Genomic DNA, 56799 nt, shown 5'->3' with positions numbered 1-56799 from the left:
GTCGAAGCGCAGGCCCTCGCCCGCCTCATAGACCATGATCTCGACGCCGCGCGATATCGCCGCCTGGCGCAACGAGCCCTCGCGCAGCCCGGATTTCAGGATCAGCGGCGCGCCGAAGGCCTCGGCGAGGCGTATGGTGCCGGGATCGTCGGCCGAGATGCGGATCTGCGGCAGGTTGGTGCGGTGGATGGCGGCGGAATGCAGGTCGATGCCCGCGTCGCAGCGCGCCACGACCATGTTCAGGAAGGTGTGGGCAAGGCGCGCCGCCATCGACCCGGTCTCGCTGCCCGGAAAGGAGCGGTTCAGGTCGCGCCGGTCGCTCAGATAGCGCGAGTGGTTGAGAAAGCCGATGGCGTTGACGATCGGCACGGCGAGCAGCGTGCCGGCGATGCGGTCCACCGGCTTGGCGTGCAGCAACCGGCGCACGATCTCGACGCCGTTGATCTCGTCGCCATGGATGGCGGCGCTGACGAAGATGACCGGTCCGCGTTTGCGGCCATTGATGACGTGAACGGGCAGGCTGACCGGCGTGTGGTTGGACAGGACGCCGAGCGGGATGTCCACCGTCCGGCGGCTGCCGGGCTCGATCGAGACGCCGGCGAATTCGAACGGCTTCTGCTTTTTCACCCGGTTGGTCGTCACCCCTGGCCCTTGGTCCTGGTCTTGCCGGGCTTGGCGTTGGATTCGATGAATTCGATGATCATGCCGGCGACGTCCTTGCCGGTCGCCTTCTCCACGCCTTCCAGGCCGGGCGAGGAATTGACCTCCATCACGACCGGGCCGTGATTGGAGCGCAACATGTCGACGCCGGAGACGTTGAGCCCCATTGTGCGCGCGGCGCGGATCGCGGTCGCCCTCTCCTCCGGGGTGATCCGGACCGGCGCCGCCGAGCCACCACGATGCAGGTTGGAGCGGAACTCGCCTTCGGCGCCGGAGCGTTTCATCGCCGCAACGACCTTGTTGCCGATGACGAAGGCGCGGATGTCGGAGCCTTGGGCCTCGCGGATATATTCCTGCGCCATGATGTGCACCTTGGCGCCGCGAAACGCCTCGATCACGGATTTCGCCGAGCGCATCGTGTCGGCGAGCACGACGCCGATGCCCTGCGTGCCTTCCAGCAGCTTGATGACGACCGGCTCGCCGCCGGCGATCTTGACGATGTCCTCGGCCTGCTTGGGATCGTGGGCAAACGCGGTGACCGGCAGGCCTATGCCCTCGCGCGCCAGGAGCTGCATGCAGCGCAGCTTGTCGCGCGAGCGGCCGATGGCGACGGATTCGTTGAGCGGATAGACGCCCATCATCTCGAACTGGCGCAGCACGGCGGTGCCGTAGAAGGTCACGGACGCGCCGATGCGCGGGATGACCGCGTCATAGCCCTGCACCTTCTCGCCATTGTAATAGACCTCTGGCCGGCGCGAGGTGATGTTCATGTAGCAGCGCAGCGTGTTGATGATGTCGAGCGTGTGGCCGCGCTGCTCGGCGGCCTCTTTCAGGCGCTGATGCGAGTAGAGGCCGGGATTGCGGGCCAGCATGAGGATCTTCATCGATATCTCCCGGTGAACGGATCAGAAGCGCGGTTCGCCGGCGAGCCAGGATTTGCGCGGATCGACAAGAAGCTTGCCGATGCGCATCGCCGTTCTGCCGAGAAGCATTGCGAAGACCATGTCGTCGCGATTGGTCAGCGTGACTTCAATGGTAAAGGATTGCGGCCCGATGACAAGCTGGGTGGCGATCACGCAGCGGCGCTCGGTCTGGCCGCCGGAATTCTTGACCTCGCGCTGATCGCGGACCCGCGCCTCGGCGAATTGCTCGGCGTCGGAGGAATCGTCGCGCGGCGGATGGAAGCGGACCCAGGGCCGGCCGGCCTTTTCGAAGAACTCCAGATTGTTGACATGCAGCGCCGATGTGAGCGCGCCGGTATCGACCTTGGCCTTCAGGCGGGAGACCTGCATGTCGGGCAGGCCGACATATTCGCGCCAGCCGATCAGGCGGTCATTGTTGGCCAGGCTGCGGATCGCCTGCACGGGCGTGATGTCCGGAGTTGCCATGCGTCGATGCCTTTCAGCCCTGCGGGTGGGCGGTGCAATAGCGCCGGATCGAGGGCGCGTCGAGAGGATTTCAGGCGGCGGCGGATCGGCGAGTTTTGTCACCATAGCACTTTTCGCCATGACCCCACGCCTGTTCGTCTGCACTATGGCGGCCTCCAGCCACGGACAGATGCGATGCACGGACCGGACCTGCTGCTCTCCTACACGACATTCTGCCTGATCATGGCGACCACGCCGGGCCCCAACAACATGATGGTGCTGGCGTCGGGCGTGCGCTTCGGCACGCGGCGCACGCTGCCGCTGGCATTGGGCATCGCGGTCGGCATGGCGGTGCTGTTCGGGGCGACCGGATCGGGCCTCGGGGCGGCCTTCGACGCGCTGCCCGCGCTGGGCACGGGCTTGCGGCTGCTGTCGGCGGCGTTCCTGTTCTGGCTCGCCTGGAAGATCGCCACCGCCGGACCGCTGAGGCGCGACCAGGACGAATTGAAGGTGCTCGGCTTTCCGACCGGCGTCGCCTTCCAGTGGATCAATCCGAAGGCCTGGGCGGCGGCGATGACGGCCGCCTCGACCTATCTGCCGGACGGTGCCGGCGCGACGACCATCGCGGCCGGCGCGGCCATCATCGCGCTCGCGGCGCTGTTCGCGACGACGACCTGGCTCACATTCGGGCTGCTGATCAGCCGCTTCCTGCACGAGCCGGGCCGCGCGCGCGCCTTCAACATCGTCATGGCGGTGCTGCTGCTCGCCTCGACCCTGCCGATCCTGTTCGGCAGGCTTGCGGAGTGAACCAACGAAAAGAGGCGCCCGCAGGCGCCTCTCCGACTTCGCGGGAACCGGCCGGTCAGTTGGCGTTCATCTTCATCTGGCCGTGGTTCATGTTCATCTCCATCTGCCTCTTCACCTCGGCGGCGTTGAGGATGTCGAAGTCCATCTCGATCTCGCCGGCGTTCTGGAACTGCAGAGTGACCTTTTCGGACTGGCCTTCCTGAAGCTGGCGCTTCATCTGCATGAACATGACGTGGAAGCCGCCGGGCATCAGCATCACTTCGCCGCCGGGCGGGATTTCGAGACCGCCCTCGATCTCGCGCATCTTCATGACGTCGCCATCCATCTTCATCTCGTGGATCTCGACCTTGCCGGCGAACTCGGCAGACCCGCCGATCAGGCGGTCGGCCTCGGCGCCGTTGTTGTGGATCACCATGTAGCCGCCGGAGACCGGCGCGCCGGGCGGGGTGGTGCGGGCGCGCGGATTGTCGATGACGAGGTCGCCGAGCGTGTAGGTTTCCGCGAAGGATGCGGCAGTACCGCCGAGCAGGGTTACGGCGGTGGCGAGTGCGATGAGTGTGTTTTTCATTGGAGCTGATTCCGTCTTCAGGGCCGGCGCTGCGCGCACGGCCGACAAATGTTCGATGGTGTATCTCGAAGAACGAGCCCGAAGGCTCAGGCGGAAACGGAGGGAGGACCGCGTTTCGACGCGGTGACGAGATCGACGGTGGCGACCGGCGGCCCGGCGACGAGGGCGACGATCAGGCCAAGCGCGACCGGTATCGGCCGCGCCAGATCCGGCGTGGCCGGCGTCGAGGGCGCGGAACCGCCGGCGATCAGGCAGAAATCGCAGACGATGTGCGACGCATGGTCGGCTTCGCCGCCGCCATCGGTGTCGCAGATGTCCGGGACGGAGCCGTCGGGAAAGGCGTAGAAGGCCAGTTCGAGCGGCGAAGGCGCCTGCGGCGCGGCGACCGCTGCCCGGTGGGCGAAGGCAGACATGACCACCGCCGCGACCAGAAGGACGCGGAGCCAGACCGCCGGAGCGGCTCGTCTTGCGGCGATCGATCTCCTCATCGCTCCCAACTGGCAATTGCGCGCGGCGCCGTCAATCCCGGGGGCGACGCTGTGGCGCAGCGTCGCACGGGTCATGTCAGAAGGTCGGCGCTTCCTTGCCGGCGGCGCGGCAGGCCGAAATCAGCGTCGAGGCCATCAGCATGGCGACCGTCATCAGGCCGACGCCGCCCGGCACCGGCGTGATCGAGCCGGCGACCTTTTCAGCAGCCTCGTAATCGACATCGCCGACGACGCGGTAGCCCTTCTCGGTGTCCGGCGCATCGACGCGGTTGATGCCGACATCGATGACGCAGGCGCCGGGCTTGACCCAGTCGCCCTTGATCATTTCCGGCCGGCCGACGGCGGCGACCAGGATGTCGGCCTCGCGGCAGACCGCCGGCAAATCCTTCGTGCGCGAATGTGCGATGGTGACGGTGGCGTTGGCGGCGAGCAGCAGGTTGGCCATCGGCTTGCCGACGATGTTGGAGCGGCCGACCACGACGGCGCTGAGACCGGACAGGTCGTCGGTACCCAGCGCCTGGCGGATCATCACCATGGAACCGGCCGGCGTGCAGGGCACGAAGGCGGAGCCAAGCTGGCCGGTCGTCAGCCTGCCCACATTGACGAAGGAGAAGCCGTCGACGTCCTTGTCGGGCGAGATCGCCTGGATGACCTTGCCGTCGTCGATGTGATCAGGCACCGGCAACTGCACCAGGATGCCGTGGATCGTGTCGTCGTCGTTCAGTTCGCCGATCAGCTTCAGGAGATCGGCCTCCGACGTCTCGGCGGGCAGCCGGTGGGTGACCGACTTGAAGCCGCATTCCTCGGCGCGTTTGCCCTTGGAGCGCACATAGAACTGGCTCGCGGAATCCTCGCCGACGATGACGACCGCGATGCCCGGCTGCAGGCCGGTTTCGCCGACGAGCTTCGCCGTTTCGGCCTTCACCTTCTCGAGCACCTGCGCCGCGATGATCTTGCCATCAATACGTTCAGCCATGCCATCCTCTCCCATGATGAGATTTTTGCCGGACAATTGCACGGCTTGGCGCCGAAAGAAAACACCCCGAACGGCGAAAACTGCCGCATTGGGAACAGAAAGGCGATTGTGACGGCAAAGCCCGCCGGCTCTTTCGAGACGGCGGGCCGTTCTTGTCCGGTTTCGGACCGTCAGGCGGCGCGGCTGCTGCGTTCGGAGCGGCGGCGCATCAGCGTCTCGACCGTGTCGCGCAGGTCACGCACGGACTGGCGCAGATCCTCCAGTTCCTCGTTGGGCGCCGGCGGTTGCGGCGCGCGGGGAGCCGTTGCCCGTGGCGCCGGGGCCTGCGGCGGCGGCGCATAGGCGGGCGCAGGCTGGGCCGGCATGGCGTGCTGCGGCATCTGATGTGTCGGCATCTGTTGGGCCGGCATGGGCTGCGGCGGAACCGGCCAGCCATAGGGCGGATATGCGCCGGCATAGGGCTGGGGCGGCATGGGCTGCGCGGGCATCGGCCAGGCATAGACGGGCTGCGGCGGCGCATAGGCGACCGGCATGGGCTGCGCGGGCCAGGGCGCGGGCTGCGCGACCGGCTGCTGGGCGGGATCGGCCTGCGGCGGATAGGCGTAATAATGCGGCGGATAGGGATACATGTCAGCCTCGCTGGCGTTGTCGTCGAATTCGATGCCTTCGTCTGCCTGGCCCGCGTCGGCGGCATCGATGCCTGACCGGTCATATTCAAGCTCGTCTTGACGCGCGTCGAAACCGGAGGCGGCGTCGGCGATCTCAAGAGCCTGTGCGCGGTTCGCCGGGGTCGACAACGCGCGGCGCAATCCGGCGAGAAGGGCAAGCGTCAGCCCGAGCGCGAGCCCGGCGCCGCCGAAACCGGCAATGACGGACATGCGCGACAGCGACGACGGCTGCTGCGGCGCCTCCGCGGGCGCGATCACCTGAATGTCGGCCGTGCCCAGCGTTTCGATTTCGCCGGCTTCACGGGCGCGCAACAGGGCGGCCTCGTAGAGCTGGCGGGCGGCGTCCACCTTACGCTGCAATTCGCGCAGGCCGATGCCGGCCTCGCTTGTGTGGACGGAGGCGGCCTTCAATTCGGCAAGCGAAGCCGCGAGCGTCTGTTCGGCCTGGGTCGCGCGACGCAGATCCGCCTGCGCGCCTTCGACGATGCGGCGCAACTCCGCCGCGATGTCCGCTTCCACCGAGCGCAGTGCCGCCTCGGCCTCGCCCAGCTTGGGATGGCGGGGCCCGAGCGCGTTTCTCAGGCTGGCGATTTCGCGGCGTTCGGCGGCATGCTGGGCGCGGAGCGCCGACAGCGTGTCGGTCACCAGTTCCTGCGGCAGGCCGCCCGACAGGATCGAGACCACATCCGCCGAGCCGGCCGTGTCGGCACGGGCCTGCGCGGCGATTGTCGCAGCCTTCGCCGCGGCGAGCTGGCCGGTGACCACCGTCAACTCGTCGTCCGTGACCAGACGGCCTTCCGGCCCGAGCAGGCCGTTTTCGGCGCGGTAGCGCTGCAGCGCCCGTTCGGCGGCCTCGACATCGGCGCGCAGGGATTCCAGCCGCCCGCCCAGGGCCGTCGAGACGGCGCCGGCGCTCTTCGCGCGCAGGGTCTCGCGTTCCTCGATGAAGGCGGTCGTCACTTCGTCGGCGATCCGCGCCGATTTCTGCGCATCCAGCGTGGTGACGCCGATATCGACGATGAAGGTGTCTCTTGCCCGTTCGGCGGCGAGGCGATCGTCCAGCGCCTGCATGGCGCTGCGGCCGCGCTCATCCACCGTGTCGTCGCCCGTGACGATCGACCAGAAGGCGCGCACCGAGCCGAACACTCCGCCCAGCGTATCGTTGACGCCGTTGAATTCCGGATCGTCCTGCAGGTTGGCGCGCTGCACCACCTTGCCGAGAAGCGCGGGGGAGCGGATGAGCCCGAGCTGGCTGTCGACGATAGCGCGGGCCAGTTCGCCGTCGGGATTGGCCGGCGCGACGCCGCCACCGAGCAGTTCGACCTGGCGCGGGTCGAGGAGAAGCCTTGCGTGGGCGGTGTAGCGCTGCGGCGCCGACAGCGCGACGGCGAGACCCGCCGCAAGCCCGATACCGGTCAGCGCCGCAATCGGCAACCGCCAGTCGCGCAGGGTAGCGACGATGCCGCCCGCTCCGTCCGAGGCCGGCGCATCGTCCTCGACCGCGGCCCGACGGGCCCGGCCGATGAAGATTTCGCGCTCGGCGAACTGCGGCTCGTCATGGGCGGCCGGCGCCTCGCGGGGTTCAGCCGCCGCGTCACCGGCGGGAAAGGCGTCGTCATGCGCGAAAGCGTCGTCTTGCGCCCATGGGTCCTGCATCACCTCGTCCGCCGGCTCGTCGTCGAGACCGTGCGGTTCGACGCGACCGTCGGCGGCGAGACGTTGCAGGAGCGGATTTTGCTTGCGGCCCTCGCGCGCAAGACGCGCGCGGCGATGGCGTTCGCTGGCCGACAGGGCCGATGTCGCGCCATGTCCGGGCGACGGTTCGGCATGCGTGCCGGCAGCGCCGCCGCGCGGAAGCGGAGACGCCCTTTCGGCACGCCCGGAACCTGTATCGTCGGAGTCGAACATCGGCCACCGCAAGGGATCGCGTTTTGCGCGCAGGCGCGCGCGGTTTGGTAAATGCAGGTTAAAGAAACACGGGTAACAAAAGGTTAATCGCGGCCGTCCGGAGCATGCGAACAAGGCCTTTGCGCCTCCCTTGCGTCCTGGCTGCCGCGCCGCTATCGCAGGTGCAACAGGAAAAGGAGAACGCCATGGCAATGAACGGATCGGTCGTGCTCGCCGGCTGCGGAAATATGGGGTTCGCCATGCTGGAGGGCTGGCTCGCCAGCAAGGCGCTTGCGGCGTCGGACGCCTTCGTCGTCGAACCGAACGAGACGCTGCGCACGCGCGCCGCCGCGCTGGGCGTCACCACAGTGGCCGCGGCAGAAGAACTGCCGGAAACGCTCTCACCGGCGATGGTCGTGCTGGCCGTCAAGCCGCAGGTGATGGACGCCGTGCTGCCGGCCTATGCGGCGCTCGCCGCCAAGGGCGCGGCCATGGTCAGCGTCGCGGCGGGCATCCGCATCGATCGGTTCGAACAGGCTTTCGGCGACGGGACCGCCGTGATCCGGGTCATGCCGAACACGCCGGCGGCCGTCGGCGCGGGCATGATGGTGATCTGCGCCAATCCGGCGACCAGCGCCGATCAACTGGACTTCGCCCGCACGCTGATGGCGGCGAGCGGCGAGACCGCGATCATCGAGGACGAGGCGCTGATGGATGCCGTCACCGCCGTGTCCGGCTCCGGCCCGGCCTATCTGTTCCACATGATCGAGGCGCTGACCGAGGCAGCGAAGGCGGCGGGCCTGCCCGACGATCTCGCCGGCCTGCTGGCGGGCCAGACGATCTATGGTGCCGCGGTCTACGCCAGGCAAAGCGGCGTCGCGCCGGGCACGCTGCGCGAGCAGGTCACCAGCCCGAACGGCACCACGGCGGCCGCCCTCTCCGTTCTGATGGGCGAGGAGCGGCTGACAAAGCTGATGACCGAGGCCGTCGAGGCGGCGCGGGTGCGCTCAGTCGAACTGGCCGGCTGACGATGATCGTCCAGGCCTGCCTCAACGGCGCCCGCCCGGCCGGTTTCCATCCGAAGCTGCCGTTCGCGGCGGCCGCGGTCGCGCAGGACGCCGTCCTGTGCGTTGCCGCCGGCGCGAACGAACTCCACGTCCATCCGCGCGATGAGGCGGGACTCGAGAGCCTGTTTGCGGTGGACGACACCGTCACCGCGCTGCGCACCGCCTGCCCCGGCACGCTTATCGGCGTTTCGACGGGAGAATGGATCGAACAGGATCGCGACCGCACATGCGCGGCCATCGAGAGCTGGTCCGAACGGCCCGACTATGCCTCCGTCAACCTGTCGGAGACCGACGCACCGGACGTCATGGCCACCCTGACGCGTCGCGGGATCGGCATCGAGGCCGGGTTGGCGACGGCCGGTGACGCGGCGCGTTTCGTCGCCCTGCCCGACCGCCCGTCCCCGCTGCGCATCCTGATCGAGATCGAGGAGCAGGAGCCGGAAGCGGCCTTCGCCGCCGCCGACGCGATTTCGGACGTCCTGGCCGACGCCGGCCTTCGGAGACCGATCCTGCTGCACGGTTTCGACGCGATGGCGTGGCCCTTCGTGGAGCGCGCCTTCGAGCGCGGTTGGTCGACGCGGATCGGGCTGGAGGACGGAAGGCATCTGCCCGACGGCACGCTGGCGTCGGACAATGCCGACCTCGTCCGCCATGCAGTCGCGCTGCGCGCCCGCGCCGCCTGAGCGTCAAAACGCCGGCAACGCCCGTCTCCCTGCCGAAGTTTTCGGGCAAAACCCGGCTTCGACGCATGACGCAGTTGCGTTTGACGAATGGGCGTGCTTGACACGCTCGAAACATCGTTCGGGCCTCCATGATCGAAGTCAGATCCGTTTCCAAGCAGTTCGGCGGCGTGCGTGCCGTCGACAACGCCAGTTTGAAGATCGAGCAAGGGTCGATCACCGGCCTGATCGGTCCGAACGGCGCGGGAAAAACCACCCTCTTCAACATCATCGCCGGCAATCTGGCGCCGAGCAGCGGGCAGATCCTGCTCGACGGCGAGGACGTGTCCGGCCTGCCGCCGCATGTTTTGTTCAAGAAGGGCCTGTTGCGCACCTTCCAGCTCGCGCATGAGTTCTCCTCCCTGACGGTTCTGGAAAACCTGATGATGGTGCCCGACAACCAGCTTGGCGAGAGCCTGATGTCGAGCTGGTTCTCGTTCGGCGACGTGAAGCGGCAGGAAGCGGAAATTCGCGAACGCGCGATGGAGGTGATCGGCTTCCTCAATCTGGGCCATGTGGCGCAGGAACTGGCGGGCAACCTGTCCGGCGGCCAGAAGAAGCTTATCGAGCTCGGCCGCACCATGATGGTGGACGCCAAGGTGGTGCTGCTCGACGAGGTCGGCGCCGGCGTCAACCGCACCCTGCTCGGCGAGATCGGCGACGCGATCATCCGGCTCAATCGCGAGCGCGGTTACACCTTCTGCATGATCGAGCACGACATGGATTTCATTGGCAAGCTGTGCGACCCGGTGATCGTCATGGCCGAGGGCACGGTGCTGGCGCAGGGCACCGCCGACGAGGTGCGCAACAACGAGGCGGTGATCGAGGCCTATCTCGGCCGCGGCCTGAAGAACAAGACGCCGCGCGAGATGCTCTCGCTGGTCACCGACAATCCGGAGGCCGACGCCTGATGTATCTGAGCGGCGAGAGCATGACTGGCGGTTACGGCGGCGCGGACATCCTTCGCGATTGCAGCGTCGGCGTGGAGAAGGGCGAGATCGCGGTGATCGTCGGGCCGAACGGGGCCGGCAAGTCGACCGCGATGAAGGCGATGCTGGGCATGCTGAAGCTGCGGCTCGGACGGGTGACGCTCGGCGGCAAGGACATCACCGCGCTGACGCCGCAGGCCCGCGTCGCCGAAGGCATCGCCTTCGTGCCGCAGACGCACAATGTCTTCGCCACGATGAGCGTCGAGGAAAATCTCGAGATGGGCGCCTATCTGCGCCGCGACGACATCGCCGGCACGATGGAACAGGTCTTCACCCTGTTTCCGATCCTGAAGGAAAAGCGCCGCCAGGCGGCCGGCGAACTCTCCGGCGGGCAGCGCCAGCAGGTCGCCGTCGGGCGCGCGCTGATGACGCAGCCGAGCGTCCTGATGCTCGACGAACCGACGGCCGGCGTTTCGCCGATCGTCATGGACGAATTGTTCGACCGCATTCTGGAAGTGCGCAATACGGGTCTGGCCATCCTGATGGTGGAACAGAACGCCCGGCAGGCGCTCAACATCGCCGATCGCGGCTATGTGCTGGTCGGCGGCGAGAACTGGCGCACCGGCACCGGCCACGAATTGCTGGCCAATCCGGAAGTGCGCAAATCATTCCTGGGCGGGTGACATGCCGGAGACGACCGAAATCCTCAACGCACTGGTGCTGATGACGAATTTCGTCTTCGTGCCGGCGCTCGCCTACGGGTCGCAGCTGGCGCTCGGCGCGCTCGGCGTCACCCTCGTCTTCGGCATTCTGCGCTTCGCCAACTTCGCCCATGGCGACCTGATGGCCTTCGGCGCGACGATCACGATCCTGATCACCTGGGCGCTGCAGGCCGCCGGCGTGTCGCTCGGCCCGCTGCCGACCGCGCTTCTGGCGATGGTCCCTGCGATCGTCGTCACCGCCATCGTCGCGATCGGCATCGACAAGGCGGTGTTCGGCTTCTACCGCAAGCGCAAGGCGGCACCCGTGGTGCTGGTGATCGCCTCGGTCGGCGTGATGTTCATGCTGAGCGCCATCGTGCGCTTCATCATGGGCACGGAGGAGCGCCGCTTCAGCGACGGCACGCGCTTCGTGGTGCGCGCACTCGATTTCAAGAAATGGAGCGGCCTCGACGAAGGGCTGGCGATCCAGACGACGCAGGTCATCACCGTCGTGGTGACGCTGATCGTGGTGGCGGCGCTGTTCTGGTTCCTGAACCGGACGCGCACCGGCAAGGCGATGCGTGCCTTTTCCGACAATGAGGACCTGGCGCTCCTGTCGGGCATCAATCCGGACCGCATCGTCATGGTGACCTGGGTCATCGCGGCGGCGCTGGCGACGATCGCCGGCTCGCTCTACGGCCTCGACAAGAGCTTCTCGCCATTCACCTATCTGCAACTGCTGCTGCCGATCTTCGCCTCGGCGATCGTCGGCGGCATCGGCCACCCGGTCGGCGCGGTGGTCGGCGGCTATGTCGTCGCCTTCTCCGAGGTGATGCTGACCTACGCCTACAAGCGGTTCGCCACCTATCTGCTGCCCGAGGACCTCGCGCCGTCGCATCTGATGCAGCTGTTGTCGACCGACTACAAGTTCGCCGTCTCCTTCATCATCCTGGTGGTCGTGCTGCTGATCCGGCCGACCGGCATCTTCAGGGGGAAAGTCCTATGAGCCAGACCGGCGCGGAAAACGGCGCGAAGCAGGCCGGCGCGACCCCGCCGCCGGCCCCGGCCGCCATCGTGCGCAAGCCCGACAGCCCGTGGCGCGCGCCGGTGGCCTTCGCCGCCATGGGCGCGGCGCTGGTGCTGGTCGGCATGTACCAGTCCTGGGCGGTGGCGCTCGCCATTCTCAACATGGGCCTGGTCTCGGCGATCATGGCGATGGGGCTGAACCTGCAATGGGGCTATGCCGGGCTGTTCAATGCCGGCGTCATGGCGTTCACCGCGCTTGGCGGGCTGGCTGCCGTGGTCGTGTCGCATCCGCCCGTCATGGACGCGCTTTCCGCCGGCGGTCGCGGCCTGGTGCTGTCGGCCGTCATCGTGATCGGCCTGATCGCGACGATCGCCTTCGTCGGCACGCAATTGCGCGGCCGGCTGCGCTCCTTCATCGTGTTCGTGCTGGTGATCGGCGGCTACGCGGTGCTGCGCCCGATCTTCGGCGAGGCCGTGACGGCGATCGAATCGGTGGATCCGGCGCGCACCGGCTTCATCGGCGGTCTCGGCCTGCCGATCATGTTCTCCTGGATCGTCGGCGGCGTGTTCGCGGCGGCCGTCGCATGGCTGATCGGCAAGGTGGCGCTCGGCCTCAGGTCCGACTATCTCGCCATCGCCACGCTCGGCATTTCCGAAATCGTCATCGCGGTCTTGAAGAACGAGGACTGGCTGGCGCGCGGCGTGAAGAACGTCACCGGCCTGGAACGTCCCGTTCCCTACGAGATCGACCTGCAGCAGACGCCGTGGTTCATCGACGCGGTGACGCGCTTCAACGCGACAGCGCTCGACGCGGCCGCCGACGCGGTGGCGCGCGAGGCGATGTTGCGGCAGATGCTGATCGACGCGTCCAGCGCCTTCGTGAAACTCGCCTATGCCGGCCTGTTCACCGTCGTCCTCTTGATCCTGCTTGCGTTGTGCGTGCGCGCCCTCAATTCGCCCTGGGGGCGGATGATGCGGGCGATCCGCGACAATGAGGAAGCGGCGGCCGCCATGGGCAAGGACATCACGGCGCGACACCTGCAGATCTTCGTGCTCGGCTCGGCGATCATCGGCATCGCCGGCGCGATGATGACCACGCTGGACGGGCAGTTCACGCCCGGCACCTACAATCCGCTGCGCTTCACCTTCCTGATCTGGGTGATGGTGATCGTCGGCGGCTCGGGCAACAATCTGGGCGCCGTGCTCGGCGGCTTCCTGATCTGGTTCGTCTGGGTGGAGGCGGAGCCGGCCGGACGCTGGATCGTCGAGGTGGTCAGCGCCAACATGGATCCGGACACGGCGCTCTACAAGCACCTGCAGGACATCGCGGCGCCGTTCCGGCTGTTCGTGATGGGGCTGGTGCTGCTGATCGTCTTGCGCTTCTCACCGCGCGGCCTGCTGCCGGAAAAGGTGCGCCACAGCTAAGCGCACCTGCCAGGCATCCTCGCCTTACCGCAGCGCCTTACCGCAGCACGAAGCGTCCCTGCCACAGGCCGAGCGACCGCGCCTCGGCCTCCATCTCGCCCCAGACATAGTCCATGGCGACGCCAGTCGAGCGATCGGGGAGCGCCCATCCGGTGGCGATCAGGCGCGCGCCAATGTCGCGGCCGGCGAAGTCGTAACAGCGCACGATGCGAAGCTCCTGCATCCCCGCCTCGACCGGGTTGCAGGTCATGATGCCGCCGATGAGGTCTTCCAGCGCCTTGCGGGCTTCCTCGCCACAGGCATAGTCGTCGCCGTTGGCACCTTGGCATTGCTGGCCCAGTTCCGGCGTCTCGACCGCATGCAGCCGATAACGATTGCCGGAGCGGTCGGCGAAGCTGCCGCCGTCGATCGCCTTGGCATGGGCGACCACCATGTAACTGTCGCCGGCGGCGGCCCCGCCGCATGGCACGCCGAACGCGAGGACCGCGGCGCTGATCATTGCTGCCGTGTTCTTCATTTTCTGCGGTGTACCTCCTGTCCTGTGCGCGTGACCGCGCGTGAAACAGAGATGGACCGACCCGGCAAAACGCGCCCCGAGGAGGGGTTCCGGAGATGGGCTGTTGTCCGCCCGTCCGGTGCGGATCGTCGGATGCCGGCACGCGAACTCTGGACGGGAATTCCATAGCCGCCTAACGAAAATGTCAAGATTTTCCACGCGCTCTGTGGATAAAATGTGATGACGGCGTCATCGTTGTGAATGGAAACAGCCTTTGGCTGACGCACGCCGCCGAGACGGAAAGCGGCGAGCATCTGTCGAACTTTTATCTTTTTAAATCAATAGCTTGGAAATCGGCGAGCGACACCTTCGACGCGCTGGACGGATGCGAAAAGACGTCAGATCAACGGCCTGATATCCGCCAAAGAAACCGTCACCTCCAAGCGACCCGGAGAAATGTAAAACCAATATGACAGACGAAAAACGACGAATCAGCGCCGTGTGATCGCGGCCTTCAAGCCCGGCAGATGGCGAACAGAGCGGCGCGCGAGGAGATGCCGAGCTTCTCATAGGCCCGGCGGCGATAGGTCGTCACCGTGTTCGGTGAGACGCCGATCTCGCCGGCGATCGTCTCGGCCTTCTTGCCGGACAGAACGCCCAGGCACACCTCGCGTTCGCGCTCCGACAAGGCGGCGAGCGGCGGCGGATAGTCGGCGGCCCCGGCCTGCCCGAAATGCAGGAGCGCCAGCCGCGCCGCGAAACGCAGGGCCTCGGCCGGCGGCGCCTCGGAATTCGGTGCATGGCGATACACGTTGAGGATGAGGCGAAGCGCCGGACCGACAGCAAGCACGGCATCCTTTCGTGCGATCCCCGGACGCGTGAAGAAGCGATCCCGATAATCCGGCTGCATGCCGGGCAGGACTTCTTCCAGGCGCCGCAGCAGCACCGTTCCCGGCTTCGCCGCCAGGACCTGCCGATAGAGCGGATCAGTCTTGAACCAGCCGTCGAGATAGTCCTCCGCCAGTTTCGCGCCGAGGCGCGCATGGCTGAAATTCCAAGACAGGAGGCAGGCGGCCCGGTCCTCGTCATAGGCAAAGACCATCACCTGATCGGCGCCGAGTTCGCGCAACAGGTCGAGATACGGTGCTGCAAAGCGATCGCTGCCCGCCGCCTCAAGACAGGCATCGAGCGCAGGCCAGACGGCGCTCACCTGTCCCCCCGAAAAGGGGACATGCGCCCACGGCGGCGGGAGGGTAGAAAACGGGCCGGTTGCGGGAGGAAAGACATATGAGACCTGAAGGCCGCGGCGAACTCGACTCGCTCTACTTTACCTATCCGACCTTCGACGCGCCAGAACGGCGCGACCACCTGACCGACCGCGCCGCGGTCGTTATCGTCGGCGGCGGGCCGGTCGGACTGACGGCGGCGTTGACGCTTGCGCGTTGCGGCGTGCCGAGCGTGCTGCTGGAAGCCAAATCGACCTACAATGACGGCAGCCGGGCGATCTGCATCGCACGCCAGAGCTACCACATCTTCGAGACGCTGGGCGTCGTCGCCCCGTTCGTCGACAAGGCGCTTGGCTGGACGACCGGGCGCACCTTCTATCGCGGCCGGCAGATCCTCGAATTCGAGATGCCGGACGGCCCGCATGAAAAATACCGCCCGATGTACAATCTCGAACAGCAATATATCGAGCAGTTCCTGCATGAGGCGGTGCGCGCGAACCCGCTGATCGACATGCGCTGGCAATCCGAGGTGACCGGAATCGGCGATGAGGACGGCGGCGTCACCCTGCAGGTGCGCGATGCGAACGGCACTTATGCCCTGCCCGCCGACTGGGTGCTGGCCGCCGACGGCGCGCGCAGCGCCATTCGCGGCATGCGCGGATTGCGGTTCTCCGGTCAGAATTACGAAGGCCGCTATGTCATCGCCGACGTGCGCATGCACCATGACTATCCGACCATCCGGCGCGCCCTCTTCGACCCGGCCTGCCGGCCCGGCGGCACGGTGCTGATCCACCGCCAGCCGGACGACATCTGGCGCATCGACTACCAGCTGCGCGACGGCGAGAGCGCCGAGGCGGCGACACGCGAGGACGCAGTGCGCGCCAGCGTCGCCGGAGTTCTTTCCGAGATCGGGCATGAGGGGCAGTGGGAACTGGAGTGGTGGAGCGTCTATTCCGCCAACACGCTGGCGCTCGACGATTACCGCGACGGCCGCATCTTCTTCATCGGCGACAGCGCGCATATCGTGCCGATCTTCGGCGTGCGCGGTCTCAACAACGGCCTGGCGGACGCGCAGAATATCGGCTGGAAGCTGGCGCGCGTGATCAAGCGCACGGCCGCGGAGACGCTGCTCGACAGCTACAGCCCGGAACGGCGCGGCGCGACGCTCGACGTCTTCGCCAACGCGTCGAAATCGACGCGTTTCATGACGCCGCCGACACGCGGCTGGCAGGTGATGCGCGATGCGGCGCTGTCGCTGGCGCTCAACCATCCCTTTGCCGGCGCCTTCGCCAATCCGCGCCAGATGACACCCTACACCTATGCCGACAGCCCGATCACGCTGGCCGACCGGGACGGCTTCGCGTGCGGGCCGACGCCGGGTGCTGTGATCACGAATGCCCGGCTCGACGACGGGTTTCTCAGCGACCGGCTCGGGCCGGGGTTTACGGTCCTCGCCTTTGGCGCACTCGACGAAGAGGAGCGGATCGCGACGGTCGATCCCGATGCGACGATCGTCACGCTGGATCCGCAAGGCGAAACTGCGCGCGCCTATGACGCGGAGGCCGGGACCGTCTATCTCGTGCGGCCGGACGAGCATGTCGCGGCGCGATGGAAACGGGCGACGGGAGGCGACGTCGCGGCTGTGCTCGCGGCCATTCTCAGCGGACAGGGAGCGGGACAATGAGCGCCACCACACTGGAAACCGTCTATGAGCGCCTGGCCGAGGCGATCGACGCCACTGGGTCGGAGAAGGAGACGCTTCTTCTCGCCAAGCTGGCACTGCTGCTCGCCGAAGCGCTGGGCGACCCGGACAGGGTCGTCGGCCTGATCGAGGACGCGGCCCGGGACCTCGACTGACCTCAAACGAAAAGCCCCGGATCGCGGGTGCGATCCGGGGCCGTATTCGCGGGTCAGGCGGTCAGGCGCTTAGCGCACCTTCACGGTCGCCCAGGCGCCGTCCTTGACTTCCCACTCCTTGTAGGAGCCGACAGCCTCGCCGACATCGGTGAACTCGACGCTCGTCGCGCCCTGATAGTCGATGTCGGTGCCGGCGGCGACCAGCTCGAGCGCCTTGCCCAGTTCGCCGGGGCCGATCGGCTCGCCCGGTGCGTTGGCGATTTCCATGACGTTGCCGGCGATGGCGGCGCGGTCGGCGACACCGGCCTTCTGGATGGCCAGAAGGATCAGCGCCACGGCGTCATAGCTTTCGCCGCGATAGGGCTGCTCACTTTCGACGCCCATCTCCTTGGCGAAGGTGTCGAAGTTGCTGGCATTGTCGGCGTCGGAACCCGGCGCCGTGCCGATCAGGCTGACATCGGCCAGGCCCGGCAGGTCGAGGATCGAATCGCCGATCATGCCGTCGCCGACGAGGAAGCTCTCGAAAGCGCCGGTGTCTATGGCACCCTGCATGATGCCGCGGCCGCCGCGGTCGATATAGCCGAACACGGCCAGCGCGTCGCCACCGGCAGCTGCCAGCGCGCCCACTTCGGCCGAATAATCGCCCTTGCCGTCCTCGTGACCGGCGGAGATGGTGACTTCACCGCCGGCAGCCTCGAAGGCGGCCGCGAAGGAATCGGCCAGACCCTTGCCGTAGTCGTTGTTGGTGTAGGTCACGGCGATCGACTTGATGCCGCGCTCGACGGCGACGTCGGCCAGAACCTGGCCCTGGCGGGCGTCGGACGGCGCGGTGCGGAAGAACAGGCCATTGTCCTCGATCGTCGTCAGCGCGGGCGAGGTCGCGGTCGGCGAAATAATCGTGACGCCATTCGGGACCGCCACATTGTTCGCCACCGCCGCGGTCACGCCCGAACAATCCGCACCGAAGATGGCCAGCACGTTGTCGGAGGTGACGAGGCGCTCGGCGGCGGTCGTCGCTGCGGCGTTGTCGACGCAGGTGGAATCGGCACGCACCGGCGTGACGGTTTCGCCGCCGAGGAACTTGCCGGATTCCGATGCTTCCTTCATGGCGAGCTCGCCGGCGGCGGCCCAGTCCGGTGACAGTGATTCAGTGGGGCCGGTGAAGCCGAGGATCACGCCGATCTTCACTTCGGCCTGTGCGGCGACAGAGAGCGCCAGAACGCTGGCCGCTGCAAGAAGTGCTTTTTTCATAATCCGAATTCTCCCTTTTCGTAACGCGTTCCCCTGCCGGCGCGTCTGTTGCGCGCCTGCCGCCGGGAAAGCAGACCGAAGTTAAAACCTAGTCCTTCGACGGGCGCAAGCGGTTTGGGAGGTTGCGACTGGAGCCGGTGCGCGAAGCGCCTCGCGTCAGCGCCTGGCGGCCCCGGCGGCGAATTCGAAATCCGGCAGGGACTTCAGCGCCTGGGTCAGCGCTTCGCCCCAGCTGGTCGAAATCGTCTGGTAATAGGGGTCGTCGGCAGCGATGCGCTGATGCGCGCCGAGCCGGAAACTGTCGACCTCGTAGGTCTGCAGATCCAGCGGCAGTCCGACGGACAGGTTGGCCTTGATGGTGGAATCGAAGGACACCATCATCAGCTTGACCGCATCCTCGAAACGCATCGCCGAATCATAGGCGCGCACCAGGATCGGCCGGCCATATTTGGTCTCGCCGATCTGGAAGAAGGGCGTGTCGCCATTGGCCTCGATGAAATTGCCTTCCGGATAGATCAGGAACAGGCGCGGCTCGCTGCCGCGGATCTGGCCGCCGAGGATGAGCGTCGCGTTGAAGGTCGAATCCGCGGTCTGCCCGCTCATCGCGTTGGACTGGATGACCTCGCGCAGCGTCTCGCCGATCTGGCGGGCGGCCTGGAACATGGACGGCGTCTCGAGGATCGACGGATTGCGCTCATGCGGCGCCTTGGAGCGCTCGTCGATCAGGCTGACGACGGATTGCGTGGTCGCGAGGTTGCCCGCGGTCATCAACATCAGCACGCGCTCGCCCGGAACGGTCCAGGAGAACATCTTGCGAAACACGGAAACATTGTCGACACCCGCATTCGTGCGCGTGTCCGACATGAAGACGAGGCCCTTGTCGAGGCGCAAGCCGACACAATACGTCATGGGAAAGGTTCCAGCCCGATTCGCTACAATCTATTGCTGGACCTGCAGTGTTACAACCATGTGTTCCTCGCCTTCGCCGAGACGCATGCCGGAGACCGGAGCGGCTTCCGTGTAGTCCAGGCCGGTGGCGACGCGCACATAGCGTTCATCCGGGCAGATTTCGTTCGAGACGTCGAAGCCGATCCAGCCGATGCCGTCCACATGGGCTTCCGCCCAGGCATGGCTGGCATCCTGATCGACACGGTCGTCCATCATCAGGTAGCCGCTGACATAGCGGGCCGGAATGCCCATGGAACGTGCCGCGGCGATGAAGACATGGGCGTGGTCCTGGCAGACGCCATGGCCGGCATCCAGCGTTTCCTCGGCGGTGGTCGCGGTGTGCGACTTTCCGGCCTCGTAGGTGACCGCGCGGGCGATCTCCTCCGACAGGCCATGCAGGCGGGCGATCTCGTCGGGATAGTCGCCACCGGCCGCTTTGACCAGCTTACGCACATTGTTGCCGGCGCGCGTCAACGGCGTGGGGCGCAGGAACAGCCAGAGCGGCGCAAAGCCGCCATGGACGCCGACGACGCCTGAGGTGTCGGACGTTTCGACGACGCCGTGGCAACGGATCGTCACCTCCGAGCGACCGTCGTCGAAGCTGACGAGCGCCACGTGATTGTTGTGCTGGTCGTCATATTCGAGCTGCCGTGTGCCGCCCTCGACCTGCGTTTCCCAGGACACGACCTTCTGGCCCGCGCGCGATTTCGGTGTCAGGCGCAGTTGCTGCAAGCCGTAATGGACCGGCTCCTCGTAGCGGTAATGTGTCGTATGCGAGATCGTCAGCCGCATGACCTACCCGTAGAACCGGTAGTCCTGTTCGATCTGCATCCCGAGCCCGTTGTTGTCACGAAGGAACTCCTCCAGAAATTCGTGCAGCCCCTGGTCGAAGATCGCGTCAATCGTGTTGTTGCGCAACCGGGTCAGCACCTTGTCGGCAATTTCATGGCTCCCGCCCTTCTCGCCATAGTCCTCCGCGAGATAGGCCAGATTGTCGACGATCTTGGTGTAGCAGAAGGCCAGAGACCGCGGCAAGCGCCGGTCCTGGATCAGGAATTCGGCGATGCCCTTCGGATTGACGTCGCCGCCGTTCAGCCAGCGATAGGCGCGCTGCGCGGAGACTGACCGCAGGATCGTCTCCCATTGCACATTGTCGAGCGACGAGCCGACATGCATCACCGAGGGCAGCAGGACGTAATATTTCACATCAAGGATGCGGGCGGTGTTGTCGGCGCGCTCCAGGAAGGTGCCGAGACGGGCGAAATCATAGATGTCGTTGCGCAGCATGGTGCCATGCAGCGCCGCGCGCACTAGGGCGCTTTGCTGGCGGATGAGGCCAAGCGTCTGCGGCAGGTCGCGTTCGCGCACGGGCCGCGCCAGCGCGTCCTTCAGGGTCAGCCAGCATTCGTTCGTGGCTTCCCAGACCTCGCGGGTGAGCGCCGTGCGCACAAGACGGGCGTTGTTGCGCGCCGATTCGACGACGGAGAGAACGCTCGACGGATTGGACTTGTCGCGCAGGACATAGTCGATCACCGTGCTCGCCTCGGCGCGGTCGTGGCGTTCGAGGAAGCCCGCCTGCACGTCGGCCGTCTGGATGATGGACATCCATTCTTCCTCGGCGGCGGCGGACCGCGTCAGCGCGATATGGAAGCCCGCCTCGAGCAGTCGCGCGTTGTTTTCGCTGCGCTCAAGGTAGCGGAACATCCAGAACAGGCCGCCTGCCGTCTTGCCGAGCATGATCCTGCTACTCCTCCAGCACCCAGGTGTCCTTGGTGCCGCCGCCCTGGCTGGAATTGACGACCAGGGAGCCTTTCTTCAGCGCCACGCGCGTCAGACCGCCGGGGGTGATGTTGATGCCGCGCGGCGAGACCAGCACGAAGGGGCGCAAATCGACATGGCGCGGCGCGAGGCCGGTCTTCGTCAGGATCGGCACCGTGGACAGCGACAGGGTCGGCTGGGCAATGTAGTTGCCGGGCTTGGCCTTCAGCTTGTCGCGGAAATTGGAGATTTCGCGCTTGGAGGCGGCCGGTCCCACCAGCATGCCGTAGCCGCCCGAGCCATGCACTTCCTTGACGACAAGCTCGTGCAGATTGTCCAGCACATAGGCAAGCGAATCGGGTTCCGAGCAGCGCCATGTCGGCACGTTCTTCAGGATCGCGGTTTCGCCGGTGTAGAACTCGACGATGTCCGGCATGTAGGAATAGATCGCCTTGTCGTCGGCGATACCGGTGCCGGGCGCGTTGGCGATTGTGATGCCGCCGGACCGGTAGACGTCGAAGATGCCGGGAACGCCGAGCAGCGAATCCGGGTTGAAATTCAGCGGGTCTAGGTAATCGTCGTCGATGCGGCGGTAGATCACGTCGATGGGCGTGTAACCGCGGGTGGTGCGCATCGCGATGCGCCCCTCGATGACGCGCAGATCGTGACCCTCGACCAGTTCGGCGCCCATCTGGTCGGCCAGGAAGGCGTGTTCGAAATAGGCCGAATTGTGGATGCCCGGGGTCAGCACGGCAACCACCGGCTTGTCGGTGCAGGCGAGCGGCGCGCTCGCGGCGAGCGAGCGGCGCAGGTTCTTTGGATAGTCGCTGACCGGCTGCACGCGGACACGCGAGAACAGTTCCGGGAACATCTGCAGCATCGTTTCCCGGTTCTCCAGCATGTAGGAGACGCCGGACGGCGTGCGTGCATTGTCCTCCAGCACGTAGAACTGGTCCTCGCCGGTGCGCACGATGTCGGTGCCGACGATGTGGGTGTAGATGTTGCCGGGCGGCGCGACGCCGATCATCTTCGGCAGGAAGGCCTCGTTGGCGGCGATCAGTTCGACCGGGATGCGGCCGGCGCGCAGGATCTCCTGGCGGTGATAAATATCGTAGAGGAAGGCGTTGATGGCGCGCACGCGCTGCTCGATGCCGCGCGACAGGCGCGCCCATTCCCGGCCGGAGATGATTCGCGGAACGATGTCGAAGGGGATCAGCCGTTCCGCTGCTTCCTGCTGGCCATAGACGTTGAAGGTGATGCCGATCCGCCGGAAGAAGGTCTCGGCCTCCTTCGATTTCTGGCTCAGCCTGGCGATGTCCTCGTCGCAGAACCACTCGTGATAATCACGGTATGGCAGCCTGGCCCGGTCTTCACCGGCAAGCATTTCGTCGAAGAACCCATCGGCCTGCTGCATAGCGCAAACTCTATGTGATTGTGTGAAATACGCAAGTGGCTAGCTGCCCGGGCGTTCGGCAAGACCTTCAAAATGTTGCGCAAAATATCGGCAACCCGCTCTTTTGACGTGCATTTTCGCGGCATTCTGCTCCGTGATGCGCCACGCGCGACACTGCGATTCCACGCCCGGCATTGCGCCGGCGCGGCAGTCGGCGGATCATGCTACGCAGGCAAACCAGGACGAAAGAGGAGCCCTTCGTGATTTGCGAAATCGTCACCTTCCCCGCCCCGCCCGGCGCCAGCCGCACGGACATCGTCGAGGACGCCAGACATGTGGTTGAACGTTGGCAGGGCGAGCACGATCTCGTGCGCAAGCATTTCGTCTGGAGCGACGATCGCTCGACGCTGAAGGGCATCTATTTCTGGAAGTCGCGCACGGCTGCCGAAAACGCCCATGACGCGGCGTGGCGCGCTGCCTGCGAGAAACGCACCGGCGCAGCGCCCGACATCGCCTATTTCGACCTGTTCATGATCATCGACAACGACGCCGATGCGGTGACCGAGTACCCGCCTGTCGATGGCGGCGAATAAGGTCCGAACCTGCGAACCGGATCACGCCGCCCGGCAGGCGCTGCAAAGGCCACGCATTTCCACCGTCGTCTTGCGCGGCGCGAAGCCGGTCCGCCCAGTGATCGCCTCCAGGGCGCTCACCAGCGATGTGTCGGAGATTTCGGCGACCGTGCCGCATTCGTCGCAAATGGCGAAAGCGACCGTGGCGTGGGTGTCGCAATCCGGGTGGCGGCAGGCGACGAAGGCGTTCAGGCTTTCCAGCCGGTGGACCATGCCGAGATCGAGCAGCTTGTCGAGGGCGCGATAGACCTGCAGCGGGGCGCGCAGCCCCTCGCCCGTCAGCCTTTCGAGGATGTTGTAGGCCGTCAGCGGCGTATCGGCGTCTTCCAAAGCCTCGAAGACGAGGGATTGGTTGCGTGTCAGATCGGGTTTCTCGGCGTGGTGATGGATAGTGTTCATGACGGTCCTCCGGCCTTTCGGCGGTCGCCCAGATGCAACAGGCTGACGATGAAAAAGGCAAGCGCGGCGACGACGATGCTGGGGCCGGACGGCGTGTCCCATTCAAGCGAGGCGAAGAGGCCCGCCACCACGGCCAGCACGCCCGCGACGGCGGCGAACACAGCCATGTGCTCCGGTCCGGCTGCAAACCGGCGGGCGGTGGCCGCGGGGATGATCAATAGCGCGGTGATCAGCAACACGCCGACGATCTTCATCGCGATAGCCACCACCACGGCCAGCAGCAGCATGAAGATCAGGTTGGCGCGGGCCGGCCGCATGCCTTCTGCGGCCGCGAGCTCCGGATTGACGGTCGCGGCGAAGAGAGGCTTCCAGATGAAGGCGAGAACCGCGAGGACCAGTCCGCCGCCGGCATAGACGACGGCGATGTCGGTCTTCGAGACGGCGAGGATGTCTCCGAACAGCAGGCCCATCAAGTCGATGCGGACCCAGGTCATGAAGGCAAGCGCGACCAGGCCGAGCGCGAGCGCCGAATGCGACAGGAGGCCGAGGAGCGAATCCGCCGACAGGCTGGCGCGCCGCTGCAACGCCAACAACAGCAGCGCTATGACGACCGAAACGGCGAAGACGGCGAGCGTGACGTCGACCTCGAGCAGGAAGGCAAGCGCGACGCCCAGCAGGGCGGCATGCGACAGCGTGTCGCCGAAATAGGCCATGCGGCGCCAGACGATGAAACAGCCCAGCGGCCCGGTGACGAGCGCGACGCCCGCGCCGGCGACCAGGGCGCGAATGAAGAAGTCATTCAGCATCGGCTTTTCCCTCGCCCGCTTCCGGCGCGTCGCCGTGATGATCATGATGATCATCGTCGTCGTGATAATGGTGGTGGTGGTGCCCGTCGCCCGGGAAACAATGCGCGGTGACCGTTCCGTCGGCATGCCGGACACGACCATCCGGCAGGTGGGTGTGATCGTGATGATGCTGGTAGACGGCCAGTTGCGCCGCGCCACGCGATCCGAACAGCGATCGGTATTCCTCGCTCTCTGCCACCACCTGCGGCGTGCCGTGGCAGCAGACATGGCCGTTGAGGCACAGGACCCGGTCGGTGGCAGCCATCACGACGTGCAGATCGTGCGAAATCATCAGGATGCCGCAATGCAGGCGGTCGCGGATGGCCGACACCAGTTCGTAAAGCGCGATTTCGCCGCTGAAATCGACGCCCTGGACCGGCTCGTCAAGGACCAGCAGGTCGGGTCGCCGGGCGATCGCGCGGGCGAGAAGCGCGCGCTGGAATTCGCCACCGGACAGGTTGCGGACCTCGGCTGCGGCCAGATGGCTGATCCCGGTCGCGGCAAGCGCCTCGTCCTTCTCGGCCCGCGACAGCGGATTGGTGAGCGTCAGGAACCTATCGACGGTGAGCGGCAGGGTCCAGTCGATGGCGACCTTCTGCGGCACATAGCCGACCCGCAGGCCGTCGCGGCGCGTCGCGCGCCCCTCGCTCGGGGCGATGACGCCCAGCGCCATGCGCGCCGTCGTCGACTTGCCGGACCCGTTCGGGCCGATCAGCGTGACGATCTCGCCGGAGCGCACTTCCAGGTCGATATCGCGCACCAGCCAGCGGCCGGAACGCGAGATGCCGGCCTTTTCGAGGCGCACAAGCGGTTGCGGTGATTGCAGCACGGGGCTTTCCTTCTCGATGAAACCGTTTGGCGCGACTTGACGGTCACGTCAATCTCGGGTTATTCGCAATCCAGTGTTATGATATAACATCACGTATGTAGCACTCCACTCGCAAACCACAAGCCATCGAACGGATCCCCCAATGATGCATCGCCGCACAGCCCTGCTCGCCGCCTGCGCCCTGCCCGCGCTCGCCGCCTCCGCCCAGGCGGAGGTCAATGTCGTCACCTCCATCAAGCCCGTCCATTCGCTTGTTTCGGCCGTGATGAAGGGCGCCGGCGCGCCGACGCTGATCGTCGAAGGCGCCGCTTCGCCGCACACCTACAGCCTGAAGCCGTCGCAGGCCGCCGCGCTGCAGGACGCCGACGTGATCTTCTGGATCGGCGACGGTCTCGAAAACTTCCTGGAAAAGCCGATCAGCACAATCGGTGCCGGGACCACGGCCATCGAGCTGGTGCATTCGCACGGGCTGGAGACGCTCGGCTTCCGCGAGGGCGGAACCTTCGAGAAGCACTCGCATGCCGATGGCGACCATGACGAGCATGAGGAGCACGCCGAGGCCGAAGACCACGAGCACGAGCACGAGCACGAGCACGACGACGATCATGACCATCACGAGGACCATGATCACGAGGACGACCACGATCATGACGAGCATCACGATCATGGGTCGGTCGACATGCATCTCTGGCTCGATCCGATGAACGGCAAGGCGATGGTGCATGAGATCGCCGAAACGCTTGCGGCGATCGATCCCGACAACGCCGATCTCTACGAGGCCAATGCCGCGGACGTCTCCGACCGGCTGGACGCGCTTGCGGCCGAACTGACGGTTGACCTGGAGCCGGTGCACGACAAGGGCTACATCGTCTTCCACGACGCCTATCAGTATTTCGAACACCGCTTCGGCCTGACGCCGGCGGGTTCGATCACCGTGACGCCGGACATCATGCCGGGTGCCGAGCGGCTGCACGAAATCCGCGCCAAGGTCACCGAACTCGGCGCGACCTGTGTCTTCGCCGAACCGCAATTCGAGCCGAAGCTGATTTCGGTGATCACGGAAGGCACCGATGCTAAGTCCGGAACGCTCGACCCGCTGGGCGCGGGCATCAAGGACGGCCCGGACCTCTATTTCGAGCTGCTGCGCGGCATGGCGACGTCCTTCAAGACGTGCCTGACCGCCCAATAGACAGCGACAAACGGTTGAAGCTGGTCAATGCCCGCGCTGCATTGGCCGGCTTGCCTTTTCCACCGTCGGCATTTCCGCCGAAGCGAACTGGAATGCGGCGGAGTACGTTCATATATACCGGAAAAGAGATATTTTCCGGAGCATCCACATGTCCGAGCGCATGGAAGTTGTCTGTCCCGCCTGTGCGGCCGTCAACCGGCTGCCCGCCGACAAGCCCGCCAGCAAGGCGAAATGCGGCGTTTGCCACGAGCCCCTGTTCCACGGCAAACCGGCAAATGCGAGCACGGCGATGTTCGACAAGCAGATCGCTCGCAGTTCGGTGCCGGTGGTCGTCGATGTCTGGGCGCCATGGTGCGGCCCCTGCCGGATGATGGCGCCCGCCTTCGAAGCCGCGGCGAAGGCTATGGAACCGCAGGTGCGTTTCCTGAAGCTCAATTCAGACGAGGAACAGGCCGTGTCCGCCCGTCTCGGCATTCGCGGCATCCCGACGTTGTTGCTCTACCGGAACGGACGCGAGATCGCTCGCCAATCCGGCGCGATGACCGCGGGGCAGATCACCGGCTGGGTTCGCCAGCATGCGGGCGTGCCTACCTGATCCTGTCCGGGAGGCGTCATGCGATGGCCGTCGTGACGCCGATGACGGCGGCGAGACCATGGGATGACGTCATCACCCAGCGGCCAAGGCCTTGAGAGGAACGCACCGCGGCCGAACCAGATGGCGAATTGGTTCAATCTGTCACCGAAATTGTCCTGTTCGACCGCTCCGCCCGCCGCCAGAATAGCGCCCGCATCCTCCAATACTCTTAAGACATTGCGAAGTAATTCAAGACGTTCTCCGCAAGGCGCCAACGCGGCCGAGCGATTCAAAGCGTGCTGCCGCGCGGCCTGACCTTTGTTTCGTATTTTTCCCGCAACGGCATGTGGCTACGACACTTGACGCTGACGACGTGGCAACGCAGAAGTTCGGGAAATCGGGAAAACACGATGCCTCAGAAAACCAGTGCGCTGGTCGTTGCGAAAGACAATGGTTACGGGCTGACCATGGACGCCGCGCTTGTCGGGGAAACGCTCGAGGAGATCGGCTTTGCGGTCGAGTTCGCCCGGCAGGGCACGCGCGGCTTGCTGGAGCGCCTGCGCAAGAAGGCAGACTACGATGTTGCGTTCCATATCGAGCGCGCCTTTCCCGAGTGGCGCAACGCCGCCCGCAAGAACGTGCTGATCCCGAATCAGGAGCGCTTTCCCCGCAGGCACATCGGCAGGCTTCGCAGCATGGATGCTGTGCTGACCAAGACCGCGCACGCGCAGTCCATCTTCTCGGCTCTGGGCGCGCCCGTCCTTCCCGTCGGTTTCAGCTCGCGCGACCTCTATGACGCGTCCGTCGCCAAGGACTGGCGCGGGTTCCTGCACGTCGCGGGCGGCAGCACGGTCAAGGGCACGGAAGACATTGTGGCCCTTTGGGCGCGACATCCCGAATGGCCGGAACTCCTGCTTGTGCAGAAGGAAAAGAAGTTGCCGGCGGACATGCCGCCCAATGTGCGGACATTGCAGGGCTTTCTCGCTGAGGACGAATTGCGCGCCCTGATGAACCGCTGCGGCATTCACTTGTGCCCGTCACGTTCGGAGGGTTGGGGACACTACATCCACGAGGCGCTTGGCTGCGGGGCCGTCGTGATCACCACCGATGCCCCGCCGATGAACGAGTTCGTGGATCCGCGCGTGGGCTTTCTCGTGCCGGCGGGACGGCAGCAGCCGCGACATCTGGGGACTGACTATTTCATCGATCCGGCCGCGCTCGAAGCCGCGATCACCACCGCGCTGGAAACCGACCCCGATCTGCTCGCCGCCCGCGGCCAGGATGCCCGGCAGCACTTCCTCGCCAACCGGAACGCCTTTGCCGAACGGCTTTCCAATGCCCTTGCGCAGATCATCGTGGAATGCCCTGCATCCGACGCGGGCCGGCAGGTCGGCTCGCTGCAGGAAAGCTCGAAAGCGACCTGAGTGCGGTGGACCGTACCCGGCCCTGCGCGTTTGCGGATGCGGTCGTGCGCCGTGTCGCTGATGACTGAGCCATGAAAATACTCGTCTGGGCCAGTTCGTTCGGACACACGATTGGTGGCGGTCCGGTTCTGGGTCCGCTGCTGTTCGAGGCCCTCGCTGCCCGCGGCCACGATATCATCGTGCTGACGGATCGTCGCCCGCTCACGCTGCCAGCGGAAGAGCAACGCGACGGCGTGCGCGTTTTGCGACTTCCCTTCCGAAGTGCGCTGGGCGGCGACAGCCGGCTCTTCCTGAACCTGCGTCGCGAGGTTGCACAGATCAGGCGGGAATTCGAGCCGGATCTGGTGCACATCTTTTCTCCCGGCTACAGCGAGCTCTTCCACCACCTCACCCAGACGGACGACGGGCCGCCACTCGTGGTGACACTGCATGACAGTTTCCGTGCAGACAGCTTCACGCCGGAGGCGATCGTCGGCCGCGATGTCCGCGCGGCGTCCTGGGTGACGGCCTGTTCCAGCTTTGTTCTGGACAACGCCCGCCGCCATGTGCCGGCGATCACCGACCGCTCCTCGGTGATCCTGAACGCCCTGCCCGCGCCCGGCATCGCGGGATGGAAGGCTCCACCCGATCGACCCGAACTCCTTTATGTCGGTCGCCTGGTGGAGAAGAAGGGCGTTGATCTACTTCTGCGCGCCGTCCATCGCCTCGGTGACAGGCCGAACCCGCCCTTGCTGACGATTATCGGATGGGGCGACGACGCGGCGGCGCTGAAACGGCTGAGCGAGGATCTCGGCATCGCTCCCCGCGTGACCTTCGCCGGAAGCCTCGATCGTGCTGCTGTCTTCGAGGCCATGTCGAGATGCAGCATGGTCGTGGTGCCGTCACGGATCGAACCCTTCGGCCTCGTCGCGCTGGAGGCGGCCCAGCTCGGCTGTCCGCTTGTCGCCGCGCGGGTGGACGGATTGCCCGAAGTCGTCCTCGACGGGCAAACAGGCCTCCTGATTCCTCCCGACGACATCGATGCGCTGACGGGGGCAATCCGACGGCTGATCGAAGACCCTTCCCAAGCAATCCGGCTGGGCCGGAAGGCGCGAGCGCGAGCGCTTAACAGCTTTGCCTGGACCGACTATGTTTCGGCATTCGAAGACCTGTATCGCAGACTGGCCCGCCCATGAGCCGCCACACCGAGCCCCTGCTTCTGGATACCACCGCCGTTCTCCTGCCCGACCGAACGGAAACGCTTTTCCTCAAGGCGTGCCTGGGCGTCGAGACGAACGCAAGCTGGACAAAGCTCCGAGCTGACTTACCGGATCTGAAGGCGATGATTGCGGGCGCGCCGGCTTTCAAGCGCCTGCTACCGCTTCTGTTTCACACGCTGACGCGGGACGGCATCACCGTCGCGCCATCCGATCTCGCCGTGTTGCGGCTCGCCAGTGCCTGGGAGGAACGGCGGGCCGCGCGTATCGACGAGTTGCTCCGCGACATCATCGGCGCGCTTGCGGATTGTACGATCGAGCCGGTGCTTGTGAAAGGCGTCGCACTTGCGCATGGCGCCTATCCGAAACCGGCGCTGCGCCATTGCCACGACATCGATCTGCTCATTCCAGTACACCAGCGCGAGATGGCGGCGGACGCCATGTGCCGCCTCGGCTTCAGCGGCCGGGGAGCGAAGACACCGGAAGACGGCAGGCTGGTGCTGGTGCACACGGACGGGTTGCCAGTCAGCATCCACAGCGACCTGGCCGGCGTCACTCCATCCCGTTTCGTCAGAACCGAAATTGCGGGCGTTTCGACGCGCATTGTCGGCCCCGAGGACCTGCTCCTCTTCCTTGCGGCACAGTTGCTCGCCAGCCGGGTGCGCGACCGGACCAGTTGGGTGATGGACATAGTGCTGATGCTCCGGGCCACACCGGCGGCAGAGATCGACTGGCCGTACCTTGTCGATAAAGCCGGCGAACGCGACCTTGCGCTCGTACTGCTCGCAATGACGACCTATCTCGACATCGAATTCGGGACGGCAATTCCCACGCCCGCACTTGCCCGCTTGCGCGAGGCCGCCGGCATGGGACCTGAAGCGCGCGACAGGATACTTTGGCGGCTGCGCCAGAACCCGCTGGTCAGCGCCAGCCAAATCATGAAGGCGAGCGGCTGGCGGTCGCGCCTGGACGTCATCCGGTGGATGACGGTCCCAACAAGCGCCTATCTGCAGAGCTGGTGCAGGGAAAAGGGACTGCGCTGGTCGCCCGCCTGGTATGCGCTGCGGCCGCTGCGACGCCTGTCGATGCAGGCGTTCCCGCCGAATGGAACGGCGCGCAACACCGCCAAGGGCGAGGACCTTCGGTAGTGCGGCAGGAACGATCCGGTTCGATCCTTTCGACGGTCCGCCTGTCGGATTTCGGCCTGCGCCGGGAGCCGCCGCGACCGCTCAACGACCGTCAGCCCGGCTATGAAGCCCTCTTCGACTACGACACCTTGTTCTACGACGTCTTTCGCAGTTGCGACGGCCGGAAGATTCTCTGCCCCGGCCCGCCGCAGCTCAATTGCGAACCGTTCTTGGCGGACATGCGGTTTCGGCTGAACGAAGACTTCCACCCGCTGGAAGCCGTCTACCGGCCGTCGCAAATGCACCTTCAGCCCAACGGACGCTACGAACTGTCCGTTCCCATTGGCATCGATCCGCGCAGCCTGACGATCGAGGCCTGCGGCCGATCGGTCACCGTTCCGGTGCGCGGTTCCGGCTGCGGGATCTTCCGGGACCGGCGCGTTGTGCTCACCATGGTCAAGAACACGCCGATGCAATGGATTCGGGACTGGGCGCAGTTCAACATCCGCATCCACGGCGCCGAGTCCGTCATCCTGTATGACAACGGTTCCTCGACCTATGCGCCCGGCGCGTTGCAGCGCATGCTGGACGACCTCGACGCGCGCGGGCCTCATCTCGTGATCGACTGGGACTTCCCCTACGGCCCAGGGGTCGGCCCGCGCAACGTCCAGGATTCCTTCTACTGCCAGCCCGGCGGTCTCGACCATGCGCGACGCCGATTCTGCGCGCAGTCACGTTCCGTCCTGAACTGCGACATCGACGAATTGGTCGTCGGCCCGAAAGGCGTTTCGGTGTTCGACGAAGCCGAAGCCCAGCAAGGTCCGGGGCTGCACATCCATGGACAATGGGCCGAACTGGTCGGCGAACCGCGAGAGACGAGCGACGCACCGGGCGCGACACGCCATCTCGACTTCCGCTTCTCACCACGAAAGCAGTCTCTGTGGCGCTGGCTCGGACGATACGACAGGCTTCTTCGCACCAAATGGGTGGCCGTGCCCGCGCAGTGCGACGACCGGATCGACTGGACCGTGCATGCGCTCGCCCCGCCTGATCAGGCGACCGGCACTGTTTCCAAGCCGACGCTTTCGAAGCGGTTCCTCTATCGTCATTTCCGCCAGTTGACGACGAAGGACGCGGCCAAAAGACGCCGCATCAAGCGCCACGATCCGGTCAGATATCGCGTCGATCGCGCCCTGGTTCTGGCAATGCGCGAGGCGCTGCAAATTGATCCCTCATAAGATGCAGCTCGACCCACGCACCCTATCCCGCCGCCATCTTCTGGAACGCCCGGGCTTCACCAGGCCTGACGTGTCGATCGTGTTACCGGCGACCGACACGCCACAAGCCCGTATCGACATGCTCGACGCCTTCGCTCTCGACCAGGGGCTTCATCTTCAAGTCGTGAGATTTGGCGGCGCGAAGACTTCGGAACCGGTCGCCACTCGAAATCGGTCGCTTTCATTGCTCTTCGTCAGCGTAGGCCTTGAAGACTCGCCTGTCGCAGCGATCAACAAGGCGGGCGGAGCGGCGATCGGCCGGTTGATTGTTTTCGGCCCTTCCGCGCCCAAGTCGATCGCAGCAGCGATAGACCGCTTTTCGAACGATCCTTGGCTGGGCGTTATCCGTGACAAAGAGCCGGTGCCTCCTATGGGCCCGTTCAGCACCGGCGTCGCTGTTCGCGGCGATCTGTGGATGGCGTTCGACGGACTGGACGACGCGTTTGAAACGGTCGAATGGGCGTTCGAGGATTTTCTCCTGCGCGCCCGGACGATCGGCTTTGCGACGCCACCGATCGAATACGCAGAGCCGTTCGAGCCGCACCCGGACTTGGAAGCCGACCGCGATCTTTTCCAGAGCCACGCGCAGCTTGCGCCCGACCGGTCCGGTGCGAAACGCCCTCAAGCCACGCCACCTGTCCGGCCGGATCGATTGACCGTCTACACGGCGATCACTGACGGCTATGACAGTCTGAAGCCACAGCTTCCAAGCGCCGTCGGCGGCTCGCCGCTGGTTGCATTTCTGGATCAGGCGACGACCCTCCGACACAACGGCCAGTTCCGGGGTTGGCAGCCGAAGACCGCGCAATTTCCCGAGATCGGCGCCCGGCGCGCGTCTCGCTTTTTCAAGGCCAACGCCCATCTGGCCCTGCCGGAGAGCCGATACAGCCTGTGGATCGACGCCTCCGTCTCGCTGGTCGCGCCCTTCGACATGGCGCAACTCGCGGACATGTTCCTGGCGGATTGCGACCTGTGCGTGTTTCGTCATCACGCCCGCCAGTCGATCCGCGAAGAGGCGGAAGCGTGCAAGGCTCTGGGACTGGACGCACCGGACACGATCGACCGCCAGGTGGATCGCTATCGCCGCGAGGGCCTACCCGACGATACGGGGCTTGCCGAGTTGCCGATCATCCTGCGCCGCCATTCAAGAGCCGTCGAAGCGTTCGACGAGGCCTGGTGGGAAGAGATCGCCGCAGGATCCTGGCGTGACCAGCTCAGTTTCAACTATGTCATATGGAAAACCGGCTTACCCTACGCGACATTCCCGCTGTCTCTGGTTATACAAAACGGGCTGTTCGTGAAATTCAGACGGCCGCTGCCCTAGGTGTGTGACCGGTCGAGCAACAGGACATGGGAATGCAGAGTATCGAGTCCGAGGGAGCGATGGCAGGATCGTTTCGCCTCAACGAACCGGCCGTCATCGCCGACGACATCGATGGCGAGATCGTCATCATGAACCTGGAACGCGGCAGCTATTACGGTCTCGACGCCGTCGGCGCCGATGTCTGGCGGATGATGATGTCAGGAGACAACGGCGCGCAGATCGCTGATCGCATCGTCGCCCATTTCGGTGCCGATGCGGACCACGTTCGCGCCGACATCGCCACCCTGATCGCCAAGACGCTGGAGCATGGGCTCGTCGTGCCGGTCGAGTCCCCCGCACCGAACAGTACGGACACCGCACCCGAAATGACCGCGGGCCAATACAATGCCCCCGAACTGACGGTCTATAGCGACATGAAGGATCTTCTGGCGTTCGATCCGCCCCTGCCGGCCTACGATCCCGTTTCCGGCAAATAGCGGGCGCGACCGTGCGACACTGGCACGAAGCCACGTCCGATGCGCGCGCCGACGGCGGGTTCGGCGCCATCATGGATGCGGCCGCAATCGCATCGCAGCGGATCGCGACACACCGGCTGGATATCCGGCTCGCCGGCGAGCGCGTGGAACTGGTCGTAGCGGGGGATGACCTTGCCGCGCATGTCATGCCCGTCTTCGCCCATCTGGCCGAGCCGGACAGTCCGAACGTCACCGCCGAAAGGACCGTGACGTTTCTGGATGCCCGCGCGGCCGGCGGTGCAGCCTTGCCCGCTTCGACCGACGGCGAGTGGGTTCTTCAAGGCGACGGTTGGCAAGTCTCGACACATGGAAACGGACGCTATCTGTCGGAGGTTCGCGACGGCAGCCTGATCTGTCTCGATCGCGCGACGGGGTCGGTCGCGGCGCTCTTCGAGGCGGCGGAGGGGCTTTCTCTCGCCGACCGGGCACGGCCCCTGCAGCGCATGATGAGCCAGATCTGCCTGTCTTGCGGCGCCCAGAACATCCATGGCGGGCTTGTCGCCCGAGACGGTGTCGGCGCCCTGATCGTGGGCGGCAGCGGGCGCGGGAAGACGACCACCTCCATCGATTGCCTGCTGAATGGCCTTGATTTCCTCGGCGACGATTCCGTCGCCATTCGGGAAACCGAGCATGGCAGTTTCTCAGGCTACAGCCTTTACGGATCGACACGGGTGCATCCGCATCAGGTCGCACGCTGGCCGGAAATCCTTGACGACTGGCGCATGCCGGCGCCCGGGGACGACAAGGCCCTGCTCCTGCCCGGAACAATCGCTGCCGGGCGAATGGCGCGCCAATGCGAGATCCGCGCGATCCTCGTCCCGCGCATCACCGACGGCGTCTTTCGGGCCATAATGACATCGCCTCGCGCATCGTTTTCCGCCCTCGTCCATGACAGCGAAGAGACCCGTCGTTTCCAGATGAGCCCGGCCGAATTCCATCGGTTTGCGAGGCTTACGCGGGAAACGCCCTGCTTCCTTTGCGACCTCGACGCCGAGCCCGCGGCCGTCGCCGCCGGTGTCGCCGACATCCTTCGCGAGGTGACGACGTGACCTCCGCCGGCCTGACGGACGCGACCGTGCCGCCATCCGGCATCAGCGTCATCATTCCAGCCTTCGATGGCGAGCGCTTCATTGCTGATACGTTGCGAAGCGTTCTCGCCCAGACGCTTCTCCCGGATGAGATCATCGTCGTCGATGACGGCTCCACCGACGCCACGCCGGAAATAGTCGCCGGCTTCTCTCCGCGCGTGCGCCTCTTGCGCAATTCGCGCGGCGGGCCCGCGGGCGCCCGAAATCGCGGCGTCGCGGAGGCGCGGGGCGCGTTCATCGCCTTCATCGACCATGACGACCTCTGGCACGAGGACAAGCTCGCACTGCAGATGCAGGCCTTTCGCGACGATCCCTCCCTGGATGTCTGCGTGACAGGGATCCAGCGCTTTCGGCAACCGCACCCGTCCGGTGCGATCGAGTTCCTCGGCCAGCCCGTCCCCGGATATCTGACCGTCACGTTGCTGGCACGGCAGGCACGCTTCCAGGCTGTCGGCCCGCTAGACACGTCGCTCAAATATTCCGATTCCGCCGAATGGTTCCTGCGAGCCCGTGAACACGGGTTGAAGGTGCGACTGCTCGAGGACGTACTCACCTATCACCGCAGCCATGGCGAAAACCTGTCGGAGAGCAGCGCCGACCGGGCGCAGGCCGAATTTCTTCAGCTTGCACGATTGCGGATGAAGCGATCGGTCAATGGCTGACACTTCAATGAGCGGTCGCCCGACTATCGCCTTCGGCCCCTCCAGCGACGCGCCGTCCTGGGATTGGGTGGGCGTACGGACCGCGCGGGCGCTGGAAGGCACTTTCAACGTCACCCTGTTCGACGATTTCGCCTCCATACCGGATGCTTCGATCATAGTCATGGTCAAGACGCAGCCGCCGCGCGCATTCGTCGAAGCCGCCCTCGCTCGGGGCATCAAGCTCGTCTATCTGCCGATCGATCGTTATCACGGCGCCGAAGACATCGCTGCCGACGCCTGGTTGCTGGGGGCCTGCAGTCTCGTCCTGTCGCACAGCCGGGCGCTGCTGCCCTGGCTTGAGCCGCATGCGCGGCACGTCGGGTTCATCGAGCATGAAGCGATCCATGCGCTTGAGCCGTTGGCGGACTATAGGCTGGAGGGTTTCGTCCTCTGGGTCGGCGGATGCGAACACCTGCCACATGTCGTCGCGTGGCTTCAGGCGAACGACATCGGCGCGGAGGTCACGCTGCTGACGAATGACCGCAGCAAGACCGCCCGCGTGCAGGCCCATCTGCGCGCCCACGCGTTGGGCCTCCGGCTGGAATTCGGTGACGGAACGGTCAACGGGCATCGCCTGGCGACCTGGAGCGAGGAGGCGCAGGAGCGGCTGATGCGGTCTTGCAGGGCGGCGATCGACATCAAGGGAACCGACTTCAACCAGGCGACGAAACCGCCGACGAAGGCGCAGCAATTCATCGCGTCGGGCATTCCGTTCGCGTGCAATGCCGACAGTTCCATCGCGGATTACCTGACATGGCGGGGTTTCGACGTCGCGGACGTGCAGGATCCCGACCGACTGTTTTCACGCGACTATTTCGATGAGACCCGGACGTTTGCGCCGAAGCTGCGGCGCTGGACATCCGCCAATGCCGTCGGAGAAACCTATCGGGACGCTTTCGAAAGTCTGCTCGCCATGCCGGCCCATCCGGAGGCGTGATCGGCATGTCCGCATTGACATCCGATATCGAGCGCCGGCTCGGAACCTTGCTGGCAACGGCCCGGGCCGGCCCAGACGTGGAAGCCCTCTTGCGGGTGATTGCAGCGCCGAAAGGCGAGGCCGAAAAGGCTTGGGCCGAGTGGCGCAAGGACCACGCGATCGCCGGTGCGTCGGCACGGCAATGGCGGCTGCTCGGCGCCGTCGGCCGCAAACTGATTGACCGCGACATCACGCCCGAAGACCGCAACGCCCTCGCCGCGATCAAACGGGAAATCTGGCGCGACAACCAGCTTCGCATCCGCAATCACGCGCCGATCCTGTACTCGCTGAATGACGCGGGAATTCCCTTCATGATCCTGAAGGGCGGCGCACGCATGGCAACGCAAGCGGGCGCCATGGAGATCCGCCATGCGCGCGATATCGACCTCTTGTTTCCACCCGACCGCCTGGTCGACGGGCTCGACGCGCTGATCGGGATGGGGCTGCGCTCGGTGAGCGGCAGGCTGCCGGGGATGGTCAAGTCGCAAGCATTCGCCCGGCTCCATCCGCCGGGCCGGCAGGGGCTCGACTATCTGGAGATCGACGTCCATTCGGTGCCGCTGCGGCTGGGCGAGCGGGCCAGCAACGAGGACGCGATGTGGCGGCGCTCTATGCAGGGCATTCTCGGCGGCGTTCCCGTGACCGTCCCGGCGCCCGCCGACCGCTTCGTGCACGCAATCGCCCATGGTCTCGTGGCCGACGCCGACGCGCCCGTCGACTGGATCGTCGATGCCATGGTCGCGCTGGACGATCCGGATTTCGAGCCGCGCGTCGTCGCGGAAGAAAGCGAAAGGCGCAGGATCGGTGTCGCCATCGCACTCGGCTCGCTCATCCTGGAGCGACAACTCGACGTGTCGGTCCCGGCCGAGATCTTCGAGGCCTGTTCGCGTGACGTCTCTCGGCTTTCCTACCGGCTCGAGATGAAGGGTCTGCTGAAACTTTCGCGGCGGCGCTCGCCCATCGACCGGCTGTTTGCAGAGATCGCCGAACGCGACCGCGTCTCCGGCCGCGAGCGCGTGACGCGGTCATGGAACACGAGCTGGCTCTTTCGGCCCTCCCTCCGAGCCCCGTCAGCCGACTGGGCGGCGTTTCGCCATGGCATGGCAAGGCTCCCGGGACTGATGCCGCGATCCGGCATTTCGGGCCGGCTCCAAATCTCGCTGGCCGGTCCGAACCGGTCGCTGGACAACCGCTCCTTCGATCTCGTGCTGGACGGGGTCTGGATCGGCCGGGTCAGGCTTCGCATGACCGAAGTGCTCAAATTCGCTCCGCACCGAAGCTGGAGCGCCGTCATCTCCTATCGCATCCCGCAATCTCGAACCGCCACCCGCGACGGCATGCTGGAAGTCATCGCCCTCGACCGGAAAAAGATGCCCGACGCGGCGGACTTGCCGGGTTTCAGGGTCAGCGCTCGTGCGCTCGACTGATCCGAAGCCGGTGTTTGCTTCCCGGCCGTTTCACCAACCTCTCGCCGCAGACTTGTCCGGAAATACCCGACACCTGTAGTAATTCGAAATGGCGACGACGAGCGGCACGCAGATCAGGAGACGTTTTCGGCTGGCGACGGTGGTGGTGATCGCCGTCACCGCGGCAAGTCTTGTCGGCGCGGTCTGGCTTGCCTGGACGTGGTCGACGGCCCGCGCCCGCGCCGAACTTGAAGCCACGGCACATGAGAGCCTCGTCCTGCAGGCCGAGGCGCTGACCGGCGTCATGGAGAAATATCGACTTATCCCGGCCCTGCTCGGCCGCCACGTGGAGAGCCGCGCCGCGTTCGACGGCGGATCGCTCCGCCAACAGGCCGACGCCATGCGTGACCTGCTGCCAAGCGTTGCCGCCTCGTCGGGCGCGCGCGACATCGCGATCGCCGACATGTCCGGCCGGGTTCTGGTCTCGGCCCGCGGTCTCATCGAGACCGATGCCATCGTCGCATCCAGATTGCCCGAAACGGTCTCGCAGCGCCGCCTCGGCCGCGCCGCCCTGATGCTTCCCGACGGAACGCGCGCCTATGCGTTCGCCTCCTTCATCTCCGGCGCGACCACCGACGCCAATATCGGCATGATCATCGTACTAGTCCCCTTCTGGGCGATCGAAGCCAACTGGTCGCTGTCGAGCCATCCAATCTTCGTCACCGACGCGCAGCAGTTCGTATTCCTCTCCAACCAGCCCGATTGGGTGGGGAGGGCTTGGGTGGTGTCGTCGGCGGCGAATGGTGTCGAACCTCTTTCGTTTCCGGCGCGCGAGCTCATTCGCGTGCCCGAGCGCGGCAACACGCTGTTCGTGGAGGCGGCGCGAACGCTTCCGAATCTGGGATGGACGATCCACACCCTGATCGACGCCAGGCCCGTGGCGACCGCGCGGCGCAACGCGACCTGGATCGCCGCCTCGACGGTGCTTCTCGTCGGGCTGATTTCGCTGCTCTTCGTCTGGCGCCGCGAGATGGCGGTGACGCGGACGCGCCGCGAGAAGGCGCAGAGCATCCGGCTGGAACGGCTGGTGCGCGACCGGACCGCCGAACTCTCCGAGGTCAACGCCGCCCTTCGCCAGGAAAACGAGGCGCGCCGCCTGACCGAGACGCAATTGCGCGAGACGCAGGGCGAACTCGTGCATGCGGCCAAGCTCGCCGTGATCGGCCAGATGTCGGCGACGCTGAGCCATGAATACAACCAGCCGCTCGCCGCCATCCGCACCTATGCCGACAACGCCGCCCGGATGCTGGAGCGCGGCAAGACGGACCGCGTGCCGGACGTGCTGGCGCGCATCGCCCAGATGGTCGACCGGATGAGCCAGCTCTCCAAGACGCTGCTCGCCTTCTCGCGCAAGCCCGGAACGCAGCTCGCGCCGGCCGCGATCGACACCGTCGTGTCGGAGGCGCTGCTCCTCGTCGGCCGCAAGGCGAAGAAGGCGGGCGTCGCGATCGCGGTGGACGTCCCGAGCGGCCTGATCGCCCATACCGGCCCGATCCGGCTTTCGCAGGTGATCGTCAACCTCGTCAGCAACGCGGTCGACGCGCTGTCCGGCGAGAACGGCCATGCGCCCGACGGCGCGCGCATCGAGATCGCGGCGTGGGACGACGACGGCCGGATCAAGATCAGGATCGCCGACAACGGGCCGGGCATCGGACCGGAGCTGCGCGAGAAGGTGTTCGACCCGTTCTTCACCACCAAGCCGGTCGGCGCCGGCCTCGGCCTCGGCCTGTCGATCGTTGACAGCGTCGTGCGCGATCTGGAAGGCTCGATCCGCCTGGACGACAAGGACGGGCCGTCGGGCGCCTGCTTCATCATCGACCTTCCGGCCGAGGGCTATCAGGCCCGGGCCGCAGAGTAAGAACGGATATCGTGACCGCAACCGGACCCGACATCATCCTGATCGACGACGATGACGACCTGCGTCACGCCCTGAAGCAGGGCCTGGAACTGGACGATCTCGACGTCGTCGACTTCAAGCGTCCGCCGGACGCGCTGGAGGCGATCGGCCGCGATTTCGCCGGCGCCATCGTCAGCGACATCCGCATGCCGGGCATGGACGGCATGCAGTTCATGGCCAAGGTCCTCGACATCGACGCCGCCATTCCGGTGATCCTGGTGACCGGCCATGGCGACATCCAGCTTGCCGTCGACGCCATGCGGGAGGGCGCCTACGACTTCATCCCCAAACCGTTCAGCGTGCAGGACCTCGGCGCCGTCACGCGACGCGCGCTGGAGAAACGCCGCCTCGTCCTTGAAAACCGCATCCTGCGTTCGGAACTCGATTCCGTCAGCGGGATCGCCGAGCGCATCGTCGGCCGTTCGCCGGCCATCGGCGCGCTGCGCAGCGAGATCGAGCTGGTCGCCGGCACCGGCGCCGACGTCATCGTGATCGGCGAAACCGGCGCCGGCAAGGAGGTCGCGGCCCGGGCGCTGCATGATTTCTCGCCGCGCGCATCGGCCGGCTTCGTCGCGCTCAATTGCGCCGCGCTGCCGCCAGACATCTTCGAGTCCGAACTCTTCGGCCACGAGGCGGGGGCCTTCACCGGCGCGTCGAAGCAGCGCATCGGCAAGCTCGAGCATGCCAATGGCGGCACGGTCTTTCTCGACGAGATCGAATCCATGCCGCTCGACCTGCAGGCCAAGCTCTTGCGCGCGATCGAGGAGCGCGCCATCGAGCGGCTCGGCTCCAACAAGCGCATTCCGCTCGACGTGCGCTTCGTCGCGGCAACCAAGTCCGACCTCTCCGACGAAGCGAAGGCCGGACGGTTCAGGGCCGATCTCTATTACCGCCTGAACGTCGTGACGCTGACCATCCCGCCGCTGCGGGAGCGGCGCGAGGACATTCCGCTGCTGTTCGAATATCTCGCCCGCCAGGCCCGCGCCCGCTACCGGCGCGACATTCCCGAATTCACGCCGCTTCTCGAGCGGCAGCTCGTCGATCACCACTGGCCCGGCAATGTGCGCGAATTGCGCAACATCGCCGACCGCTGGGTGCTCGGCCTGTGGAACGGGTTCGACAGCGGCACGTCGCGCTCCGGCGAGGACTTCGCGGGGCCGTTGTCCGATCGCCTGGCCGCTTTCGAGAGAGCCGTCATCGAGGCGGAAATCCGCAAGGCCGGCGGGCGGCTGAAGGACGTCTACACGTCGCTCGGCATCTCGCGCAAAGGCCTCTACGACAAGATGCAGAAACACGGCATCGTCGTGGACGGCGACGACGGGTAGGAATCGTAACATCGACCTGCCGCAATGGGTACGTTTCTACCCATCGCGCCCCGCTTGAGACGCAAAAAGCCCCGGAATTCCTGACATTCGCAATGTGGCACGCGGCGTGCAACCGTTGCGAGCGAAAGGTATCGACGCCTTTTGAGGGAGGAGCGCGGCCCCGCCGCATCGAGCCGGTTCGCGGCCGCGATCTCCCTGTGTCGTGAGAAACGGGGAATAAGCCCCAAAGTGGAGGTACACTCATGAAGAAGCTTCTCGGCGCCGTTTCGGCGCTCGCCATTTCGCTGACCGCATCCCAGGCGCTCGCCAATTGCGACGACGGCGAAATGGTCATCAAGTTCAGCCACGTCGTGGCGGCCACCGGCCACCCGAAGGGCGACGCCGCGACGATGCTGGCGGAACGCGTCAACGACGAGATGAACGGCACCGCCTGCATGGAGGTCTTCGCGAACTCCACGCTCTATGACGACGACAAGGTGATGGAAGCCCTGCTGCTCGGCGACGTCCAGCTCGCCGCGCCGTCGCTGTCGAAGTTCGAGGCCTACACCAAGAAATACCGCCTCTTCGACCTGCCGTTCCTGTTCTCGTCGCTCGACGCGGTCGCGGCCTTCGCCGATTCCGACGCCGGCAAGGGCCTGCTCAAGGTCACCGAGCCGAACGGCTACACCGGCCTCGGCTACTGGTCGTCCGGCCTCAAGCAGTTCTCGGCCAACAAGCCGCTGCTCGTTCCCGCCGACGCCAACGGCCTGAAGTTCCGCATCCAGACCTCCGACGTCGCCGAGGCGATGATCGAGGCGATGGGCGGTTCGGCCCAGAAGCTGGCCTTCAAGGAAGTCTACGGCGCGCTGCAGACCGGCGTCGTCGACGGTCAGGAAAACTCCTGGTCCAACATCTACACCCAGAAGTTCTTCGAGGTGCAGGACGGCATCACCGAGACCAACCACCAGCTTCTGGCTTACCTGCTCGTCACCTCGACCGACTGGCTTGCCGGTCTCGATGACGGCGTGCGCGACCAGTTCCTGTCGATCGTCGAAGACGTGACCCGGACCGCCAACGCCCAGGTCGCCGAGAAGGAAGCCGCCAACCGTCAGAACATCATCGACGCCGGCGCGACCGTGCGCGAGCTGACGGCCGAGCAGCGCGCCGAGTGGGTTGCCGTCATGAAGCCCGTCTGGGAGCAGTTCGAAGGCGACATCGGCACCGACCTGATCGACGCGGCCGTAGCGTCCAACGGTTCCTGATCACGACTTTGCGGGCCGGCGGACCATGTTCGCCGGCCCCACGCTAACGGCGGGCCGTCACCGCCGCGGGGGTTAAGGGGGAGATATCATGGAAGTTTTCTGGCCCGCAGTTCTGCTTGTGGCGCTCGTTGTCATCTTGTTTCTCGCGGAGCGCTGGAACAGCGCCCTGATCAACGCGCTCGAAGAGAACTTCATCGCGATCCTTCTGGCCGCGATCACCTTCGTGTCGTTCACCCAGGTGATCGCGCGTTACGGCTTCAACACGGGGTGGGGCGGCGCGCTCGAACTGACCCGCATCCTGTTCGCGTGGCTGATCCTGTTCGGCATGTCCTACGGCGTGAAGCACGGCATGCATCTGGGCGTCGACGCGCTCATCCGCACCTTTCCGAAGCCGCTCTTTCACGCCGCCGCCCTGTTCGGCGCGATCTGCTGCTTCCTCTACGCGATGATCCTGCTGCACGCAGGCTGGCTCGCCTTCTTCGGCGGCAAGGACATCACCAGCTACCGGCAGTCCGGCGCGCTCGGCTACTGGACGCTGATGTATGGCGCGGGGATCGGCCTCGACGATCTGCGCTACCCGGTCTGGATGCAGGACACGTTCGGCCTGCAGGAGCGCGTGCAGCGCTGGGTGGCGTATCTGATGCTGCCGATCGGTCTCGCGCTGCTGGCCTTCCGCAGCCTGCAGGCGGTTATCGCGATCGCCCGCGGCGAGCGCGAACTGATCATCGCCGGTCACGAGGCCGAAGAGCTCGTCGCCGAAAACAAAGACATCTTGCGGGACTGAGGCCATGGAAACCGTCATTCTGTTCGTTCTCGTCCTCGCGCTCCTGTTCCTCGGCGTTCCCGTCGCGGTGTCGCTCGGATTGTCGTCGATCATCACGATCGCGTTCTTCTCCAACGATTCCATGTCGTCGGTGGCGCAGCAGCTGTTCACCGCCTCGCAGAACTACACGCTGCTGGCCATTCCCTTCTTCGTGCTCGCCTCGGCCTTCATGTCGACGGGCGGCGTGGCGAAGCGCATCATCCGCTTTTCCATCGCCACGGTCGGCCATTTCCGCGGCGGCCTCGCCATGGCCTCGGTGCTGGCCTGCATGATGTTCGCGGCGCTCTCCGGCTCCTCGCCGGCCACCGTCGTTGCGATCGGCACCATCGCCATCGCCGGCATGCGCCAGGTCGGCTACACCAAGGAATTCGCGGCCGGCGTGATCGCCAATGCCGGCACGCTCGGCATCCTGATCCCGCCCTCCATCGTCATGGTGGTCTATGCGGCGGCGACGAACGTGTCCGTCGGGCGGATGTTCCTGGCCGGCGTGATCCCCGGCGCGGTCGCGGGCCTGATGCTGATGGCGGCCATCTATGTCATCGCGCGCCGGCGCAACCTGCCGGCCGAAGAGTGGAAGGGCGTCGGCGAACTGCTGAACGGCGGCAAGGAAGCCGGCTGGGGCCTCTTCCTCATCGTCATCATCATCGGCGGCATCTATGGCGGCGTCTTCACGCCGACGGAGGCCGCCGCCGTGGCCGCCGTCTACGCCTTCTTCATCGCCGTCTTCGTCTATCGCGACATGGGCCCGATGGCCGGCCGCCGCTGGCTGCGCGAGGAAGACGCGCGCGGCACGCCGGCCCATATCGGCTTTTCCGCGACGGTCTATGCGCTGGCCTTCTTCTTCGTGTGGATGGTGCTGTCCTTCTTCGTCACGGCGGACTGGGAGAACGTCACCGCGTCGGGACGTGCCTGGGTCGGCCTGGCGCTGTCGGTCGCCGTCATGATCGCCTATGCGATCTGGCGCGATCCGGCCTCCAATCCGGCGAACCTGCCGCGCTTCCTGGCGGCCGGGCTGCCGGTCTGGGGCCGCAACATCGCGATGATCGGCCGCAATTTCCTGCCGGCCTTCGTGCATGCCGACACGCGCAAGGTGATGGTCGATTCCTCCAAGACGATCATCATGCTGATGTTCATCATCGTGAACGCGCTCCTGTTCGCGCATGTGCTGACGGCGGAACGCATTCCGCAGGCGATCACCGCGCTGATGGTCGATGCGGGCTTCACCTGGTTCACCTTCCTGATCGCGGTCAACATCCTGCTTCTCCTGGGCGGCCAGTTCATGGAGCCGTCGGGCCTGTTGCTGATCGTCGCGCCGGTCGTCTTCCCGATCGCCATGGAGCTGGGCGTCGATCCGATCCATCTCGGCATCATCATGGTCGTCAACATGGAGATCGGCATGATCACGCCGCCGATCGGGCTGAACCTGTTCGTCACGTCCGGCATTACGGGGATGAGCCTGGTGCAGGTCGTGCGGGCCGCGGCGCCCTTCGTGGCCGTGCTGCTCGTCTTCCTGGTGCTGGTCACCTATGTGCCGGTGCTGTCGACCGCCCTGCCCTATGCGCTGATGGGACCGGAGATCGTGACGCGATAGCCAGCGCTCACGTCACCGAATCGCAAACCTCTGGGGCCGGAATTTTCCGGCCCTTTTGGTTTGGTGCGAAAGGCGACGGACGGTCGCCCTGCCGAAAACGTGAAGATCAGTCGCGAGATCCGCGACTCGACAGGTCGGCGGTGCTGCCGCGCAGGGCACGGACCCGGCAGAACGCGCGGAGCGGGCGACGCGGATAGGGCGCACGCTATTTGGGGTTTGAAAGGCCCTCATAGACGAGGTCGCGAAGGCGGATCGCCAGCGGGCTCATGACCTGGTTGCGCAGCGTGATCAGGTGATAGGGATTGATGATGATCGGCTCGTCGAGTTCGAGCGCCACGAGCCGGTCCCGCCCGTCCTCCGAGGCGACCAGCCCCGCGACCTCGCGCGACGCCGGGGCGATGGCGTCGGTCGAGGCGAGATAGGCGATCATCACAAGCAGGGACGTCGTGTTGACGGTTTCGCTCGGCAGCTGGATGCCTTGGGACAGGAACGCCTCTTCGACGGCCTGGCGCATCGGCGTGTGGGGCGCCTGGATGACCCATTCGAAGCCGACGAGATCCTCCGGCTCGAGCGGCGTGCGCCCGACCAGCGGATGTTCGCGGCGCACCAGGAACCGCACGACCTCGACGCGTCCGCGGCGCACGGCGAACTGGCGCGCATCCATGCCCGGCGGAATGCGCGACAGCACGAAGTCATAGTCGCCGCGCAACAGGCCGGCGATCAGCACGTCGCTGGGCGCGACATCGACATGGATGTCGGCGCCGACCGCGGTTTCCTTCAGCTTGCGGACGGCCGGAACGACGAAGCCGACCGCGCCGCCGGTGACCGAACCGACGCGCACCGAACCGGCGCGGCCGGAAATCGCCGACTCGGTCTCCTGAACCGTCTGTTCCAGGCAGCGCAGCAGGCTGTTTGCGTTGCGCGCCAGTGTCTCGCCGATCGGCGTCGGCGTCATGCCCTTGGGATGGCGGGCGAACAGCGGAACGCCGATCTCGCGCTCCACATTGGAGAGAATGCGCGAGGCGGCGGGCTGGGTCATCGACATGCGCTCGGCCGCAAGCGCGAGCTGGCCGGTTTCCGCGATCGCCTGGATCAGGCGGAAATCCTTCAACTGCAACCGGTTGGCCAGATTGATCATGATCTGCATATCAAAAATGGCATGCAGATTGTCAATCTAATTAATTGAAGTGCAACACGGGAAGCCCCTACCGTTCGCGTCGGCCTGCAAAGGCTCATCAAGTGTCGCCGTTTGGAGGAACCGGCGGCGACTGTTTGAAATCTCTGGGAGGACCTCATGAGGAAACTGATTTCCCTGGCGACCGCGCTTGCCTTTGGCGTTGGTATCGCGGCCATGCCGGCTGCTGCACAGGACAAGGGCACTGTCGGCATCGCGATGCCGACGAAATCGTCGGCGCGCTGGATCTCCGACGGCAATTCCATGGTGGAGCAGTTCGAGGCGTCGGGTTACACGACCGACCTGCAATATGCCGAAGACGACATCCCCAACCAGCTGGCGCAGATCGAGAACATGATCACCAAGGGCGTCGACGTCCTCGTGATCGCCGCCATCGACGGCACCACGCTGTCCAACGCGCTGGAAAACGCCGCCGCGTCCGGCATCAAGATCATCGCCTATGACCGGCTGATCCGCGACAGCGGCGACGTCGACTATTACGCGACCTTCGACAACTTCAAGGTCGGCGTTCAGCAGGCGACCTCGCTGGTCGACGGCCTGAAGGCGCGTTTCGGCGACGGCCCCTACAATGTCGAGCTCTTCGGCGGCTCGCCGGACGACAACAACGCCTACTTCTTCTACAACGGCGCGATGAGCGTGCTGCAGCCGCTGATCGACGCGGGCACGGTCAATATCGTGTCCGGCCAGATGGGCATGGACACGGTCGGCACGCTGCGCTGGGACGGCGCGGTCGCGCAGGCGCGCATGGATAACCTCCTGTCGGCTCACTACACCGACAAGCAGGTCCACGGCGTGCTTTCGCCCTATGACGGCCTGTCCATCGGCATCCTCTCCTCGCTGAAGGGCGTGGGCTACGGGTCCGGCGACCTGAAGATGCCGATCGTCACCGGCCAGGACGCCGAGGTGCCCTCCGTCAAGTCGATCCTTGCCGGCGAGCAGTATTCGACCGTCTTCAAGGACACCCGCGAACTGGCACGCGTCACCGTGGGCATGGTCGACGCCCTGCTGCAGGGCGGCGAGCCCGAGATCAACGACACCTCCACCTACGACAATGGCGTCAAGGTGGTGCCCTCCTACCTGCTGGAGCCGGTGTCCGTCGACGCTTCCAACTGGGAAGATATCCTGATCGGAAGCGGTTACTACACGATGGACCAGATCAAGTAGGAACCTCGCCGAAAACAGGCTCTTCCCGCCGCTGGCGGCGGGGGGAGCCAACCCCGTGCGAGACAAGGCCCGTGCCGACATGACCACCCTTCTTGAAATGCGCGAGATCACCAAGGAGTTTCCCGGCGTCCGGGCGCTCGACCGGGTCAGCATCAGCGTCCGCCAGGGTGAAATCCACGCCGTCTGCGGCGAGAACGGCGCCGGCAAGTCGACCCTCATGAAGGTCCTGTCGGGCGTCTATCCCGCCGGCAGCTATGACGGCGAAATCGTCTTCGAAGGCAAGCCGATCGCATTCCGCGACATCCGCGACAGCGAGGCTTGCGGCATCATCATCATTCACCAGGAACTGGCGCTCGTGCCCCAGCTCTCCATCGCCGAGAACATCTTTCTCGGCAACGAGCGCGCCAATCGCGGCGTGATCGACTGGCACGAGACCAACAGGCGCACCGAGGCGCTCCTCGCCAAGGTCGGGCTGAAGGAACCACCGACCACCAAGGTCGACAGCATCGGCGTCGGCAAGCAGCAGCTGGTGGAAATCGCCAAGGCGCTGTCGAAGGAGGTCAAGCTCCTGATCCTCGACGAACCGACCGCCGCGCTGCAGGAAAACGACAGCCGCAAGCTGCTCGACCTGATGCTAGAGCTGAAGGCGCAGGGCGTCACCTGCATCATCATCTCGCACAAGCTCGGCGAAGTCCGCTACGTGGCCGACACCGTCACCGTGATCCGCGACGGAACCACCGTCTCGACGCTCGACGCGTCGCAGGGGCTGAGCGAGGACCGGATCGTGCGCGACATGGTGGGCCGCGACATGACCCACCGCTTCCCCGACCATGACCGCAAGCCCGGCGAAACGCTGCTTGAGGTCGAGGACTGGAGCGTCTGGCACCCCGAACATGCCGAGCGCCGGGTGATCAAGGACGCGTCCTTCACCGTGCGGCGCGGCGAGGTGGTCGGCATCGCGGGCCTGATGGGCTCGGGCCGCACCGAACTCGCCATGTCGCTCTTCGGCCGCAGCTACGGGCGCAACATTTCAGGCCAGGTGCGCATGGACGGAAAGCCTGTCGATGTCAGCACCGTCGACCGCGCCATCGGTGCCGGGATTTCCTACGTCACCGAGGACCGCAAGTCGCTCGGGCTCGTCCTGGACGAGACGATCCGCTTCAACACCACATTGGCCAATCTCGACGAGGTGTCCTCGGGCGGCGTCCTCAACCGCAACGAGGAGACGCGCGTCGCCGAGAAATTCCGCGACACGCTCGCCATCCGCACGCCGTCCGTCTTCCAGAAGGTCGTCAATCTTTCGGGCGGCAACCAGCAGAAGGTGGTGCTGGCGAAGTGGCTGAACACCATGCCGGAAGTGCTGATCCTCGACGAACCGACACGGGGCATCGACGTCGGCGCGAAATACGAAATCTACACGATCATCAACGAGCTCGCCGACCAGGGCAAAGCCGTCCTCATGATCTCGTCGGAGATGCCGGAACTCATCGGCATGTGCGACCGGATCTACGTGATGAACGAGGGCGCGCTCGTGGGCGAACTCACCGCCGCGGAAGCGAGCCAGGAGCGGATCATGTCGCTCATAGTGAATAAATAGGGAGGCAGACATGGCAACGGTGCACAGCGAGGACATCGCCGAACCCGCCCCGCAATCGGGCAAGGGCATTCGCGAATACCTCACCTCCCATTTGCGCGAATACGGGCTGCTGTTCGCGCTGATCGCGATCATGGTGTTCTTCCAGCTGGTGACCGACGGCACGCTGTTGCGCGCGGTCAACGTCACCAACCTCTTGCTGCAGAACAGCTACATCATCATCATGGCGCTGGGCATGCTCGTCGTCATCGTCTCCGGCAATATCGACCTGTCGGTCGGCTCGGTGATGGGCTTCATCGGCGCTTTGGCGGCGGTGATGATCGTCAATTTCGACCAGTCGATGATCGTGACAGTGATCGTCTGCCTGATCGCAGGCGCGGCGATCGGCGCGGCGCAGGGCTACTGGATCGCCTACTGGAAAATCCCGTCCTTCATCGTGACGCTGGCCGGCATGCTGGTCTTCCGCGGCCTCTCGCTGTGGCTGCTCGAAGGTCAGTCGGTCGGCCCCTTCCCGCGCGAATTTCAGCTCATCGCCAACGGCTTCGTGCCGGACATCTTCCCGTCGGGGATCGGCACGACCCTGGCCGCTATCTTCGACGTCCGGAAGGTGAACGTGCTGGCGCTCGCCACCGGCGTGGTCGCGGCAGGGGCACTGGTCTGGATCGGCCTGCGCCAGCGCGCCCGCAACCGCGCCTACGGGATCGTCGACGAGCCGCGCAGCTTCTTCATCGCCCGCAACGCCATCGTCGCGGCGGCGATCATCTTCATCACCTACAAGCTGTCGACCTTCCGCGGCCTGCCCAACGTGCTGCTCACCATGGGCGTGCTGACGGTCATCTACGCCTTCCTGACGCAGAACACGATCATCGGGCGCCGGGTCTACGCGCTCGGCGGCAATGCCAAGGCGGCCAAGCTCTCCGGCATCAAGACCGAGCGGCTGACTTTCCTCGCCTTCATGAACATGGGGCTGCTGGCGGCGGCCGCCGGTCTCGTCTTCGCCGCGCGCCTCAACACGGCGACGCCGAAGGCAGGCTTCGCGCTGGAGCTCGACGTCATCGCGGCCGTCTTCATCGGCGGCGCCTCGATGTCGGGCGGCGTCGGCACGATCGTCGGCGCTGTGGTGGGCGCGTTCCTGATGGGCGTCCTCAACAACGGCATGTCCATCATGGGCATCGGCATCGACTATCAGCAGATGATCAAGGGCCTGGTGCTGCTCGCTGCCGTGATCTTCGACGTCTACAACAAGCAGAAACAGGGCTGACGGGCCGAAGACCCCGTCATCCCCCGAGGAATTGTCATGAGTTTCAAGCCTGCAAAATGGCCCCGCAGACTGCGTTCGCAGGAATGGTACGGCGGCACCGGGCGCGACGCGATCTACCATCGCGGCTGGATGAAGAACCAGGGCTATCCGCACGACCTTTTCGACGGCCGGCCGATCATCGGCATCCTCAACACCTGGTCCGACCTGACGCCCTGCAACGGCCATCTGCGCGAACTGGCCGAGAAGGTGAAGGCCGGGATCTGGGAAGCCGGCGGCTTTCCCGTCGAGGTGCCGGTCTTCTCGGCATCCGAAAACACCTTCCGCCCGACGGCGATGATGTTCCGCAATCTCGCCGCGCTCGCAATCGAGGAACAGATGCGCGGCCAACCGATCGACGGCGCGGTGCTGCTCGTCGGCTGCGACAAGACCACGCCGAGCCTGTTGATGGCTGCGGCCTCCACCGACCTGCCGTCGATCGTGGTGACCGGCGGACCGATGCTGAACGGCTATTTCCGCGGCGAGCGCGTCGGCTCGGGCACCCATCTCTGGAAGTTCTCCGAAGCGGTGAAGGCCGGCGAGATGACGCCCGACGAGTTCCTAGAGGCGGAAGCCTCGATGTCGCGGTCCTCGGGCACCTGCAACACGATGGGCACCGCCTCCTCCATGGCCTCGATGGCCGAGGCGCTCGGCATGGCGCTTTCGGGCAACGCCGCCATCCCGGCCGTCGACAGCCGGCGCAGGATGATGGCGCAGCTCTCGGGACGGCGCATCGTGCAGATGGTCAAGGACGACCTGAAACCCTCCGACATCCTGTCGAAGGAGGCGTTCGAGAACGCCATCCGCACCAATGGCGCGATCGGCGGCTCGACCAACGCGGTCATCCATCTCCTGGCGATCGCCGGCCGTGTCGGCATCGACCTGACGCTCGACGACTGGGACCGCTGCGGCCGCGACGTGGCCACCATCGTCAATCTGATGCCGTCCGGCGAATATCTGATGGAAGAGTTCTTCTATGCGGGCGGCCTGCCGGTGGTGCTGAAGCGGCTGGGTGACGCCGGGCTCCTGCACAAGGATGCCATCACGGTCTCCGGCGAGAAGATCTGGGACGAGGTCAAGGAGGCCGTCAACCACAACGAGGACGTGATCCTGCCGGTCGACAAGGCGCTGACGCAACAGGGCGGCATCGCGGTGCTGAAGGGCAATCTGGCGCCCAACGGCGCGGTGATCAAACCCTCGGCGGCGTCGGCGCACCTGTTGCAGCATCGCGGCCGCGCAGTCGTCTTCGAGGATATCGACGACTACAAGGCGCGCATCGGCGACGACGCGCTCGACGTCGACGAAACCTGCGTTCTCGTCTTGAAGAATTGCGGCCCGAAGGGCTATCCGGGCATGGCGGAAGTCGGAAACATGGGCCTGCCGCCGAAGGTGCTCAGGACAGGCGTCACCGACATGGTCCGCATCTCCGACGCGCGCATGTCGGGCACCGCCTACGGCACGGTCGTGCTGCACACCTCGCCCGAAGCCGCCACCGGCGGCCCGCTCGCGGTCGTCCGGGACGGCGACATGATCGAGCTCGACGTTCCAGGACGCCGGCTCCACATCGACATTTCCGAGGCGGAGCTGGCGGAACGCCTGCGGCAATGGTCCCCGCCGATCGAGACGCCCGGCTCCGGATATGCCTGGCTCCACCATGCGCATGTGCAGGGCGCCGACACCGGCGCGGACCTCGATTTTCTGAAAGGCTGCCGCGGAGCGCCGGTAGGACGGGACTCGCACTGATGAGCATGAAAATCGCCCTTGTCGGCATCGGAAAGATCGCGCGGGACCAGCACGTTCCGTCGCTCGCCGCGTCATCGGAGTGGGAGCTGGCCGCCACCGTCTCGCGCCATGGCGGCGTCGACGGCGTGGAGGCGTTCGACGATCTTCAGTCGCTGCTCGACGCGCGGCCGGACATCGGCGTGGTGTCGCTCTGCCTGCCGCCCGTGCCGCGCTTCGACTATGCGGCGGCGGCCTTGAAGGCAGGCCGGCATGTGATGCTGGAGAAACCGCCCGGCGCGACGCTTGCCGAATGCCATGCGCTGGAAGCCATGGCGCGCGAGACCGGCGTCTCGATCTACGCCACCTGGCATTCGCGCGAGGCGGCCCAGGTCGGCAAGGCGAAGGCCTGGCTAAGCGACAAGCGCCTGCATTCGCTGGCAGTGACATGGAAGGAGGACGTGCGCCGCTGGCATCCGGGACAGGAATGGATCTGGCAGGCCGGCGGGCTCGGCGTCTTCGATCCCGGCATCAACGCGCTTTCTATCGTCACCGAAATCCTGCCGGACCCCGTCCACCTGACCGCGGCGACGCTGGAATTTCCGGAAAACCGCGACACGCCGATCGCCGCGTCGCTGACCTTCAAGCATCCGCACGGCGCCGACATGTCGGCGATCTTCGACTGGCGCCAGGAGGGCGACCAGACCTGGACGATCGACGTCGAGACCGACGCGGGCTCCCTGACGCTCACCGACGGCGGGGCGCGGCTTTCCATCAACGGCGCCATCCAGGCGGAGACGGACGAGGACGGGTCTCCGCTGCAGGGCGAATATCCGCGCCTCTATGCCCGGATGGCCGCTTTGGTGCGCTCGGGCGAGATCGACATGGACCTCGCCCCCATGACCCATGTCGCCGACGCGTTCCTGCTGGGCCGGCGCGTCACGGTCGAACCGTTCGACGATTGAGCCGGACGTGACCGCACAGACATCCATTCTCGGACCCGACTGGATCGCCGTCGACTGGGGCACCTCGTCGCTGCGCGTCTGGGCGATCGCGGCCGACGGCTCGATCTTGGCGCGGCGCAGCGCCCAGGACGGCATGGGGTCGCTGGCGCGTGACAGCTACGAGGACGCGCTCTTGCGCCTGGTCGGCGAATTCCTGCCGCACGGCTCAGGCGCGCCTATTCCGGTCGTGATCTGCGGCATGGCCGGCGCGAAGACCGGATGGGCCGAAGCCGGCTACAGGCAGGCACCCTGCACGCCGCTCGCCCGCGACGGCATGATCCGCGTCGAAACGCGCGACAAGCGCCTCGACGTGCGCATCCTTTCCGGCATCAGCCAGATGTCGCCGGCCGACGTCATGCGTGGAGAGGAAACCCAGCTTGCCGGCCTGACGTCGCGCATCGGCGCCGAAACGGCGGTCGCCTGCCTGCCCGGAACGCACAGCAAGTGGGTGCGCCTCGGCAAAGGCCGGATCGCCTCCTTCAAGACGTTCATGACCGGCGAACTCTTCGCGGTGATGGCCGAGCATTCCATCCTGCGCCTCTCGGCAGACACGCGGGACGAGGACCGCGACGCCTTTCGAAGCGCGGTGCGCGACATCCAGGACAGACCGCTCGACCTCACCGCGGCACTGTTTTCCATCCGCGCGTCCTCCCTCATCGAAGGGCTTGGCGCGGCGGCCGCGCGGTCGCGTCTGTCAGGCCTGCTGATCGGCGCTGAACTCGCGGCAACGAAGGATCTCTGGCGCGTCAATCCGGTGCATCTCGTCGGATCGGACCGTCTCGCCGACGCCTATGCATCGGCGATCGAAGCGCTGGGCGGCACCTGCTTTCGCGAGCATTCCGAAGAAATCACGCTGGCGGGCCTTGCCGTCGCCCGCAAACTGATCGGCGAGGCCGTGTCATGACGAGAAAGATCGTCGCCATCCTGCGTGGCATCCGGCCGGACGAAGCCGCAGCGGTCGGCGCCGCCCTGGTGGAAGCCGGGATCACCATGATCGAGGTGCCGCTCAATTCCCCGCAGCCGCTCGCCAGCATCGAGATCCTGGCGCGCGATCTCGGCGACGCCGCGCTGATCGGCGCCGGTACGGTGCTGACGCCGCAGCAGGTGGACGACGTGTCCTCCGCCGGCGGCAGGCTGATCGTCTCGCCGAACTGCAACACGGACGTCATCTCACGCACGCTCTCGCTTGGCCTTGTCTCCATGCCGGGCGTCTTCACGCCGACCGAGTGCTTCACCGCCATCGAGGCCGGCGCGCGCGCCATCAAGCTCTTCCCGGCGGAGATCGCCGGGCCCGCCGGGCTGAAGGCGATCAAGGCCGTCCTGCCGAAGGATGTCGGGATCTATGCGGTCGGCGGCATTTCGGCCGGCAATTGCGCCGAATGGGCAAGAGCGGGCGCGGCGGGATTCGGCATCGGCGGAGCGCTCTACAAGCCCGGCGACGACGCCCCCACGGTTGCAGCCCGGGCACGGGACATGGTCGCCGCCCATGACGCGGCATTCGAAGGCATTGCAGGAGGATGACATGAAAGAAGCACTCGCAGGCATTCTGCCGGTCGCGCCGACGCCGTTCCACGAAGACGGCCGGGTCGACGAGGACGGCATGCGCCGGGTCATCGACTGCATGATCGACCAGGGCGTCGATGCAATCTGCATTCTCGCCAACTATTCGGAGCAGTTCCTGCTCTCCGACGCCGAGCGCGCGCTCCTGATGCGCCTCAGCCTCGAACATGCGTCGGGCCGCGTGCCGGTCATCGTTACGATCAGCCATTTCTCGACCGACATCGTCGTCGCCCGCGCCAGGGATGCCGAGGCGATGGGCGCCTCGATGGTGATGATGATGCCGCCCTATCACGGGTCGGGCCTGTTTCCCGCGCCGCAGGGCATCTTCGAGCATTTCCAGGCGGTCAGCGACGCGATCTCCATTCCGATCATGGTGCAGGACGCGCCGCTCTCCGGCGTGACGCTGCCCGTCGATCTGCTGGCGCGGCTGGCGCGCGAACTGGACAATGTCAGCTACTTCAAGATCGAGTGCCCCTTTGCCGCCGACAAGCTCGCGGCGCTGATCGAGGTTGCGGGCGACCACATCGCCGGTCCCTTCGACGGCGAGGAGGCGGTCACGCTGCTGGCCGACCTCGACGCGGGCGCGACCGGAACCATGACGTCCGCGATGTTCCCGGACAAGATCCGGCCGATCGTGACGGACTACCGCGCCGGCGATCTCGACGCTGCGCTGGCGCAGTGGAAGCTCTGCCTTCCGCTGATCAACCACGAGAACCGGCAATGCGGCCTGCGCGCGGCCAAGACCGTCTTCATGGAGGGCGGCGTGATCGGCAGCGACTATGTCCGCCACCCGTTGAAACCGATGTCGCAGCGCACGCGCGATCGCCTGCTGGCGCTTGCCCGCGATCTCGACGTGCTCGCACTGAACTGGGGCAAGTAGCAGGTGACCGCGCCGTGACCATGACGAGGGCGACGACACAGAAGCTTCCCGCCGGATGCTGCGAACTCGGCGAAGGGCCGCATTACGATGCCGGCACCGACACCGCATGGTGGTTCGACATCGTCGGCGGGACGCTGCTGGAGCATCGCTTCGGGTCTGCCGAAACGATCGAGCATCGCCTGCCCCGCATGGCGTCGGTCGTCGCCCGCATCGACGATGAACGCCAATTGCTGGCGATGGAGGACGGGCTTTACCTGCGGACCAGATCGAACGGCGGCCTCGCCCTGCTGTCGCCGCTGGAAGCCGACAATCCGGCCACGCGCTCCAATGACGGGCGCGTCCACCCATCGGGCAATCTGTGGATCGGGACGATGGGCAGGAACGCCGAATGGCAGGCGGGCGCGATCTATCTCTTCGACGGGACCACCGTGACGCCCCTGTTCCGCAAGGTCACCATCCCGAATTCGATCTGCTTTTCGCCGGACGGCCGCACCGCCTATTTCGCCGACACCGCCGTCAACACCGTGTGGCGCGTCGGCGTCGATGTGGAGACCGGGCGCCCCGTCGGAGAGCCGGAGGTCTTCCTCACCGAAAAGGACCTGCCGCTCGGCGGGCATTTCGACGGCTCGGTGACCGACGCCGACGGCAATCTGTGGAACGCGGCCTGGGGAAGCGGGACGGTGTCCGGATACGCGCCGGACGGACGGCCGATCCGCACCTTCGAAATTCACGCCGCCCAGACGAGTTGCCCCGCCTTCGTCGGCCCTAGGCTCGACCGACTGCTCGTCACCACCGCCTGGCAGGGCTACGACGACGCCGCGCGGGCATGCGATCCCGGTGCCGGCTTCACCTACGTCATCGACGGCGACTTCAAGGGCCGGGCCGATCCGGACTTCCGCCTTTCGCCCGAAACCGCACAGACGACATGAAGGACACGACATGCTGACAGGAAAGCATCTGATTGGCGGCGACTGGGTCGCCGGCGACGCCACGTTTTCATCGGAACCGGCCTTTGGCGAGGCGCATGACTTCGCGGTCGGCATGCCGGCCCATGTGGATGCCGCGGTGACTGCCGCCGAGGAGGCCTTCTGGTCCTATGGCTATTCCAGCCGCGAGGAGCGTGCGGCCTTTCTCGAAGCCATCGCCGACGAGATCGAGGCGCGCGGCGATGCGATCACCGCCATCGGCACGTCGGAAACCGGCCTGCCGGAGGCCCGGCTGCAGGGCGAGCGCGGCCGCACCACGGGCCAGTTGCGCCTCTTCGCCAGCCACATCCGCGCCGGCAACTATCTCGACCGGCGCCATGACGAAGCCCTGCCCGACCGTCAGCCGCTGCCGCGCCCGGACCTGCGCATGGTCCAGCGCCCGATCGGGCCTGTTGCCGTCTTCGGCGCGTCGAATTTCCCGCTCGCCTTTTCGACCGCTGGCGGCGACACCGCCGCCGCGCTCGCTGCCGGATGCCCCGTCGTGGTGAAGGGACACTCGGCCCATCCCGGCACCGGCGAGATCGTCGCGCAGGCGATCGACGCGGCGATCAAGGCATGCGGCATCCATCCGGGCGTCTTCTCGCTCGTCCAGGGCGGCACGCGCGAGACCGGCCAGGCGCTTGTCACCCATCCGCTGATCCGCGCCATCGGCTTCACCGGCTCGCTGGCCGGCGGCCGCGCGCTGTTCGACCTCTGCGCCGCGCGTCCCGAGCCGATCCCCTTCTTTGGCGAACTTGGCTCGGT

55 protein-coding genes (1 of these 55 only partly in view) are annotated in these 56799 nt (G+C 65.9%); 37 read left to right on the top strand and 18 right to left on the bottom strand.

From position 1 onward, the window contains the following. The 3 genes in view from MRY80_RS25545 to MRY80_RS25535 are tightly spaced (at most 21 nt apart) and all read right to left on the bottom strand, a layout consistent with a single transcriptional unit that may run on beyond the window. Positions 1-627, bottom strand: the 5' portion of a protein-coding gene (locus MRY80_RS25545) for a succinylglutamate desuccinylase/aspartoacylase family protein (RefSeq protein WP_293294457.1). 420 nt of this gene lie to the left of the window's left edge; only the first 627 of its 1047 coding nucleotides appear in the window; it begins with the start codon at positions 625-627; its stop codon lies beyond the left edge, outside the window. An 11-nt stretch (positions 628-638) separates the two neighbouring features. Beyond that, complete coding sequence (gene rimK / locus MRY80_RS25540) at positions 639-1544, bottom strand: 30S ribosomal protein S6--L-glutamate ligase (RefSeq protein WP_293294456.1); 906 nt, start codon at positions 1542-1544, stop codon at positions 639-641. Between the two features lie 21 nt (positions 1545-1565). Continuing rightward, positions 1566-2048: a RimK/LysX family protein gene (locus MRY80_RS25535; protein WP_293294454.1), complete on the bottom strand. Its 483-nt coding sequence runs from the start codon at positions 2046-2048 to the stop codon at positions 1566-1568. A 174-nt stretch (positions 2049-2222) separates the two neighbouring features. Between MRY80_RS25535 and MRY80_RS25530 the strand changes: the two genes are divergently transcribed. Continuing rightward, complete coding sequence (locus MRY80_RS25530) at positions 2223-2834, top strand: LysE family translocator (protein WP_293294452.1); 612 nt, start codon at positions 2223-2225, stop codon at positions 2832-2834. Between the two features lie 55 nt (positions 2835-2889). On the opposite strand, the gene MRY80_RS25525 is transcribed toward MRY80_RS25530, so the two are convergent. The 4 genes from MRY80_RS25525 to MRY80_RS25510 all read right to left on the bottom strand — a co-directional run bounded on the left by MRY80_RS25525 (position 2890) and on the right by MRY80_RS25510 (position 7442). Beyond that, positions 2890-3402: a copper chaperone PCu(A)C gene (locus tag MRY80_RS25525; RefSeq protein ID WP_293294450.1), complete on the bottom strand. Its 513-nt coding sequence runs from the start codon at positions 3400-3402 to the stop codon at positions 2890-2892. 86 nt (positions 3403-3488) lie between these two features. Beyond that, a complete protein-coding gene (locus tag MRY80_RS25520) occupies positions 3489-3965 on the bottom strand; it encodes a hypothetical protein (protein ID WP_293294449.1) in 477 nt (158 codons plus the stop codon). 1 nt (position 3966) lies between these two features. Then, positions 3967-4866: a bifunctional methylenetetrahydrofolate dehydrogenase/methenyltetrahydrofolate cyclohydrolase gene (locus tag MRY80_RS25515; protein WP_293294447.1), complete on the bottom strand. Its 900-nt coding sequence runs from the start codon at positions 4864-4866 to the stop codon at positions 3967-3969. A gap of 170 nt (positions 4867-5036) precedes the next feature. Then, on the bottom strand, positions 5037-7442 hold the full coding sequence (locus MRY80_RS25510; RefSeq protein WP_293294445.1) for a GumC family protein: 2406 nt from the start codon (positions 7440-7442) through the stop codon (positions 5037-5039). Between the two features lie 191 nt (positions 7443-7633). On the opposite strand from MRY80_RS25510, the gene proC reads away from it, so the two are divergent. The 6 genes from proC to MRY80_RS25480 all read left to right on the top strand — a co-directional run bounded on the left by proC (position 7634) and on the right by MRY80_RS25480 (position 13288). After that, positions 7634-8449 (top strand): pyrroline-5-carboxylate reductase, encoded by an 816-nt coding sequence (gene proC / locus MRY80_RS25505; protein WP_293294921.1) that lies wholly within the window; start codon positions 7634-7636, stop codon positions 8447-8449. A 2-nt stretch (positions 8450-8451) separates the two neighbouring features. Continuing rightward, positions 8452-9171, top strand: coding sequence for a 3-keto-5-aminohexanoate cleavage protein (locus tag MRY80_RS25500; protein ID WP_293294443.1), 720 nt, complete (start codon positions 8452-8454; stop codon positions 9169-9171). A gap of 128 nt (positions 9172-9299) precedes the next feature. Then, complete coding sequence (locus MRY80_RS25495; protein ID WP_293294441.1) at positions 9300-10118, top strand: ABC transporter ATP-binding protein; 819 nt, start codon at positions 9300-9302, stop codon at positions 10116-10118. Beyond that, a complete protein-coding gene (locus MRY80_RS25490; RefSeq protein ID WP_293294439.1) occupies positions 10118-10819 on the top strand; it encodes an ABC transporter ATP-binding protein in 702 nt (233 codons plus the stop codon). The genes MRY80_RS25495 and MRY80_RS25490 overlap by 1 nt, the downstream gene beginning before the upstream one ends. 1 nt (position 10820) lies before the next feature. Then, a complete protein-coding gene (locus MRY80_RS25485; protein WP_293294437.1) occupies positions 10821-11843 on the top strand; it encodes a branched-chain amino acid ABC transporter permease in 1023 nt (340 codons plus the stop codon). Continuing rightward, positions 11840-13288 carry a branched-chain amino acid ABC transporter permease gene (locus MRY80_RS25480; protein ID WP_293294435.1) on the top strand — a complete coding sequence of 483 codons (1449 nt, stop codon included), beginning with the start codon at positions 11840-11842 and terminating at the stop codon, positions 13286-13288. The genes MRY80_RS25485 and MRY80_RS25480 overlap by 4 nt, the downstream gene beginning before the upstream one ends. 37 nt (positions 13289-13325) lie before the next feature. Here the strand turns inward: MRY80_RS25480 and MRY80_RS25475 are convergent, their stop codons facing one another. Further along, positions 13326-13805: a thermonuclease family protein gene (locus MRY80_RS25475; RefSeq protein WP_293294433.1), complete on the bottom strand. Its 480-nt coding sequence runs from the start codon at positions 13803-13805 to the stop codon at positions 13326-13328. Between the two features lie 493 nt (positions 13806-14298). Further along, positions 14299-14994, bottom strand: a complete 696-nt coding sequence (locus MRY80_RS25470) for a helix-turn-helix transcriptional regulator (RefSeq protein ID WP_293294431.1) — start codon at positions 14992-14994, stop codon at positions 14299-14301. A gap of 77 nt (positions 14995-15071) precedes the next feature. Between MRY80_RS25470 and MRY80_RS25465 the strand changes: the two genes are divergently transcribed. Both MRY80_RS25465 and MRY80_RS25460 read left to right on the top strand, forming a co-directional pair. Continuing rightward, positions 15072-16694, top strand: coding sequence for an FAD-dependent monooxygenase (locus tag MRY80_RS25465; RefSeq protein ID WP_293294429.1), 1623 nt, complete (start codon positions 15072-15074; stop codon positions 16692-16694). After that, a complete protein-coding gene (locus tag MRY80_RS25460; protein WP_293294428.1) occupies positions 16691-16867 on the top strand; it encodes a hypothetical protein in 177 nt (58 codons plus the stop codon). Before MRY80_RS25465 ends, MRY80_RS25460 begins: the two co-directional genes overlap by 4 nt. A 69-nt stretch (positions 16868-16936) precedes the next feature. On the opposite strand, the gene MRY80_RS25455 is transcribed toward MRY80_RS25460, so the two are convergent. The 5 genes from MRY80_RS25455 to MRY80_RS25435 form a co-directional block, all read right to left on the bottom strand. Further along, a complete protein-coding gene (locus MRY80_RS25455) occupies positions 16937-18118 on the bottom strand; it encodes an ABC transporter substrate-binding protein (protein WP_293294427.1) in 1182 nt (393 codons plus the stop codon). Between the two features lie 156 nt (positions 18119-18274). Beyond that, entirely contained in the window at positions 18275-19027 is a 753-nt protein-coding gene (locus tag MRY80_RS25450) for a proteasome-type protease (protein ID WP_293294426.1), read from the bottom strand. Between the two features lie 30 nt (positions 19028-19057). Next, positions 19058-19858: a transglutaminase family protein gene (locus MRY80_RS25445; RefSeq protein ID WP_293294425.1), complete on the bottom strand. Its 801-nt coding sequence runs from the start codon at positions 19856-19858 to the stop codon at positions 19058-19060. Between the two features lie 3 nt (positions 19859-19861). Beyond that, positions 19862-20803, bottom strand: a complete 942-nt coding sequence (locus MRY80_RS25440; RefSeq protein ID WP_293294423.1) for an alpha-E domain-containing protein — start codon at positions 20801-20803, stop codon at positions 19862-19864. 7 nt (positions 20804-20810) lie between these two features. Beyond that, positions 20811-22238 carry a circularly permuted type 2 ATP-grasp protein gene (locus tag MRY80_RS25435; RefSeq protein WP_293294421.1) on the bottom strand — a complete coding sequence of 476 codons (1428 nt, stop codon included), beginning with the start codon at positions 22236-22238 and terminating at the stop codon, positions 20811-20813. Between the two features lie 239 nt (positions 22239-22477). On the opposite strand from MRY80_RS25435, the gene MRY80_RS25430 reads away from it, so the two are divergent. Continuing rightward, on the top strand, positions 22478-22810 hold the full coding sequence (locus MRY80_RS25430; protein ID WP_293294419.1) for a hypothetical protein: 333 nt from the start codon (positions 22478-22480) through the stop codon (positions 22808-22810). 21 nt (positions 22811-22831) lie between these two features. Here MRY80_RS25430 and MRY80_RS25425 read toward each other — a convergent pair whose 3' ends face one another. Genes MRY80_RS25425 through MRY80_RS25415 form a run of 3 tightly spaced genes read right to left on the bottom strand, consistent with a single transcriptional unit; the run spans position 22832 to position 24922 of the window. Further along, complete coding sequence (locus tag MRY80_RS25425; protein ID WP_293294418.1) at positions 22832-23248, bottom strand: Fur family transcriptional regulator; 417 nt, start codon at positions 23246-23248, stop codon at positions 22832-22834. Beyond that, positions 23245-24054, bottom strand: a complete 810-nt coding sequence (locus MRY80_RS25420) for a metal ABC transporter permease (RefSeq protein WP_293294417.1) — start codon at positions 24052-24054, stop codon at positions 23245-23247. Before MRY80_RS25420 ends, MRY80_RS25425 begins: the two co-directional genes overlap by 4 nt. After that, positions 24044-24922: a metal ABC transporter ATP-binding protein gene (locus MRY80_RS25415; protein ID WP_293294415.1), complete on the bottom strand. Its 879-nt coding sequence runs from the start codon at positions 24920-24922 to the stop codon at positions 24044-24046. The genes MRY80_RS25420 and MRY80_RS25415 overlap by 11 nt, the downstream gene beginning before the upstream one ends. 142 nt (positions 24923-25064) lie before the next feature. On the opposite strand from MRY80_RS25415, the gene znuA reads away from it, so the two are divergent. From znuA to MRY80_RS25330, 17 genes are all read left to right on the top strand, one after another. Continuing rightward, positions 25065-26111, top strand: coding sequence for a zinc ABC transporter substrate-binding protein ZnuA (znuA, locus tag MRY80_RS25410; protein WP_293294414.1), 1047 nt, complete (start codon positions 25065-25067; stop codon positions 26109-26111). A 148-nt stretch (positions 26112-26259) separates the two neighbouring features. Beyond that, a complete protein-coding gene (gene trxC / locus MRY80_RS25405) occupies positions 26260-26706 on the top strand; it encodes a thioredoxin TrxC (protein ID WP_293294413.1) in 447 nt (148 codons plus the stop codon). Positions 26707-26981: 275 nt separating this feature from the next. Next, entirely contained in the window at positions 26982-28109 is a 1128-nt protein-coding gene (locus MRY80_RS25400; protein WP_293294411.1) for a glycosyltransferase family 4 protein, read from the top strand. A 71-nt stretch (positions 28110-28180) separates the two neighbouring features. Beyond that, positions 28181-29284 carry a glycosyltransferase family 4 protein gene (locus tag MRY80_RS25395; RefSeq protein WP_293294410.1) on the top strand — a complete coding sequence of 368 codons (1104 nt, stop codon included), beginning with the start codon at positions 28181-28183 and terminating at the stop codon, positions 29282-29284. Continuing rightward, positions 29281-30453: a nucleotidyltransferase family protein gene (locus MRY80_RS25390; protein WP_293294408.1), complete on the top strand. Its 1173-nt coding sequence runs from the start codon at positions 29281-29283 to the stop codon at positions 30451-30453. Before MRY80_RS25395 ends, MRY80_RS25390 begins: the two co-directional genes overlap by 4 nt. Continuing rightward, complete coding sequence (locus tag MRY80_RS25385) at positions 30453-31670, top strand: hypothetical protein (protein ID WP_293294407.1); 1218 nt, start codon at positions 30453-30455, stop codon at positions 31668-31670. The genes MRY80_RS25390 and MRY80_RS25385 overlap by 1 nt, the downstream gene beginning before the upstream one ends. Before the next feature lies 1 nt (position 31671). Further along, positions 31672-33033, top strand: coding sequence for a glycosyltransferase domain-containing protein (locus MRY80_RS25380; RefSeq protein ID WP_293294405.1), 1362 nt, complete (start codon positions 31672-31674; stop codon positions 33031-33033). A 32-nt stretch (positions 33034-33065) separates the two neighbouring features. After that, a complete protein-coding gene (locus MRY80_RS25375) occupies positions 33066-33509 on the top strand; it encodes a PqqD family protein (RefSeq protein ID WP_293294403.1) in 444 nt (147 codons plus the stop codon). A gap of 11 nt (positions 33510-33520) precedes the next feature. Beyond that, on the top strand, positions 33521-34597 hold the full coding sequence (locus tag MRY80_RS25370; RefSeq protein ID WP_293294401.1) for a hypothetical protein: 1077 nt from the start codon (positions 33521-33523) through the stop codon (positions 34595-34597). Next, a complete protein-coding gene (locus MRY80_RS25365; protein ID WP_293294399.1) occupies positions 34594-35298 on the top strand; it encodes a glycosyltransferase family A protein in 705 nt (234 codons plus the stop codon). Before MRY80_RS25370 ends, MRY80_RS25365 begins: the two co-directional genes overlap by 4 nt. Then, positions 35291-36274 carry a hypothetical protein gene (locus MRY80_RS25360; protein WP_293294397.1) on the top strand — a complete coding sequence of 328 codons (984 nt, stop codon included), beginning with the start codon at positions 35291-35293 and terminating at the stop codon, positions 36272-36274. The genes MRY80_RS25365 and MRY80_RS25360 overlap by 8 nt, the downstream gene beginning before the upstream one ends. 5 nt (positions 36275-36279) lie before the next feature. Continuing rightward, positions 36280-37740 (top strand): nucleotidyltransferase family protein, encoded by a 1461-nt coding sequence (locus MRY80_RS25355; RefSeq protein WP_293294395.1) that lies wholly within the window; start codon positions 36280-36282, stop codon positions 37738-37740. An 88-nt stretch (positions 37741-37828) separates the two neighbouring features. Beyond that, positions 37829-39637, top strand: a complete 1809-nt coding sequence (locus tag MRY80_RS25350) for an ATP-binding protein (RefSeq protein WP_293294394.1) — start codon at positions 37829-37831, stop codon at positions 39635-39637. 11 nt (positions 39638-39648) lie between these two features. After that, the gene (locus MRY80_RS25345; RefSeq protein WP_293294393.1) at positions 39649-41001 is read left to right on the top strand and encodes a sigma-54 dependent transcriptional regulator; all 1353 of its coding nucleotides are present in this window, start codon (positions 39649-39651) and stop codon (positions 40999-41001) included. 242 nt (positions 41002-41243) lie between these two features. Beyond that, positions 41244-42242, top strand: a complete 999-nt coding sequence (locus tag MRY80_RS25340) for a DctP family TRAP transporter solute-binding subunit (RefSeq protein ID WP_293294391.1) — start codon at positions 41244-41246, stop codon at positions 42240-42242. 88 nt (positions 42243-42330) lie between these two features. Next, complete coding sequence (locus MRY80_RS25335; RefSeq protein ID WP_293294389.1) at positions 42331-43026, top strand: TRAP transporter small permease; 696 nt, start codon at positions 42331-42333, stop codon at positions 43024-43026. Positions 43027-43030: 4 nt separating this feature from the next. Continuing rightward, the gene (locus MRY80_RS25330; protein WP_293294388.1) at positions 43031-44656 is read left to right on the top strand and encodes a TRAP transporter large permease subunit; all 1626 of its coding nucleotides are present in this window, start codon (positions 43031-43033) and stop codon (positions 44654-44656) included. Between the two features lie 205 nt (positions 44657-44861). On the opposite strand, the gene MRY80_RS25325 is transcribed toward MRY80_RS25330, so the two are convergent. Continuing rightward, complete coding sequence (locus MRY80_RS25325; protein WP_293294387.1) at positions 44862-45794, bottom strand: LysR family transcriptional regulator; 933 nt, start codon at positions 45792-45794, stop codon at positions 44862-44864. 156 nt (positions 45795-45950) lie between these two features. Between MRY80_RS25325 and chvE the strand changes: the two genes are divergently transcribed. From chvE to MRY80_RS25275, 10 genes are all read left to right on the top strand, one after another. Continuing rightward, a complete protein-coding gene (gene chvE / locus MRY80_RS25320; RefSeq protein WP_293294385.1) occupies positions 45951-47015 on the top strand; it encodes a multiple monosaccharide ABC transporter substrate-binding protein in 1065 nt (354 codons plus the stop codon). Positions 47016-47094: 79 nt separating this feature from the next. Next, positions 47095-48612 carry a multiple monosaccharide ABC transporter ATP-binding protein gene (gene mmsA, locus MRY80_RS25315; protein ID WP_293294920.1) on the top strand — a complete coding sequence of 506 codons (1518 nt, stop codon included), beginning with the start codon at positions 47095-47097 and terminating at the stop codon, positions 48610-48612. Between the two features lie 10 nt (positions 48613-48622). Then, positions 48623-49870 (top strand): multiple monosaccharide ABC transporter permease, encoded by a 1248-nt coding sequence (mmsB, locus tag MRY80_RS25310; RefSeq protein ID WP_293294383.1) that lies wholly within the window; start codon positions 48623-48625, stop codon positions 49868-49870. Positions 49871-49906: 36 nt separating this feature from the next. Continuing rightward, entirely contained in the window at positions 49907-51649 is a 1743-nt protein-coding gene (gene araD / locus MRY80_RS25305; RefSeq protein ID WP_293294381.1) for an L-arabinonate dehydratase, read from the top strand. Next, positions 51646-52590 carry a Gfo/Idh/MocA family oxidoreductase gene (locus MRY80_RS25300; protein ID WP_293294918.1) on the top strand — a complete coding sequence of 315 codons (945 nt, stop codon included), beginning with the start codon at positions 51646-51648 and terminating at the stop codon, positions 52588-52590. The genes araD and MRY80_RS25300 overlap by 4 nt, the downstream gene beginning before the upstream one ends. Positions 52591-52597: 7 nt before the next feature. Beyond that, the gene (locus MRY80_RS25295; RefSeq protein WP_293294379.1) at positions 52598-53533 is read left to right on the top strand and encodes a 2-dehydro-3-deoxygalactonokinase; all 936 of its coding nucleotides are present in this window, start codon (positions 52598-52600) and stop codon (positions 53531-53533) included. Then, the gene (locus MRY80_RS25290; RefSeq protein ID WP_293294377.1) at positions 53530-54150 is read left to right on the top strand and encodes a 2-dehydro-3-deoxy-6-phosphogalactonate aldolase; all 621 of its coding nucleotides are present in this window, start codon (positions 53530-53532) and stop codon (positions 54148-54150) included. Before MRY80_RS25295 ends, MRY80_RS25290 begins: the two co-directional genes overlap by 4 nt. 1 nt (position 54151) lies before the next feature. Continuing rightward, complete coding sequence (locus MRY80_RS25285) at positions 54152-55069, top strand: dihydrodipicolinate synthase family protein (RefSeq protein ID WP_293294375.1); 918 nt, start codon at positions 54152-54154, stop codon at positions 55067-55069. A 20-nt stretch (positions 55070-55089) separates the two neighbouring features. Further along, complete coding sequence (locus MRY80_RS25280) at positions 55090-55998, top strand: SMP-30/gluconolactonase/LRE family protein (protein ID WP_293294916.1); 909 nt, start codon at positions 55090-55092, stop codon at positions 55996-55998. A gap of 10 nt (positions 55999-56008) precedes the next feature. Next, positions 56009-56799, top strand: a 791-nt coding sequence (locus MRY80_RS25275) for an aldehyde dehydrogenase family protein (protein ID WP_293294373.1), incomplete at its 3' end; no start/stop codon positions are given.

The organism is Oricola sp. (assembly GCF_022763245.1).
Lineage (GTDB): Bacteria > Pseudomonadota > Alphaproteobacteria > Rhizobiales > Rhizobiaceae > Oricola.
The sequence above is the reverse complement of the archived record's forward strand: the minus strand, read 5'-3'. Positions and strand labels throughout refer to the sequence as shown.

Excerpts from the sequence above, each read along its gene's own strand:
- rimK (WP_293294456.1), bottom strand. The coding sequence starts at position 1,544 with ATGAAGATCCTCATGCTGGCCCGCAATCCCGGCCTCTACTCGCATCAG.
- MRY80_RS25535 (WP_293294454.1), bottom strand. The coding sequence starts at position 2,048 with ATGGCAACTCCGGACATCACGCCCGTGCAGGCGATCCGCAGCCTGGCC.
- MRY80_RS25530 (WP_293294452.1), top strand. The coding sequence starts at position 2,223 with ATGCACGGACCGGACCTGCTGCTCTCCTACACGACATTCTGCCTGATC.
- MRY80_RS25525 (WP_293294450.1), bottom strand. The coding sequence starts at position 3,402 with ATGAAAAACACACTCATCGCACTCGCCACCGCCGTAACCCTGCTCGGC.
- MRY80_RS25520 (WP_293294449.1), bottom strand. The coding sequence starts at position 3,965 with ATGACCCGTGCGACGCTGCGCCACAGCGTCGCCCCCGGGATTGACGGC.
- MRY80_RS25515 (WP_293294447.1), bottom strand. The coding sequence starts at position 4,866 with ATGGCTGAACGTATTGATGGCAAGATCATCGCGGCGCAGGTGCTCGAG.
- MRY80_RS25510 (WP_293294445.1), bottom strand. The coding sequence starts at position 7,442 with ATGTTCGACTCCGACGATACAGGTTCCGGGCGTGCCGAAAGGGCGTCT.
- proC (WP_293294921.1), top strand. The coding sequence starts at position 7,634 with ATGAACGGATCGGTCGTGCTCGCCGGCTGCGGAAATATGGGGTTCGCC.
- MRY80_RS25500 (WP_293294443.1), top strand. The coding sequence starts at position 8,452 with ATGATCGTCCAGGCCTGCCTCAACGGCGCCCGCCCGGCCGGTTTCCAT.
- MRY80_RS25495 (WP_293294441.1), top strand. The coding sequence starts at position 9,300 with ATGATCGAAGTCAGATCCGTTTCCAAGCAGTTCGGCGGCGTGCGTGCC.
- MRY80_RS25490 (WP_293294439.1), top strand. The coding sequence starts at position 10,118 with ATGTATCTGAGCGGCGAGAGCATGACTGGCGGTTACGGCGGCGCGGAC.
- MRY80_RS25485 (WP_293294437.1), top strand. The coding sequence starts at position 10,821 with ATGCCGGAGACGACCGAAATCCTCAACGCACTGGTGCTGATGACGAAT.
- MRY80_RS25480 (WP_293294435.1), top strand. The coding sequence starts at position 11,840 with ATGAGCCAGACCGGCGCGGAAAACGGCGCGAAGCAGGCCGGCGCGACC.
- MRY80_RS25475 (WP_293294433.1), bottom strand. The coding sequence starts at position 13,805 with ATGAAGAACACGGCAGCAATGATCAGCGCCGCGGTCCTCGCGTTCGGC.
- MRY80_RS25465 (WP_293294429.1), top strand. The coding sequence starts at position 15,072 with ATGAGACCTGAAGGCCGCGGCGAACTCGACTCGCTCTACTTTACCTAT.
- MRY80_RS25460 (WP_293294428.1), top strand. The coding sequence starts at position 16,691 with ATGAGCGCCACCACACTGGAAACCGTCTATGAGCGCCTGGCCGAGGCG.
- MRY80_RS25455 (WP_293294427.1), bottom strand. The coding sequence starts at position 18,118 with ATGAAAAAAGCACTTCTTGCAGCGGCCAGCGTTCTGGCGCTCTCTGTC.
- MRY80_RS25450 (WP_293294426.1), bottom strand. The coding sequence starts at position 19,027 with ATGACGTATTGTGTCGGCTTGCGCCTCGACAAGGGCCTCGTCTTCATG.
- MRY80_RS25445 (WP_293294425.1), bottom strand. The coding sequence starts at position 19,858 with ATGCGGCTGACGATCTCGCATACGACACATTACCGCTACGAGGAGCCG.
- MRY80_RS25440 (WP_293294423.1), bottom strand. The coding sequence starts at position 20,803 with ATGCTCGGCAAGACGGCAGGCGGCCTGTTCTGGATGTTCCGCTACCTT.
- MRY80_RS25435 (WP_293294421.1), bottom strand. The coding sequence starts at position 22,238 with ATGCAGCAGGCCGATGGGTTCTTCGACGAAATGCTTGCCGGTGAAGAC.
- MRY80_RS25425 (WP_293294418.1), bottom strand. The coding sequence starts at position 23,248 with ATGAACACTATCCATCACCACGCCGAGAAACCCGATCTGACACGCAAC.
- MRY80_RS25420 (WP_293294417.1), bottom strand. The coding sequence starts at position 24,054 with ATGCTGAATGACTTCTTCATTCGCGCCCTGGTCGCCGGCGCGGGCGTC.
- znuA (WP_293294414.1), top strand. The coding sequence starts at position 25,065 with ATGATGCATCGCCGCACAGCCCTGCTCGCCGCCTGCGCCCTGCCCGCG.
- trxC (WP_293294413.1), top strand. The coding sequence starts at position 26,260 with ATGTCCGAGCGCATGGAAGTTGTCTGTCCCGCCTGTGCGGCCGTCAAC.
- MRY80_RS25395 (WP_293294410.1), top strand. The coding sequence starts at position 28,181 with ATGAAAATACTCGTCTGGGCCAGTTCGTTCGGACACACGATTGGTGGC.
- MRY80_RS25390 (WP_293294408.1), top strand. The coding sequence starts at position 29,281 with ATGAGCCGCCACACCGAGCCCCTGCTTCTGGATACCACCGCCGTTCTC.
- MRY80_RS25380 (WP_293294405.1), top strand. The coding sequence starts at position 31,672 with ATGCAGCTCGACCCACGCACCCTATCCCGCCGCCATCTTCTGGAACGC.
- MRY80_RS25375 (WP_293294403.1), top strand. The coding sequence starts at position 33,066 with ATGCAGAGTATCGAGTCCGAGGGAGCGATGGCAGGATCGTTTCGCCTC.
- MRY80_RS25360 (WP_293294397.1), top strand. The coding sequence starts at position 35,291 with ATGGCTGACACTTCAATGAGCGGTCGCCCGACTATCGCCTTCGGCCCC.
- MRY80_RS25355 (WP_293294395.1), top strand. The coding sequence starts at position 36,280 with ATGTCCGCATTGACATCCGATATCGAGCGCCGGCTCGGAACCTTGCTG.
- MRY80_RS25350 (WP_293294394.1), top strand. The coding sequence starts at position 37,829 with ATGGCGACGACGAGCGGCACGCAGATCAGGAGACGTTTTCGGCTGGCG.
- MRY80_RS25340 (WP_293294391.1), top strand. The coding sequence starts at position 41,244 with ATGAAGAAGCTTCTCGGCGCCGTTTCGGCGCTCGCCATTTCGCTGACC.
- MRY80_RS25335 (WP_293294389.1), top strand. The coding sequence starts at position 42,331 with ATGGAAGTTTTCTGGCCCGCAGTTCTGCTTGTGGCGCTCGTTGTCATC.
- MRY80_RS25330 (WP_293294388.1), top strand. The coding sequence starts at position 43,031 with ATGGAAACCGTCATTCTGTTCGTTCTCGTCCTCGCGCTCCTGTTCCTC.
- MRY80_RS25325 (WP_293294387.1), bottom strand. The coding sequence starts at position 45,794 with ATGATCAATCTGGCCAACCGGTTGCAGTTGAAGGATTTCCGCCTGATC.
- chvE (WP_293294385.1), top strand. The coding sequence starts at position 45,951 with ATGAGGAAACTGATTTCCCTGGCGACCGCGCTTGCCTTTGGCGTTGGT.
- mmsA (WP_293294920.1), top strand. The coding sequence starts at position 47,095 with ATGACCACCCTTCTTGAAATGCGCGAGATCACCAAGGAGTTTCCCGGC.
- mmsB (WP_293294383.1), top strand. The coding sequence starts at position 48,623 with ATGGCAACGGTGCACAGCGAGGACATCGCCGAACCCGCCCCGCAATCG.
- araD (WP_293294381.1), top strand. The coding sequence starts at position 49,907 with ATGAGTTTCAAGCCTGCAAAATGGCCCCGCAGACTGCGTTCGCAGGAA.
- MRY80_RS25290 (WP_293294377.1), top strand. The coding sequence starts at position 53,530 with ATGACGAGAAAGATCGTCGCCATCCTGCGTGGCATCCGGCCGGACGAA.
- MRY80_RS25285 (WP_293294375.1), top strand. The coding sequence starts at position 54,152 with ATGAAAGAAGCACTCGCAGGCATTCTGCCGGTCGCGCCGACGCCGTTC.
- MRY80_RS25280 (WP_293294916.1), top strand. The coding sequence starts at position 55,090 with ATGACGAGGGCGACGACACAGAAGCTTCCCGCCGGATGCTGCGAACTC.